52 protein-coding genes (1 of these 52 running past the window's edge) are annotated in these 42,997 nt (G+C 36.2%); 17 read left to right on the top strand and 35 right to left on the bottom strand.

Annotated elements, in window-relative coordinates; translation table 11 throughout:
• The 5 genes from JNL75_04660 to JNL75_04640 all read left to right on the top strand — a co-directional run.
• Positions 1 to 140 (top strand): hypothetical protein (locus JNL75_04660; GenBank protein MBL7789109.1); only part of this gene is annotated, 140 nt, incomplete at its 5' end.
• Between the two features lie 108 nt (positions 141 to 248).
• Positions 249 to 1,343, top strand: coding sequence for a PorP/SprF family type IX secretion system membrane protein (locus tag JNL75_04655; protein ID MBL7789108.1), 1,095 nt, complete (start codon positions 249 to 251; stop codon positions 1,341 to 1,343).
• A gap of 5 nt (positions 1,344 to 1,348) precedes the next feature.
• Positions 1,349 to 2,623 carry a hypothetical protein gene (locus JNL75_04650; protein ID MBL7789107.1) on the top strand — a complete coding sequence of 425 codons (1,275 nt, stop codon included), beginning with the start codon at positions 1,349 to 1,351 and terminating at the stop codon, positions 2,621 to 2,623.
• Positions 2,624 to 2,649: 26 nt separating this feature from the next.
• Positions 2,650 to 3,099 carry a YkgJ family cysteine cluster protein gene (locus tag JNL75_04645; protein ID MBL7789106.1) on the top strand — a complete coding sequence of 150 codons (450 nt, stop codon included), beginning with the start codon at positions 2,650 to 2,652 and terminating at the stop codon, positions 3,097 to 3,099.
• Entirely contained in the window at positions 3,086 to 4,090 is a 1,005-nt protein-coding gene (locus tag JNL75_04640; protein MBL7789105.1) for an NTP transferase domain-containing protein, read from the top strand. Before JNL75_04645 ends, JNL75_04640 begins: the two co-directional genes overlap by 14 nt.
• A 273-nt stretch (positions 4,091 to 4,363) precedes the next feature.
• On the opposite strand, the gene JNL75_04635 is transcribed toward JNL75_04640, so the two are convergent.
• The 20 genes from JNL75_04635 to crtI all read right to left on the bottom strand — a co-directional run bounded on the left by JNL75_04635 (position 4,364) and on the right by crtI (position 18,401).
• Positions 4,364 to 4,735: a co-chaperone GroES gene (locus JNL75_04635; GenBank protein ID MBL7789104.1), complete on the bottom strand. Its 372-nt coding sequence runs from the start codon at positions 4,733 to 4,735 to the stop codon at positions 4,364 to 4,366.
• Between the two features lie 74 nt (positions 4,736 to 4,809).
• Positions 4,810 to 5,004 carry a twin-arginine translocase TatA/TatE family subunit gene (locus tag JNL75_04630; protein MBL7789103.1) on the bottom strand — a complete coding sequence of 65 codons (195 nt, stop codon included), beginning with the start codon at positions 5,002 to 5,004 and terminating at the stop codon, positions 4,810 to 4,812.
• A gap of 97 nt (positions 5,005 to 5,101) precedes the next feature.
• Complete coding sequence (gene gcvT / locus JNL75_04625; GenBank protein MBL7789102.1) at positions 5,102 to 6,190, bottom strand: glycine cleavage system aminomethyltransferase GcvT; 1,089 nt, start codon at positions 6,188 to 6,190, stop codon at positions 5,102 to 5,104.
• Between the two features lie 213 nt (positions 6,191 to 6,403).
• Positions 6,404 to 6,580, bottom strand: a complete 177-nt coding sequence (locus JNL75_04620; GenBank protein MBL7789101.1) for a hypothetical protein — start codon at positions 6,578 to 6,580, stop codon at positions 6,404 to 6,406.
• 63 nt (positions 6,581 to 6,643) lie between these two features.
• Complete coding sequence (locus JNL75_04615) at positions 6,644 to 7,273, bottom strand: flavin reductase (protein MBL7789100.1); 630 nt, start codon at positions 7,271 to 7,273, stop codon at positions 6,644 to 6,646.
• Positions 7,274 to 7,279: 6 nt separating this feature from the next.
• Complete coding sequence (locus tag JNL75_04610; GenBank protein ID MBL7789099.1) at positions 7,280 to 8,737, bottom strand: cryptochrome/photolyase family protein; 1,458 nt, start codon at positions 8,735 to 8,737, stop codon at positions 7,280 to 7,282.
• Between the two features lie 3 nt (positions 8,738 to 8,740).
• Positions 8,741 to 8,893, bottom strand: coding sequence for a DUF2256 domain-containing protein (locus tag JNL75_04605; protein MBL7789098.1), 153 nt, complete (start codon positions 8,891 to 8,893; stop codon positions 8,741 to 8,743).
• The gene (locus JNL75_04600; protein ID MBL7789097.1) at positions 8,890 to 10,398 is read right to left on the bottom strand and encodes a deoxyribodipyrimidine photo-lyase; all 1,509 of its coding nucleotides are present in this window, start codon (positions 10,396 to 10,398) and stop codon (positions 8,890 to 8,892) included. Before JNL75_04600 ends, JNL75_04605 begins: the two co-directional genes overlap by 4 nt.
• Positions 10,399 to 11,628 (bottom strand): hypothetical protein, encoded by a 1,230-nt coding sequence (locus tag JNL75_04595; GenBank protein MBL7789096.1) that lies wholly within the window; start codon positions 11,626 to 11,628, stop codon positions 10,399 to 10,401.
• Complete coding sequence (locus JNL75_04590) at positions 11,516 to 12,094, bottom strand: DUF429 domain-containing protein (GenBank protein ID MBL7789095.1); 579 nt, start codon at positions 12,092 to 12,094, stop codon at positions 11,516 to 11,518. Before JNL75_04590 ends, JNL75_04595 begins: the two co-directional genes overlap by 113 nt.
• Positions 12,095 to 12,097: 3 nt before the next feature.
• Positions 12,098 to 12,382: a TIGR03643 family protein gene (locus JNL75_04585; GenBank protein ID MBL7789094.1), complete on the bottom strand. Its 285-nt coding sequence runs from the start codon at positions 12,380 to 12,382 to the stop codon at positions 12,098 to 12,100.
• A complete protein-coding gene (locus JNL75_04580) occupies positions 12,375 to 12,806 on the bottom strand; it encodes a DUF2452 domain-containing protein (protein ID MBL7789093.1) in 432 nt (143 codons plus the stop codon). Before JNL75_04580 ends, JNL75_04585 begins: the two co-directional genes overlap by 8 nt.
• 11 nt (positions 12,807 to 12,817) lie before the next feature.
• Positions 12,818 to 13,291 (bottom strand): SRPBCC family protein, encoded by a 474-nt coding sequence (locus tag JNL75_04575; GenBank protein ID MBL7789092.1) that lies wholly within the window; start codon positions 13,289 to 13,291, stop codon positions 12,818 to 12,820.
• A 3-nt stretch (positions 13,292 to 13,294) separates the two neighbouring features.
• Positions 13,295 to 13,660, bottom strand: a complete 366-nt coding sequence (locus JNL75_04570) for a hypothetical protein (protein ID MBL7789091.1) — start codon at positions 13,658 to 13,660, stop codon at positions 13,295 to 13,297.
• Positions 13,661 to 13,686: 26 nt separating this feature from the next.
• Positions 13,687 to 14,373, bottom strand: a complete 687-nt coding sequence (locus tag JNL75_04565; protein ID MBL7789090.1) for an SDR family oxidoreductase — start codon at positions 14,371 to 14,373, stop codon at positions 13,687 to 13,689.
• Positions 14,370 to 15,062, bottom strand: a complete 693-nt coding sequence (locus tag JNL75_04560; protein ID MBL7789089.1) for a lycopene cyclase domain-containing protein — start codon at positions 15,060 to 15,062, stop codon at positions 14,370 to 14,372. Before JNL75_04560 ends, JNL75_04565 begins: the two co-directional genes overlap by 4 nt.
• On the bottom strand, positions 15,063 to 15,518 hold the full coding sequence (locus tag JNL75_04555; GenBank protein MBL7789088.1) for a sterol desaturase family protein: 456 nt from the start codon (positions 15,516 to 15,518) through the stop codon (positions 15,063 to 15,065).
• Positions 15,515 to 15,973, bottom strand: coding sequence for a hypothetical protein (locus tag JNL75_04550; protein ID MBL7789087.1), 459 nt, complete (start codon positions 15,971 to 15,973; stop codon positions 15,515 to 15,517). Before JNL75_04550 ends, JNL75_04555 begins: the two co-directional genes overlap by 4 nt.
• Complete coding sequence (locus JNL75_04545) at positions 15,973 to 16,854, bottom strand: phytoene/squalene synthase family protein (protein ID MBL7789086.1); 882 nt, start codon at positions 16,852 to 16,854, stop codon at positions 15,973 to 15,975. The genes JNL75_04550 and JNL75_04545 overlap by 1 nt, the downstream gene beginning before the upstream one ends.
• 68 nt (positions 16,855 to 16,922) lie before the next feature.
• Positions 16,923 to 18,401, bottom strand: coding sequence for a phytoene desaturase (crtI, locus tag JNL75_04540; GenBank protein MBL7789085.1), 1,479 nt, complete (start codon positions 18,399 to 18,401; stop codon positions 16,923 to 16,925).
• Positions 18,402 to 18,490: 89 nt separating this feature from the next.
• Here crtI and JNL75_04535 point away from each other — a divergent pair, with 89 nt between their 5' ends.
• Entirely contained in the window at positions 18,491 to 19,135 is a 645-nt protein-coding gene (locus tag JNL75_04535) for a MarR family transcriptional regulator (GenBank protein MBL7789084.1), read from the top strand.
• A 42-nt stretch (positions 19,136 to 19,177) separates the two neighbouring features.
• On the opposite strand, the gene JNL75_04530 is transcribed toward JNL75_04535, so the two are convergent.
• Positions 19,178 to 20,731, bottom strand: a complete 1,554-nt coding sequence (locus JNL75_04530) for a DUF853 family protein (protein MBL7789083.1) — start codon at positions 20,729 to 20,731, stop codon at positions 19,178 to 19,180.
• 72 nt (positions 20,732 to 20,803) lie between these two features.
• On the opposite strand from JNL75_04530, the gene JNL75_04525 reads away from it, so the two are divergent.
• Entirely contained in the window at positions 20,804 to 21,952 is a 1,149-nt protein-coding gene (locus JNL75_04525) for a glycosyltransferase (protein ID MBL7789082.1), read from the top strand.
• A complete protein-coding gene (locus JNL75_04520; GenBank protein ID MBL7789081.1) occupies positions 21,939 to 23,150 on the top strand; it encodes a bifunctional 3,4-dihydroxy-2-butanone-4-phosphate synthase/GTP cyclohydrolase II in 1,212 nt (403 codons plus the stop codon). Before JNL75_04525 ends, JNL75_04520 begins: the two co-directional genes overlap by 14 nt.
• Here the strand turns inward: JNL75_04520 and JNL75_04515 are convergent.
• A complete protein-coding gene (locus JNL75_04515; GenBank protein MBL7789080.1) occupies positions 23,137 to 24,150 on the bottom strand; it encodes a quinone-dependent dihydroorotate dehydrogenase in 1,014 nt (337 codons plus the stop codon). The two genes, JNL75_04520 and JNL75_04515, sit on opposite strands and share 14 nt — an antisense overlap.
• A gap of 85 nt (positions 24,151 to 24,235) precedes the next feature.
• On the opposite strand from JNL75_04515, the gene JNL75_04510 reads away from it, so the two are divergent.
• The 6 genes from JNL75_04510 (at position 24,236) to JNL75_04485 (ending at position 30,439) form a co-directional block, all read left to right on the top strand.
• Positions 24,236 to 24,826, top strand: coding sequence for a sigma-70 family RNA polymerase sigma factor (locus JNL75_04510; protein ID MBL7789079.1), 591 nt, complete (start codon positions 24,236 to 24,238; stop codon positions 24,824 to 24,826).
• A 19-nt stretch (positions 24,827 to 24,845) separates the two neighbouring features.
• The gene (locus JNL75_04505) at positions 24,846 to 25,631 is read left to right on the top strand and encodes a hypothetical protein (GenBank protein MBL7789078.1); all 786 of its coding nucleotides are present in this window, start codon (positions 24,846 to 24,848) and stop codon (positions 25,629 to 25,631) included.
• A gap of 70 nt (positions 25,632 to 25,701) precedes the next feature.
• Positions 25,702 to 26,697 carry a COX15/CtaA family protein gene (locus JNL75_04500; GenBank protein ID MBL7789077.1) on the top strand — a complete coding sequence of 332 codons (996 nt, stop codon included), beginning with the start codon at positions 25,702 to 25,704 and terminating at the stop codon, positions 26,695 to 26,697.
• Positions 26,664 to 27,722: a hypothetical protein gene (locus JNL75_04495; GenBank protein MBL7789076.1), complete on the top strand. Its 1,059-nt coding sequence runs from the start codon at positions 26,664 to 26,666 to the stop codon at positions 27,720 to 27,722. Before JNL75_04500 ends, JNL75_04495 begins: the two co-directional genes overlap by 34 nt.
• A 6-nt stretch (positions 27,723 to 27,728) precedes the next feature.
• Positions 27,729 to 28,517 (top strand): hypothetical protein, encoded by a 789-nt coding sequence (locus JNL75_04490; GenBank protein MBL7789075.1) that lies wholly within the window; start codon positions 27,729 to 27,731, stop codon positions 28,515 to 28,517.
• On the top strand, positions 28,505 to 30,439 hold the full coding sequence (locus JNL75_04485; protein ID MBL7789074.1) for a prolipoprotein diacylglyceryl transferase: 1,935 nt from the start codon (positions 28,505 to 28,507) through the stop codon (positions 30,437 to 30,439). The genes JNL75_04490 and JNL75_04485 overlap by 13 nt, the downstream gene beginning before the upstream one ends.
• 6 nt (positions 30,440 to 30,445) lie before the next feature.
• On the opposite strand, the gene rpiB is transcribed toward JNL75_04485, so the two are convergent.
• From rpiB to sufB, 9 genes are all read right to left on the bottom strand, one after another.
• Positions 30,446 to 30,868, bottom strand: coding sequence for a ribose 5-phosphate isomerase B (gene rpiB / locus JNL75_04480; GenBank protein MBL7789073.1), 423 nt, complete (start codon positions 30,866 to 30,868; stop codon positions 30,446 to 30,448).
• A gap of 58 nt (positions 30,869 to 30,926) precedes the next feature.
• Positions 30,927 to 32,333: an inorganic phosphate transporter gene (locus JNL75_04475; protein MBL7789072.1), complete on the bottom strand. Its 1,407-nt coding sequence runs from the start codon at positions 32,331 to 32,333 to the stop codon at positions 30,927 to 30,929.
• A gap of 124 nt (positions 32,334 to 32,457) precedes the next feature.
• Positions 32,458 to 33,540, bottom strand: coding sequence for a sterol desaturase family protein (locus JNL75_04470; GenBank protein MBL7789071.1), 1,083 nt, complete (start codon positions 33,538 to 33,540; stop codon positions 32,458 to 32,460).
• A gap of 205 nt (positions 33,541 to 33,745) precedes the next feature.
• The gene (locus tag JNL75_04465; protein MBL7789070.1) at positions 33,746 to 34,621 is read right to left on the bottom strand and encodes an N-acetylneuraminate synthase family protein; all 876 of its coding nucleotides are present in this window, start codon (positions 34,619 to 34,621) and stop codon (positions 33,746 to 33,748) included.
• Positions 34,622 to 34,687: 66 nt separating this feature from the next.
• Entirely contained in the window at positions 34,688 to 35,182 is a 495-nt protein-coding gene (locus JNL75_04460; GenBank protein MBL7789069.1) for an HAD-IA family hydrolase, read from the bottom strand.
• A gap of 80 nt (positions 35,183 to 35,262) precedes the next feature.
• Complete coding sequence (locus JNL75_04455; GenBank protein MBL7789068.1) at positions 35,263 to 36,072, bottom strand: SDR family oxidoreductase; 810 nt, start codon at positions 36,070 to 36,072, stop codon at positions 35,263 to 35,265.
• A 59-nt stretch (positions 36,073 to 36,131) separates the two neighbouring features.
• Positions 36,132 to 36,890 (bottom strand): Fe-S cluster assembly ATPase SufC, encoded by a 759-nt coding sequence (gene sufC, locus JNL75_04450; protein ID MBL7789067.1) that lies wholly within the window; start codon positions 36,888 to 36,890, stop codon positions 36,132 to 36,134.
• A gap of 14 nt (positions 36,891 to 36,904) precedes the next feature.
• The gene (locus JNL75_04445) at positions 36,905 to 37,318 is read right to left on the bottom strand and encodes an ORF6N domain-containing protein (protein ID MBL7789066.1); all 414 of its coding nucleotides are present in this window, start codon (positions 37,316 to 37,318) and stop codon (positions 36,905 to 36,907) included.
• Positions 37,319 to 37,377: 59 nt separating this feature from the next.
• Positions 37,378 to 38,829, bottom strand: coding sequence for a Fe-S cluster assembly protein SufB (gene sufB / locus JNL75_04440; protein ID MBL7789065.1), 1,452 nt, complete (start codon positions 38,827 to 38,829; stop codon positions 37,378 to 37,380).
• A gap of 235 nt (positions 38,830 to 39,064) precedes the next feature.
• Between sufB and JNL75_04435 the strand changes: the two genes are divergently transcribed.
• Both JNL75_04435 and JNL75_04430 read left to right on the top strand, forming a co-directional pair.
• Positions 39,065 to 40,456 (top strand): arginine decarboxylase, encoded by a 1,392-nt coding sequence (locus JNL75_04435; protein ID MBL7789064.1) that lies wholly within the window; start codon positions 39,065 to 39,067, stop codon positions 40,454 to 40,456.
• 38 nt (positions 40,457 to 40,494) lie between these two features.
• Positions 40,495 to 40,944: a GNAT family N-acetyltransferase gene (locus JNL75_04430; GenBank protein MBL7789063.1), complete on the top strand. Its 450-nt coding sequence runs from the start codon at positions 40,495 to 40,497 to the stop codon at positions 40,942 to 40,944.
• 9 nt (positions 40,945 to 40,953) lie between these two features.
• Here the strand turns inward: JNL75_04430 and yidD are convergent, their stop codons facing one another.
• The 4 genes from yidD to JNL75_04410 all read right to left on the bottom strand — a co-directional run bounded on the left by yidD (position 40,954) and on the right by JNL75_04410 (position 42,290).
• Positions 40,954 to 41,169 (bottom strand): membrane protein insertion efficiency factor YidD, encoded by a 216-nt coding sequence (gene yidD, locus JNL75_04425; GenBank protein MBL7789062.1) that lies wholly within the window; start codon positions 41,167 to 41,169, stop codon positions 40,954 to 40,956.
• Positions 41,170 to 41,219: 50 nt separating this feature from the next.
• Entirely contained in the window at positions 41,220 to 41,606 is a 387-nt protein-coding gene (rnpA, locus tag JNL75_04420; GenBank protein ID MBL7789061.1) for a ribonuclease P protein component, read from the bottom strand.
• Between the two features lie 39 nt (positions 41,607 to 41,645).
• Positions 41,646 to 41,801 carry a 50S ribosomal protein L34 gene (gene rpmH, locus JNL75_04415; GenBank protein ID MBL7789060.1) on the bottom strand — a complete coding sequence of 52 codons (156 nt, stop codon included), beginning with the start codon at positions 41,799 to 41,801 and terminating at the stop codon, positions 41,646 to 41,648.
• A 171-nt stretch (positions 41,802 to 41,972) separates the two neighbouring features.
• Complete coding sequence (locus JNL75_04410) at positions 41,973 to 42,290, bottom strand: NigD-like N-terminal domain-containing protein (GenBank protein MBL7789059.1); 318 nt, start codon at positions 42,288 to 42,290, stop codon at positions 41,973 to 41,975.
• A gap of 127 nt (positions 42,291 to 42,417) precedes the next feature.
• Between JNL75_04410 and JNL75_04405 the strand changes: the two genes are divergently transcribed.
• On the top strand, positions 42,418 to 42,997 hold the 5' end (the start) of the coding sequence (locus JNL75_04405; GenBank protein MBL7789058.1) for an ABC-F family ATP-binding cassette domain-containing protein. Its footprint extends 1,325 nt past the window's final position; only the first 580 of its 1,905 coding nucleotides appear in the window; its start codon is at positions 42,418 to 42,420; its stop codon lies beyond the right edge, outside the window.

The raw sequence follows: 42,997 nt of genomic DNA, 5'->3' as shown, positions 1-42,997 counted from the left end.
CTGACCATATCACTATGGGATGGGATGGGGTCTATAAAAACGAGCCACAACCAAGTGGCGTATACAGCTTCTCTGCAGAGGTAGAATATCTCAACGGAGAAAAACGTACTAAAAAAGGAAGTATTACGTTGATAAGGTAGTTCGTAGAGAGGTGTAGTAAAAAAATATCATTCAGATTAAAAAGAAAGTGATAATTTTATACTCGAAAATACTTATCTACGAAAGAAATCAAAGGAGAAAAAGAGCAAATGAAGAAACTATCAATCGTATTACTTTCCATACTGTCTTGTGCTTTGCTAAAGTCTCAAGACCCCCATTTCAGTATATTCTACGGAGTTCCTATAGGCATTAACCCTGCTTATACAGGAAACTTCAATGGAAATTTCAGAGTCAGTGCACAATATCGAGACCAATGGAATTCTATATTGTCTAACGAGTCTATTGCAGCATATCGCACAATAGTCGGAAGTTTAGAGGCACGTACCAACAAGGGAATAGACGAGAATGATTTCGTGGGTATGGGAGTTTATGGTATGAGGGATGTTGCTGGTCAGAGTAGGTTAGCTAACACTAAAATTGGACTATCGGCTTCTTACAGAAAAGCTCTAGATCAGTATGGTGATCATTTCATCGCAATTGGAGGTCAGATAGCTTTTCATCAAAGTACTATTGACTTATCAAATCTTACCTGGGGCAATCAGTGGAATGGTACTCGCTACGATGGAGCCATACCTGGTGAATCGGGAAGATTGGATGATAATTTAATTTTTTACGATTTTAGTACAGGGATTTCATGGGGCTACAATGTTTATAATACCCGAAAGAGATTTTCTGCGGGTTTAGGGTTGCTACATATAAATCAACCAAGAGCCAGTTTCTTTAGAAATCCAGGCGGAACAAGTGCAGATGGTGCACTTATCATACCAATGCGTATAAACTTTAATGCAGCAGCCGCTTTTGAGATGGGACAATCCCTAGACCTAATCCCTAAAGTTTTAGTCATGAAGCAAGGTGCAAGTTTTGAAACTATGGCAGGCTCTGATGTTCGACTACTTTTAGATCCAACAGACCCATTGAGTAATTCGGTTTATCTTGGATTAATGACAAGAATAGTAGGTGGTGACCCAACAAATGTATTAAATAGTGGTTCTTTGAATTTTGAATCTTTTGTAATAACAACTAGAGTTGATTATAATAATTTTGAAATTGGTGCAGCCTACGATTTAAATGTGTCGGACCTAAAGAGAGCTTCTAAATTTCAGGGAGGATTCGAACTCTATATGAACTATGTATTTAGTATCAAACACTCGAGACAAAGAAAAATGTTCTGTCCTAAATTTTAGTGACAGTGAGGTGTCTTAAGTTTTTATTTATTGCTTTCTTGGTTGTCTTTATAGGCTCTAGTATGAGTGCCTCTAGGCTTTTAATACCTATGGACAAAGAACAGAAAAATCACTTGAAGTCCTACGGTATTGCATATTGGGTTATAGACAAGAATCTTCAGGTGGAATGGCTACTGAATTATCGTGGCGGTAGTTTTGCTTTACCATTTTCAGAAACCATTGAGAAGGAGTGTATCATTCGTGGTGTTAGTTATGAAATAGTTTCAGAGTCTGATTATTCTTCTATTGTTGAAAATATATCACGAAATGATGTTAACCAAGAGGTTATAAAACTAGAAGTTGCTCCTAAAATAGCCATCTACTCTCCTAAAACTAAACTGCCATGGGATGATGCGGTAACCATGGTGTTGACTTATGCAGAAATTCCTTATGAGGTTATCTATGATCAAGAAATTTTGACGGATAAATTGCCGAAATATAATTGGCTACATTTACATCATGAAGATTTCACAGGTCAGTATGGCAAGTTTTATGGAGCCTATCATACAGCTGAATGGTATAAAAAAGATCAGGAAAATATGGAGGCTATAGCTAAGGAATTTGGTTTTGATAAAGTGTCAAAAATGAAATTGGCCGTAACTAAAAGAATCAAAGAATTTGTAATAGGTGGTGGATTTTTATTTGCTATGTGCTCTGCTACTGATTCCTATGATATTGCATTGGCTTCAGAAGAAACAGATATCTGTGAGTCTGTTTTCGATGGAGATCCATTAGACCCAAACTATCAAAATAAATTGGATTTTAATAAGAGCTTTGCATTTCAAAAATACAACTTATATACCAATCCTTACGTTTATGAGTATTCAAGTATTGATAGAAACCCGGCTATGGGCGACCCGAATATCGATGAATCCGAAGACTATTTTTTGTTGTTCGAATTTTCAGCAAAATGGGATCATATACCGACTATTTTAACTCAAAACCACGAACGAATTATTAAAGGATTTATGGGTCAGACGACCGCATTTAAAAAGGATTTAATTAAGAACGATGTCATTATCTTAGCAGATAATAAAAGCGCTAATGAGGCCAGATATATCCACGGAACTAAGGGCAAGGGTATGTGGACCTTCTATGGTGGCCATGATCCAGAGGATTATCAGCACTATGTTTATGATCCTAAGACGGATTTAAATTTACATCCTAATTCACCTGGATATAGACTAATATTAAATAATGTTCTTTTTCCTGCTGCTAAGAAAAAGAAACAAAAAACCTAACCAAAGAGGGTAGTAAATATTGAACAGTGGGCAGTCTAACTAGTTTAAAGGATATACCAGCTGAAAAATTAGATTTAGTTTTCTCTTCCACACATGATATTGTTTTTAAAAACTATGATTGTCTCTCATGCGCAAATTGTTGTCGAAATTATAGTCCTATTATAGAGCTAGAAGAAATAGTTGATTTAAGCTTTGCCATTGGTGTTTCAACTTCAGCATTATTTCAAAACTACGTAGAAATGGATGAAGATGGTGATTTTGTATTCAAGTCTCAACCTTGCCCAATGTTAAATCTTGAGGACAACAAATGTCGTATTTATAAAGATAGACCGCGGGCTTGTCGCGAGTATCCTCATACCAACATGAAAGGAATAAAAAACCATCTCGGTCTTTTGGAAAAAAACATAGAAATTTGTCCTGCGGCAGAGGAAATTTTTAGTCGAGTAGTAAAAGCAATCGAACATGTCAAAGCTTAAAGCAATCATACCAGTAGCAGGTGCTGGCACACGCCTCCGACCATTTACCTATACGCAGCCTAAAGCACTTATACCTATAGCAGGTAAGCCTATTATATCCTATATAATTGATGACCTAAAAAATCAAGGGATTACCGACTTACTTTTTATCGTGGGATATTTTGGAGAAAAAATAGTGGATTATGTCAATGAGAATTATCCAGAGCTAAATTCTAAATTTGTTTTTCAAGCAAAGCGGGAGGGAATAGGACAAGCCGTTTTTTTAGTCAAGGAATTTGTACAACCAAACGATGAGCTTATTATTGTATTGGGCGATAGTTTGATAGAAATTAATTCTAATTTTTATAAAGCCAAAAAATCAAGTATTGCTATCAAGAAGGTAAAAGATCCTTATAATTTTGGCGTAGTTGAATTAGGTGAAGAAGATAAAATAGTTCGATTTGTAGAAAAACCAAGGATTCCTAAGTCAAATTTAGCCTTGGTAGGTTTGTATAAAATCGTCGAAACAGATTTATTATTTTCCATATTGGATAAGTATGAAAAGGACGGAATTAGAACAGAAGGCGAGTTTCAGTTAACGGATGTGCTTAACGAAATGCTAAAGCAAGGAGTATCTTTCGACTTAGTAGTAGCCGAGCAGTGGCTCGACGTTGGCAATGGAGAAGTTTTACTAAATTCAAATTCTTTATTACTAAATAAGTTCGGAGGACGGATATCTCCTACTGCGCGTGTGATAAATTCGGTTATCGTAGAACCAGTATATATTGCAGAGAATTGCGAAATTACTAATTCTATTGTAGGACCCAATGTTTCAATTGGGGAACATGCAAAAATTAATCACTCCATTATAGAAAATGGAATCATTGGCAGTTATTCAAAACTTGATACTATGAAGCTTTCAGACTTCGTAATAGGAAGTGACTCTTCTCTCAAAGGAGCATCGCAAACCATTACCGTAGGCGATAACACAGAGATAGACTTTAGCAAGTAATAGCTGACTAGAATTTGATACCGTTTGTATTTATGTAACAGTCCAATATCACTGTCGTTCATTGCCCTGAGCATCAATAATAACGGCATTTACCACTGTAACCATTCAAAATAGTTTGGAATATTATAGATGTAATACCGTAAGCGTATTAGTAATAGTCCAATGTCGCATGGCTCATTGTACTAAACAAATACTGCTACGGCATTTACCATAACAAGGTATTAAAATGGGTTGGACCATTTTAATACCGCTATTGGTATAACATTGGTATAATTAATTCACCCATTCATCTCGCAGAACCATCAGCACTGATGATTGAGACAAAATGAAATATTTTTGATTATTGAATTGAATCTCGTAGCAATGTTTTTGTAAAAATACAGCCAAATCGCCTACTTGTACTTGAAGCGGAATATACTTTATCATATCTGAAGCAGGCTTCCATGGCTCATCGGGTTCTATATTCGGGATAGGGTAGCCAGGTCCTACTTTTATGACATAACCCGACTGGATATTTTCTTTTTCTTGAATGCCTGGAGGTAAAATCAAGCCTGATTTGGTGGTATTTTCGATGGTAGATGGCTTGACTAATAGACGGTCTCCTATTACCTCTATTTTCTCAATATCTTTGGTGTTGAAATTCATTTGTTTCGTTAAAAAGTTTAATGTTTAAAGTTTAAAGAAGATGGAAGTGTCTTTCAACTTTTCACTTTCAACTTTTAACCCTTCTTATAAGATTCTTCCTCTTCTACTTCTTTCATGCCTTCCTCTATCTCATTTTTGATATTGGCTTTGGCATTGTTGAATTCCTTGATTCCTTTTCCGACTCCTCTCATTAGTTCTGGAATCTTTTTTCCACCAAAAAGCAGAACAATTGCAAGTAAAATTATAATCCATTCCCAGCCACCTGGCATTCCAATTAGATACATTTTAAAATAATTAATAATTAGTAATGAATAATTAAGAATGGTCTATTGTACCAAATTTAATTAAGTGCAAATTTAATAGCTTTTAGTTAGATTTTTGGTAAAAAGGCATTTTAACTACCTTTGCTTTGACTAATTGCTCTCTAATTTTTACAAAGACCTCCGAATCTAGTTTGTTGTATGGTACATCAATGTAAGCTATACCTATGGAAACGTCCAACGATGGTGTTTGAGAGCCAGAAGTGACAATTCCAATCTTATTTCCACTAGCATCGGTTACTTCATATCCATGTCGAGGAATACCTCTATCGATCATTTGAATACCTACCAATTTTCTTTTTGTACCATTTTCTTTTAACTCTTTTGCAAAGTTATCTCCTATAAATGATTTAGTAAATTTAGTGATCCAACCTAAACCTGCTTCAATAGGATTGGTTGTGTCATCGATATCATTTCCATAAAGGCAGAAACCCATTTCTAATCTCAGCGTATCTCTAGCACCTAGTCCTATAGGCTGTAAACCAAATTCCGTGCCTGCATCAATAATTTTGTTCCAAACAGTGACGGCACTTTCATTTGGAATATAGAGTTCAAATCCGCCTGCACCAGTATAGCCTGTAGCAGAAAGAATAACATCTTTGCAGCCAGCAAAATCACCTTTTGAAAAATGATAATAAGGGATATCACTTAGATTGACAGAGGTTAATTTCTGCAAGGTAGCTGTGGCTTGTGGTCCTTGGACAGCTAGCAAAGAAGTTTCATCAGATATATTAGTCATTTTCACACCCAAATCGTTATGACTCGATATCCAGTTCCAATCCTTGTCTATATTAGAAGCATTGACGACCAGCATATAGTGGTTGTCAGCTATTTTATAAACCAATAAATCATCTACAATTCCGCCTTTATCATTGGGCATACAGGAATATTGTGCCTGACCATCAGCTAGTTTAGAGGCATCATTTGAGGTGACCTTTTGAATGAGGGCTAGGGCATTTTCCCCTTCAAGTATAAATTCTCCCATGTGGCTCACATCAAACATTCCTACTGCATTGCGAACTTGATGATGCTCCTCTTTGATTCCTTTATAGGAGATAGGCATGTTATATCCTGCAAATTCCGCCATTTTGGCGCCTAATGCTATATGGGTATCGGTTAATGGGGTATTTTTCATTGGGAGATATTGATTTTAGTGAGCAAATCTAAGGAAAAATGAGTCTCAAAAATGTTTTATTTCCTTAATCTTGTTGTCCGGCATTGAAGAGTATTTGGATTATCTATAACAAACACTAGTCTTCATTGTTTAAATCTTTTATAGCAAGATAAAAAGCGTAGAATGAGATTACAGTTACCAAACCTGTGATATAAGCAATGTACTGCATCATTATTATCTCTTTTTAAGTAGCTTTAAGAAAATACTCAATGAAAGAATGGTCGGTACCCAGAGCCCTACGAATAGTCCATCTTCTTTGTTTCCTCCAAAGTACAATAACTCTGCGTAAACTAAAGAAATTAAGGCTGCAATTAAGAATAATATATCTGCTTTGGTGAAGTTTTTTAACATGTGACGATTTAGCGTATAACAAAAATATAATTTTTTTAATATTTCAAAAGATGTATTATAAAATTAACATAGTTTAGTTGGTGCCTTGTCTGGTTGACTGTAATTGAGCCTAAAAAGCGGACTAGGGCTGTGATAAGAATCTAATCCTACGATAGAAGATATATTGGCATCTGTTATGGGTAGATAACCATCTTCTCTGGGTTTTATTTTCTCTAAAAATACTTCGACGATTTCTCCAATAACCAAGGATGTATCATTGATGCTTAAATCTATTTTTTCTCTAAATTTCATAGCGATACGAATTGGGGAATGCGCTACAAAGGGTGCTTGAAATTCTGTTTCTAATTTTTGGATTTTACATGCATCAAATTCTGAGACTTCTCTTGGATATTTCGCGGAAGTTTGGTGCGCATTTTCTATCATAGAAGCAGGAATATAGTTTATGCTGTAGCATTCAGTCTCTAAAATATTAGACAAGGTATGTCTCGGTACTGAATCTGGTCGGAATATGAGACCTAACAATGGTGGATGAGATCCTATATGAACCAGTGAGCTAAAGATGGCGAGATTAGTTTGACCTATTTTACTCCTCGTCCCCACTAAGACGGGGGTTTTAACTCCACTTAGTGTGTTGATAAACTGAGCTCGATATCGTTTGGGAAATTCTTGAATATCTTGACTATTAAATTGCATTTAGTTTTAAATAAGTTTCTTGAGGTAATTTTCAGCCATTGCGAGATAATTTGTTCTCTTTTCGACAGGCATTTTATCAAACATATGAACTAGTATACCTATTCGAGGATTGGACAGGGAAAAATCTCGCTGCTTATCCATAAAATTCCAAAAGAGCGCATCCCATATTTTTGACCATGCTCCCTTTTTGAAATCACTCATTTTGAATAAGTAATTGCTACCAGAAATATAAGGTTTGGTTGCCATAAGCCCTCCATCTGCAAACTGACTCATGCCATACACATTAGGAACCATAACCCAGTCATAGGCATCGATATACATTTCCATAAACCATTGATAAACATCATCGGGATCTATCTCTGCTAAGAGCATAAAATTGCCAAGTATCATAAGCCTTTCAATATGATGATTGTATCCTTTTTGAAGGACTTTTGCTATAGTGCTATCGATAGGTTCTATATTGGTAGTTCCACTATAAAAGCTTGATGGTATTTTTCTTGTAAATTTCCAGAAATTTTTTGTTCGTTCTTGACGGCCTTTGAGCAAATACACTGCACGGATATACTCTCGCCAGCCTATTATTTGTCTCATAAATCCTTCCAAACTATTCAATGGGATTTCATTTTCAGCTGCATATTGGAGGGTTTCATCTAAAACAAATTGAGGTGTAAGCAGCCCATTATTGAGCATAGGAGTCAAAATACTATGATTCAAAGTAGATTCATTCTCTACAATGGCGTCTTCATAAATTCCAAATTCAGATAATCTATTTTTCAGAAAATCTTTGAGCCATGTACGTGCTTCTTGAAACGTAGAGGGATATTTAAACCCCAGTTCGCCATAATTATGAGAGTAATATTTTGAAATGTAATTCTCCGCTTCGATATCATAATCATTTTTTGAAATCTGAATGAGCTGAGGAGGTATTTTTTCCTTAGGATACTTTTTGCGATTTTCGACATCAAACGACCATTTGCCACCAATTGGTTTTTTCAATTTATCCACCAAAATATTTCTTTTCTTTCTCTGGTCGATATAAAAATCTGTTTGATAAAATCTTTTCTTATCGGCAAAGTAATCTTTAATGTCGTTTCTTGAGTTGAGAAACATTGGCGTCTGATATATCATTGTTTCTATACCTGAATTTTTTATCCTTTGCGATAGCCAGTCATCGACGACTTCGCAGAAATGAATTTTAACTATGCCCTGCTCTTTGAGATAGGTAGCTAGTTTTCTGAAATCATGAAGTTCAGATTGGGATTGAATATATTCTACCGTTATACCTTGATTATGCAAGAAGCTTTGGTAAAACTTCATCGTCGATCTATGGTAGGCTAGTTTTATTTTATGAAATTTGTATTGATTAAAAAACAAATATTCTTCTATGAGATAAACTTTTCGTTCTCTATCTATACAGGGATTAGACTCGAATAATTGATGAGGGTAAACTAAAGATACTTCCACGCTTTATGCGAATTTATTATTTTTATTCATACGACATTTATCACTACAATATTTCACTTCATCCCAGCATTTTTCCCATTTCTTTCGCCAAACGAATTGAAGTTTGCAGACTAGGCAGATTTTTGTCGGAAGGTTCTCTTTTTTTATTGGTTTCATTTTTGTATCCTAGATTTCTTTTCTCTCCTTGCATCGTTTGGATCTTTCCTTTTTACGTGCATGGATAAAATTCTTTGATTTTCCTTTTTTACATCTTCGTCCTTTCGCAAGCCCCATATCTTATCTGAAGCGTATTTTCTCGTGGCTTCAATATCCACAATTGGTTCGGGGTAGTCTAGATTAATTTTACATCCATACATTTGTTGTTCGAGCTCTGTCATTTCCCAAGGCCTAAAAATCAACTCCGTGGGTACATTTCTTAGTTCAGGTATCCAAGTTCTAACAAAGCTTCCATCAGGATCATGTTCCTCGGCATTCTTTATAGGATTATATACCCGAATGACATTAATTCCAGTAACTCCGCTCTGCATCTGCTTCTGAGGATAATGTATTCCTGGTTCATAGTCAAGAAATACACGTGCCAGATATGTGGCATCTCTCCAATCTTGCCATAAATTGTAAGAAAAGAATGAGACAAGCATAGCACGCATTCGGAAATTGACGTATCCAGTTTCAGTAAGACAACGCATACTGGCATCTACCAGTGGTACTCCTGTTCTGCCATTTTCCCATGCTCGAATGTAATCTTCATTCTTTGACTTTAATAGTTTGTCGTATCCACGATTCGTATTTTCATATTCAATTCTACATTCCGATTCAAATTTCTGGATGAAATGATCTCGCCAATGCAGTCGTGAGATAAAGGCCGATAAAGCTCGTTTATTTTTAGAACCTTCGTAGGCATGAATTGTAGCTTGATAAACTTGTCTCATCGAAAGACAACCAAAACTCAAATAAGGAGAAATCCTGCCACAGGATTTTCTGCTTAGCATAGGTTTAGAAATATGATAGGAATAATTTTGGTATCGTGTAGTGAGGAAACTATGGAGATATTTTAAGCCTGCGGTACTTCCTCCTGGTTGAAAATTTTTATTGGGAATTTTGATTTCTGAAGGGAGGGTTTCCGGAGAGAATTTTCCTAAAACTTCTTGATGTAATGTAATTGCTTTAACATGTTCAATCTTATTCTCAATCAGCGGAGCTAGCATGGTTTCTTTCCATAGTTTATCCCATTGGTCTCTATTCTTCAATCGGCGAATCACGCCATTGGTCTGAGTTTCGATCCATGGTATATTGGCGGATTTCAATAATTTTCCAATAGCAATATCTCGCTGAAATGTCACGCGATTTCCAGTTTCTTCATGAGAGTAAATGGCATGGATAGAATAGTGTGCTATAAAATATTCAAAAATGGATTCGCAATCGCCATAGAGAATTTCGACTCTAGCTTGATGCGATTTTAATTTTGCATTCATGTCAAGTAACGATTCGTATACGAAACGCCAGTGGCGATTATCGCTATCGTGATAACTCATTATAGCCGGCTCAAATATAAACAATAGTAAAATAGGAAAACCGCTATCTGTGGCATGCTTCAGGGGCAGATGATCTGTGAGTCGAAGGTCTCTCTTGAACCAAACTATGGTGATAGGCTCACGTTTCATTTAACTTCGAAATTGTGATTTTAAAATGGGTTCTATTTTTTTCCAATAACTAAAAAAGGAAGGAAAGTAGCTTGTTACTTCAGTACACATCCAGTCGCGGGACTCCTCAATTCCTGAATAATTATAGTTCAGTGGATGTTCTTTAAAATAAATTTCGGAGTTTTCAATATGTTGTTTTAACTCTGAAAATTCACCAACAAAAATCTGTACGTCAGAGATATTATTAGCTAAGGCAAGCATAAAGTCTATACTCTTTTGAGAAATAGGATGTTTCTCAAAGGTACTGGGCTCTAGTAATAAGATTCGATTGGCCTTTAAGTTTTCATGCCAAATGGGATCCAGATTATAGAAGTTGTATATGAGGGTAGGAAGTCGATAGTCTATTTTGAGTTCTGTATTTGATGGAAGATTTGTTGCTAGATTTAAATCTTCTATTCTATCGTGAAATATATTCGGCGCGCTCATTTCCGCCAGTATCTCATAGCTAGTATCAAGAAATGTGTTTGACTGGTTTTTGCCAAAATATTTATTTATATTTTCTTGATTAGCATAGTATTTTTTGTGGCTAAATGCACCACAAACCCACTGCCAACTGAGTGTATTGGAGGCTATATCGGCATCGAGCAAGTGACAATAATACCATTTTGAACATTCTGACCAATGTGTTTGCGCTATGTTGGTAGCCAGCATAGCTGTGTACATTCTAAAATGATTATGTACATAGCCTGTCGTGTAGAGCGTATTGATAGAATGATCAATTCCTTCGATTCCAGTATTTCCATTTATAATACATGTTGGTATTTTATTTGAAATTACATCAGATTGTTGATTTTTTATATCGGTATAGATTTCACTTCCTAGAGACTGGTGTACGCGCTGAAAATAATCTCTCCAAGCGAGTTCTTTGATCATGGATTCAATCTCGTAGAGTTTAAACCCTCTTGAGATTAATGATAGCATGACAAGCTTAGTAGAGACGACACCTCTAGCTATGTAAGGCGAGAGATATGTAACTGCGCCGCTCAAATAATTACGTGTACGACTATATTCAATAGGGTCAATAGATTCTATCTTATCTATGATTTCGCTATAATCTGTAGTGAACATTTCTATAATATCAAATAAAAATTTGCCCTTCCAGCTCGTCTCCAAAGCATAGTGTGATTTTCTCCGTGTATCTAATTCCAGAAAGAAGACAGCATATGGCATCAAATTGATGAGGAGTTTCAACGATATTGTTGAGTTTAAACTTATAGTTTAGCTTTTTCAAGATTAAATTTATTGTAGCATTGTAATCTCCTTTAGGTTTCTTTATCTCTATAATTCGCAGGAAGTGTGAAGGGAAGGTTTCGATAAATTTTATGTTCTCATTTTGTGCTCTGAATGACATTGAGTTCGCAGTAAATCCTCCTATGAAAAGTGGTGACATGGCTTTGGTCTCTCTATCAGCTTTTCTGTAGTGATAATCATTGCCTAGTTTTTTATTGGTATAGACTATAGGTAATGACAGCGGAGCATCAATAGCTACTAACTTGATTTTATTGTCAACTATAAATTGATTAATATAGACATCAGCATCTTCTTTTATACTGCATTGATACGCGCAAATTAAATCCTCTTTGAGCCAAGCAAGTGCGACGGTGCCTTTCGTTCTACCCCCATAATCAATGCCTAAAATAGAAGAATTATCTGACACTTATTATCTCTTAGATATCTTGTTATTCGTAATGGTTCGTTGTAGAGAACATTTAAACCTATTGATTCCTTTAAGTCTTTTCTTTAAGTGTTTTTGACTTACCCCTTCATTGACACGTTGCCGCCAAAGATTGAAGCTGGATCTTTTGAGCTCTGCTCTCATGATTTTTATGACATCGGATTCTGCTGCGCCAAACTGAAACTCGATAGCTTCGAAGGGTGTGCGATCTTCCCAAGCCATTTCAATGATGCGATTCAACTCTGAATTAGTCCAAGTGGCCTTAATCATTCTCTATAGTTGAAGCGGCGACTGGATTCAATTCTATCAAACACCATTTCCGTTCACTATTGAGCATAGTAGTACCTAGATATTCTTGATTCCATTCTTTAGGTGAGATAAGAGATAGAAAGTTTTGTCCAGTTTTATCTTTATACAAATAGTAGGTTTCTCCTACTACAGGTTCGAAGGTAAATCGTGCATTGTAAACCAATTCATTCCATTGAAATTCCTTTAAGAGTTTGTTATACTCTTCTTTTAATTCATTAAACCGTGAATGAATAGATTTATTTACTTTTTGGATTCCAGATACTTTCCAGCTCGAGACATCATCTATTTTGATAACAGGTGCACCTATAGATGTAGCGTAGGGAAGTAATTTAGCATGATATCCCTGCTCTTCATCATATACTATATTGTCAGGTTTTTTTGACATCTCAGTTTGTCTTATAAGTTTAATTTTCCAAACTCTCTTTCGACCGCTATAAACCGAAAATCGAAGATCGCTTTTAGTTGATTTCGAATAAATAATGAGTTGGCTATATCTCCTAGAATTCCGAACGGTGGTTTATAAGACACTATATCTTCCATCAAGACTCCTCCATCAATGGGAGATATTTTATGCTGGTGGTGCCATATAGCGTATGGTCCTACCCGCTGCTCATCGACAAAGTATTCCTTATCCTTGACATGAGTGATTTCTGTAACCCAGTTCATAGGTATGCCTAATATAGGTTTGACCTTATAGGAAATAATCATACCAGCATACATGACGTCAACTATCGGTTCATTCGTGATTTCAAAACCCATGTACTCTGGTGTAATCTTCTTCAAATTTCTAGGAGAGGAAATAAATTTCCAAACTTGGTCAATCGTAGCAGGGATTTCCTGTTTGGTGCGAAGTTGATATATTCCAGCCATGAGTTAAAAATATTGCTTTACAGGGACAACTTTACGTTCCATATTGTAACCATCCGCTATCCTTTCTTCTATAGTTGTCGCTTCATTCATCAGAGGCTTGATATTGATACCAGTCAAGTGGAGCTTATCAATTATGCCTAACCAATGTATAACTTTTTTAGCATGGTCATGGATTGATGCTATTTTTTGAAGACGCATAGATTTCGGCTCATAATCTGAAAGCTGGGACAGCTCGTATTGAAGACCTCCTGCATGGCTGAAAAAGTTCTCGGTAGCTACTTTTTCATTGGTTGGTAATAGTTTTTTATAAAGTTCTATAGCATGATCTAAAAATTCATTACTATGTATTTGCATTAATTTGATGTCCATATTTATTAATTTAAAATGGTGAATAATTATTTTTTTATAGAAGAAATACCTCCATCGAGTTTGAATACTTGTCCAGTTATCCAGCTAGATTTATCACTGAGAAGAAATGCAGCTAATTCAGCAGCATCTTCTGGAGAGCCAATTCTATTTAATGGATGGCGTTGTGCACTGGCTTCTATTTTTTCAGGGGTATTGAGAAGAGGTTGGGCAAGCGGAGTGTTAGTAATAGACGGTGCTATACAATTTACTCTAATTTTGGGGGCCAGTTCAGCAGCTAAGGAACGCGTCAAACCTTCTATAGCGCCTTTACTAGCAGAGACTAAACTATGAAATGTAAATCCTGTCTGCACAGCGACTGTAGAAAACAAGACAATAGAAGCATTTTGTGCAGCTTTGAGACGTGGTAAAACAGATTGAATGACTTTGACGGCGCCTAGTACTTGTAATTTATAGTCATTGATATAATCTTCTTCGGTGATTCTGTGAAATGGTTTTAAATTAATAGCACCTACGCAATATGCTATTCCGTCGATTGTTTCAGGAAGTGCATCTATAGGGAACTCACTATTGGTTTGGTATGAAAAGTAATTTATTGTACTGTCCGACACTTCATTTTTAAAAAAACTAGCATAGACGTTATGCTCATGACATAGATTGGTGGCAAGTGCCCGACCTATACCGCTAGATCCTCCTATGATAAGATAGTTTTTCATTTCGTGGATTTATGGAGATAAAATTCAAAAAGTAGGATATTGGACAACAAAAGCGCCAAACCATAAAATATATCTTCGAAAGGTACAGTTAATATACGAAAACCTAAATTCTCAGAATTATTATAGAATACGACGATTCTATTCATAAAACTTCCTGTCAAGATACCATTGAATATATAGAAGGGGATAAGAATTATTAAGTAAAACAATAGAAAATGTAGAAATTTGATTTTTGCGAAACGATAGGCAATGACTAAGGTAATTCCACAGCTGATAAAGGCTGCAGAAGTATAAAGTTTGTCATAATGAAAAATTCCAAACACGATGCTTACTATTCCTAAAATGAGCCAAAATTGATCGAAGGAGTATTTCATTTTAGCGAAAATGAATTTTCGAAAACAATAATAAGTGAAAACACAAGCATAAGGTATGCAGATAAAAAATAAAATTTCTTCTACTGGAAGGTTGAAAATTTGTACTCCAATAGTATATTTCAAATTAAAACCCCATACGCCTATTTTAGTATAATAAATATCCCATAATATAAACAGCAAGGCTATTAGTAGATTGCCAGGGAAGTAGTATCTCCAGTGTGTTCTAAAGTCAAATGACTTAGTAAATGAAAACAACAATGGAAATATTATTGTGAATAAATCTACGAAAACATAAGTAAGTTTCTCTGGAACCATTTATCTATTTCTATACGCTTCTTTGAAATAATGAAAAGGTACCCAAAGCATACCAAAACATTCGCCATCTTCAGGACCCAGATGAGAATGATGTTTGCGATGAGCTTTCTGCAATGCTTTGAAGTAAAAAAATTGTTGTGTCCAGTTTGAGAATAATCGTTTGTGAATAATTATTTCATGCACTATAAAATAAGCAATTCCATAAGCTAAAATTCCTAACCCAATATAGGTACAAAACTCCATGCCTGATACGAACGAACCGCAATAGAATAGAGACATTGAGATAATAGCGAAATAGACAAAAAACCAATCGTTCTTTTCCATCACTTTCGACTTATCTTTATTATGATGATCATAATGCAGATTCCAAAGAAAGCCATGCATCACGTATTTATGCGTGCACCATGTCACTCCTTCCATAAGAAAAAAAGTAGCTAAGAAAATTATGATATTCATCCTTTCGATATTTTGAGTTGAGCAATTTTGGTATAAAGGTTTTGATCAAATTTTTTGTTTTCTTCATTTCGCAGATACTCTAGCATTAGATTTTTATCCTCCTCCATATTATTATAGTTGAGACCTTTAGGTATTTTTACCTGAATTTCATATCGGAAAAATCTTAATTCTATTCTTTCTGGTTCTTCTTTGATAGCTTTTTCCAGCAATTTTTTGCCTTTGTAGAAATATTTTAATTTTGTCCATGGCATACTGGCATGATTGGATTTCATCATATAAGCCACAGCCAGATATCCTTGATGCTCTGCTAATAAATTTTTTTCGAATCTGGCTATCATTTCATCCGCCTTTTTTCCATCGGTGAGTGCTTTACCGAGTTCTTGTCTAATAGATTCATTATAAGATGCGAATAGACTTGAATTAATAAAAAGAAAAAAGGCAAGCAATATTTTCATTAAATGCTGATTTTAAATTTTCGCATAAAAATAGTATAAACTGCCATAGAGAGTTTTTTAACATTGGAGATACTTGCTCTCTTTTTTAATAAAACTTCCGCTGGCATGGTTTTTATTTTTCGTGTAAGTCCTTTATAGTACACATAAGCTAAATAGACTCCATAGCGCGAAGTTTTAGGAAGCAACTTAATACCTTCTAGTGCCAAGTCAAATTCCAGTTCAATTTCATCAATTAGTGTTTCCTTCGTGCTATTATTGAATCGACTCAAATCTAGATTTGGGAAATATACTCTGCCTAGATGAAGGGAATCCTCTTTAATATCTCGCAAGAAATTTATTTTCTGAAAAGCCGAGCCGAGCTTCATAGCCATAGGACGCAGTCTATGATAAGAGGTCATGTCTCCATTTACGAAGACATATAGACACATAAGCCCTACAACTTCTGCTGAACCATAAATATAAGTATCGTACGAAACTTTATCATGTGATTTGGATTCTAAATCCATGCGCATACTATTCAGAAAACTCTTTATCAAACTATGGTCGATATTATATTTATTGACTACATACTGAAAACTATTCAAAACAGGATTCGTAGAGATTTTTCTTTCAATACTTCGATATGTTTCTTCTTCGAATTCACTCAAGAGAGTTTTTTTATCATACCCATGAAAGCTATCTACTATTTCATCGGCTACCCGCACAAAGCCGTATATCTGGTATATGGCACTGCGCACGGATTTATCAAGACATAGAATGCCAATAGAAAAACTAGTGCTATATTTTTTAGTAATATTTATACTAGCCTGCAAAGAAATCTCATCATATAAAGATTTAGGGCTGGTAAGCTCTAGCGTATTGAATTGAATCGTAGTGTTCATGTTTACAGGCTCGACGATAGCCTCATGTGGTAAATTTAAACTAATTGCTACGGACATGTATATTAAATTTATGTTGTGAAATATTTATGGATTTCATTGGCAACTATTTTTCCAGAAATAATCGCCGGTGGCACTCCTGGTCCTGGAACGGTGAGCTGACCTGTATAGAAAAGATTATTCACTTTTTTATTTTTCATCTTTGGTTTTAGAAATGCTGTCTGCATAAGTGTGTTTGCTAATCCATAAGCATTTCCTTTATACGAATTATAATCTTCAATAAAATTTTTAGCAGTGAATTGTTTTTTGAAAACAATATGAGGCTTGATGGATTCACCCGTGTATTTCTCTAGACGCTCTATGACATTTAGAAAATAGTGGTCCACCATAGCCTCATTTTCGACTAATTGAATAGCGTGTGGGATTAGTATAAATATGTTCTCCGAGTTTTCTGGAGCTACAGTAGTATCTGTCTTGGAAGGACAACAAACATAGAAAAGAGGCTCTTTGGTCCAATTAGGGTTTTCATAGATATCCCTAGCATGGGCATTGTAGTCTGTATCGAAAAAAAGATTATGGTGCAAAAGTTTTGATATTTTTTTATTTACACCTAAATAAAATAAAACAGAAGATGGTGCAAAAACCCGGGATTCCCAGTAAGATTCATCATAATTTCTATACGGAACATCCAATAGTTTCATTTCAGTATGGTGGTAGTCTGCGGAAGATAAGATAGCATCAAAACCAAGAGAGTTAGAATTCAATTTAACCCCAATGGCTTTACCATTATTTACTTCTATTTTTTCTATATTGGCATTGGTTACGATCTCTACTCCTAGCTCGTGAGCTAAAGCAGTCATAGCTTCGGCGATCTTGACCATACCACCCTGAGGATAGTAGGTGCCTTGTACCATGGCTGCATAGTTCATAATACTATAAAGGGCAGGAATTTTGTCTGCCATAGCACCTAAGAATATAACAGGAAATTCTACAACCTGTCTTAGTTTCTCATTTTTAAAGAGTGCACGAACTTCATTGGCTAATGGACTAAATAGATTAGTTATGAATACTTCGCGTATAATGTCCCAGCGAATAAATTCAAGAACACTATGACAAGGTTTGAAAACCAAATCTGTCATGCTTATTTTATATTTATATGCTGCATTTTTGAGAAATTTTTCCAACTTCTTTCCACTACCTGGCTCGAGATTATCAAATGCTTGACGCAATTCTTGAGCATCATTATGCATCAGAAATTGTTCACCGCCCTTAAATATAATTTGAAAACCAGGTGACAACTTTACCAAATCATAATAATCCGCTGTTTTCTTATCAAAATCTCCAAAAAATCTATCAAATACATCCGGCATCCAGTACCAGCTCGGTCCCATATCGAATCTAAAGCCTTCAGATTCAAACATCCTAGCACGTCCTCCTGTGTCTTTATTTTTCTCAAATATAGTAACGCTAAAGCCCTGCCTTGCTAGATAACATGCAGCACTGAGTCCGGAAAAGCCTGCGCCTATGATGGCTATTTTTTTATTATTCATTACAAAATCTAGAACAAAGATAATAAGAAAAAATAAATAGGACGAAATTGTTTTAAATATCTTAATTTCGCACTTTATTGTCTTTATATATGAATGCGCAATGTACAAAAATTTTGGAGGCACTCTTGCTCTATCAGAAGGAAGAAAATCTGGGTCATAACCTTTCAGATTTCGCTTATTGGATATTGGATAAGGAGAATAGAAGCTCCTGTATAGATGTTTCCTCAAGCAATAATTCTCTAGAAACGAATGATATAGAAGAGGAAATAAGTAGATTGCTTGTTTTGATGTACCGCTACGCAAAAGGTCATTTAAAAACCTACTTAGCAGAATTTTCGGAACTAAACCAAGAGGACTTTACCTATCTCTATGCTCTCAAAAGAGCAGGAAGTCTTACTAAAACACAACTCATAGAGCGAAATGTACACGACCGGACGACTGGGCTAGAAGTGATAAGACGGCTCGTAAAAAACGGTCTAATTCATGAACATGAAGATGAACATGATAAACGAAGTGTTAGAATCGAATTGACAAAAAAGGGAGAAATGGCATTTATAGAAATCAAATCGATTACTAGAAAGGTGGCCAAACTGATAACAGGAAAACTGACGGCAAAAGAGAAGCAAAAAATGTATGAATTGTTGAAAAAATTAGATGTTTTTCATCAACCATTATATCTGTCTAAGACCAAGCTAGAATTAGATTTTGTATTAGAGAAGTATTCGTTAAATTGACACTGACCTAAACTAGAGATAACTATTTATAAATAGTATAATTTACCAAAAAAGCCCTTTACTCTTTCGTCTCCTAGTCGTTGTCGTTTTGAGTCCTAGGACACCAAGTAAACCTCTCGTGACTTCTCTCACTACAATTTTTCCAACAGGACTATTGACAGCATCCCCTACGCTATCCAGTATGCCGCCTCCTTTTTCTTCTTTTACTTCTTCTTTCTCTTCTGCTTCAGGTTCATCCTCTTTAGCCGCCGATATTTTTCCTTGGAGCATTTCATAAGCGCTCTCACGGTCTATGATTTTTTCGTATTTTTCTTTGATATCAGATTGGTCAATAATGTCTTGCAATTCACCATTAGTCAATACTCCTATACGACTTAATGGGGGTCGCATCATGGTATGAGCTAGTGGAGTAGGGATACCTTTTTCATTGAGCACAGTGACCAAGGCCTCTCCTATACCCAAAGATGTCAAGGTTTTCTCGATATCATAATATGGGGAAATAGGGAAATTTTCAGCTGCTAGTTTTATAGCTTTTTGATCCTTGGCAGTGAAGGCACGCAAGGCATGTTGCACTTTCATCCCCAGCTGACCCAAAATAGAATCAGGAATATCGGCAGGATTCTGTGTAATAAAAAATATACCAACACCTTTGGACCGAATCAGCTTAATAGTAGCTTCGAGTTGCTTTAAAAGCGCTGGGCTAGCTTCCTCAAATATCAAATGTGCTTCATCGATAAATAAAACTAGTTTAGGTTTATCAGGGTCGCCTATTTCAGGGAAACTGCCATAAATTTCAGCAAGCAGGCAAAGCATAAAACTTGAAAATAATTTAGGCTTATCTTGTATATCTGTTAGGCGAAATATATTAACTATTCCTTTTCCATCGATTACCCTTACGAGGTCTTCCACTTCAAAAGACATTTCTCCAAAAAATTTGTCTGCTCCTTGTTGTTCTATTTCAATTACTTTACGAAGAATAGTACCTGAAGTCGTAGTTGAAAAACTGCCAAATTGTTTGGTTAGTTCATCTTTTAGTTCATCGTTCGCTCGTATTAGCACTTCTCTTAAATCTTTTAAATCTAATAGAGCTAATCCTTTATCATCGCAGTATTTAAAAAGCATAGAAAGGACTCCCTCTTGGGTATCGTTCAATCCCAATATTTTAGCTAATAATACAGGTCCAAATTCACTGACAGTAGCCCGCATAGGTGTACCAGGCTCACTGCTTATCGTTATGAATTCAGCAGGATTGTTGGAATAGGAGTTATCTAATTTTAAAATGGCATTTCGTTCTTCTACTTTAGGATTGGTACTTCCAGCCATAGCGATACCGCTGAGGTCTCCTTTGATATCCATCAGTAAAACAGGCACTCCCGCTTTGGAGAGGTTTTCCGCTATGACTTGTAGTGAAATAGTCTTACCCGTTCCAGTAGCTCCTGCTATCAGACCATGTCGGTTAAACATTTTGAGTGGCGCTTTAATCAAGGCATCGGGGACATTTTCTTCATTCAGTTTACCTAAACCCATAAGAATGCTATCACCTTTGAATGTATATCCGGTTTGAATATCGGATAAAAACTGTTGTTTATTCGCCATTGTTTTATTTTTACAAACAAAAATAATAGTTCTATTAGAATCGAGGTGTTCTAATTCTTAATTCTACTTATTTTGATATTAGCGATTGTATTTTTAGTATTTGTCAGTCTATTTATTTATAGTTATTTAATATATCCTAGTTCGCTCCATTATCTGGGGAATAAGACTATAGGTACTCACACCTCCGGCAAGCGACCTATTGTTGTTTTACTAGCTGCATACAACGAAGAGAATCATATATCCAAAACAATACAAGCTATATTTAATAGTAATAATTTAGATAATATAGAAATGGTTATCGTAGCGGATGATGGCAGTGAAGATGAAACAATGAAGGTTTTACAAAATCTCCAAATACAATACTCAAAACTGAAGGTCGAAAGACTCCACCGCATTGGGAAGCCTCAGGCCTTGAATTTCTTAGTAGAAAAATTTCAGTTGAACACAGATAGCTACCATATTCTCCTGATGGATGCTAATATAGCATTAGACACAAACTGTATTATCGAATTGGAAAAAGAAATATTGATAGATAAAGTAGGTATGGTTGGGGCCTCTGTAGTGCCTTTGCAAAATCAACGCAACGTAGAATCAGATTATGTTTTGAGAGAAAATAGAATAAAGCTGGAAGAAAGTCGGACTATGGGTTATGCTATAGGTGTATTTGGCGCCTGCTATATGATGCGAGGCGAATTGTATCAGAGGATTCCTAAAAATTTTATAACAGACGACTTGTTTCTCACGTTCTCTGTTATTGGAAAAAATTATTATGTGCTCTATTCCCAAACTGCCATAGCAAAGGAGCATATTTCAGCAGTACTTACCAATGAGTTTAAACGCAAAAGCCGCTATGCTGCGGGCAATTTTCAGATACTTTTTCATTTCTTAGATTTATTGAATCCATGGAAGACCTCTTTTGGCTTTATCTATGCTTTTTTCTTTCACAAAATACTACGGTGGCTATCCCCTATTCTATTCTTAGTAGCTTGGATACTTAGTTTTTTCAATCTTTTTGGTCAATATTCAAATATATTAATCTATGGAGGTAGCTTGGTTTGCCTATTTTTGTTCTTTAATTATTTGCTGACTTTGCTTAAAATAAATGCTATCTGGTATAGAATGTATTATTTTTTGAGTATGAATTTAGCAATATTGTATGGATTTTTTAATTATATAAAAGGGATAAAAACAAATGTCTGGGAAAGAAGTGACAGAATATAAACTGAATACAATTGAAGAAGCCTTGTTGGATATTCAAAATGGAAAAGTTATCATTGTGGTAGATGATGAAAATAGAGAAAATGAAGGTGACTTTATAGCTGCAGCGGAGCATGCCACACCGGAAGTAGTTAATTTTATGGCTACCTATGGACGCGGACTTATATGTACTCCACTTCCAGAGAAGCGTTGTGATGAATTAGACCTACAACTCATGGTTGGCAAAAATACGGTACTACATGAGACTCAATTTACGGTATCTATCGATTTGAAGGGAGAAGGCTGTACTACAGGTATTTCTGCGCATGACAGGTCTAAGACAATTTTATCCTTAATAAATCCAAATACCAAGCCAAAAGATTTAGGCAGACCAGGGCATATATTTCCACTCAGAGCTAGAGATGGAGGCGTATTACGTCGAGCTGGACATACCGAAGCAGCTGTAGATATCGCCCGACTGGCTGGTTGTCAGCCTGCAGGGGTCCTGGTAGAAATACTCAACGAGGATGGTAGCATGGCGCGCCTTCCACAATTGATAGAAGTGGCTAAAAAACATAATTTGAAAATTATTTCTATCGAAGACTTGATAGAATATAGACTGAAGCATGATAGTCTCATCAAGCTAGAAGAAGTAGTTGATATGCCTACCAAATACGGAAATTTCAAGTTACATGCTTTTTCACAAAATACAAGCCCGGATATCCACTTAGCCTTGGTAAAAGGAGCTTGGGAGGCAGGCGAGCCCGTTTTGGTGAGGGTTCATTCGAGTTGTGCTACGGGAGATATTCTCCAGTCTCTTCGCTGTGACTGTGGAGATCAGCTACACCTCGCTATGAAAATGATAGAACAGGAAGGAAAAGGAGTTGTTGTCTATATGCAACAAGAGGGCAGGGGAATAGGATTATTGAACAAGCTAAGAGCTTACAAACTTCAAGAGCAGGGTCGTGATACTGTAGAAGCCAACTTGGAACTAGGCTTTAAAATGGATGAGCGAGACTATGGTCTTGGGGCTCAAATCATTCGCAGCCTCGGTATTCAAAAAATAAAACTCATGAGCAATAATCCCAAAAAACGTGTAGGGCTTATCGGTTATGGACTGGAGATAGTAGATAATATCCCTATAGAAGTAACTCCAAATCCAAGTAACCAAAAATACTTAGAGACCAAGAGAGACAAAATGGGTCACACTATTTTGAAGTAATACCTTTCAAAATCTCTTTAATCAGTCCATTTCCTTTATATACAAAGCCTGTATATACTTGCAGCAATTCACAACCTAGGTCAATTTTTTCTTGTGCCGATGCAGCACTATCTATACCGCCAACACCTATGAGTTTTATTGATGCGTCTTTGGACTTTAAATATCGAATAACTTCATTTGTCTTATAAGCTATGGGCTTACCGCTAATGCCGCCCATTTTTTCTGAATAGGCAAAATCTTTATTTCTATTTAAGACTTCATAATCTATCGTTGTATTCGATACTATGAGGGCGTCAATATGCTGACTGTGATATACAGAAATGATATCATCTAACTGCCCTTCTGTGAGGTCAGGTGCTATTTTGAGAAAGATAGGTTTAGAAACGGATTGATTTTTACGAAACTCTTGAAGCACCTCAAATATTTTTATCAAGGTATCTTTATCCTGAAGTGCTCTAAGATTAGGGGTATTTGGTGAACTGACATTGACCACAAAATAATCGACAAAGTCATACATAGCCTCAAAGCATTTTTGATAGTCTAGATGGGCTTCTTCGTTGGGAGTCCATTTGTTCTTGCCTATATTGCCTCCGATAACATAACCTTTGCCTTGAAATTTTTTTAGGTTTTCTATTATTTTTTTTACACCTAAATTATTAAACCCCATTCGATTCATCAAAGCTTGATCTTCTTTGAGTCGAAATAGTCGTGGTTTGGGGTTACCGTCTTGTGGTTCAGGAGTCACTGTGCCTATCTCTACATATCCAAACCCTAGTTTGTCCAGTATGTTCACATATTCCGCATTCTTATCAAATCCTGCCGCCATGCCCAGTCTATTTTTAAATCGAATACCAGCGAAAGAGATATCATCAATTTTATGATAGCAAAGTAAGGTGTTAAGGCCTGGAATTTCCAGTAAAATTCTCAATAATTTCATAGTGATAGCGTGAGCAAACTCTGGAGGAAAAAAGAATAGAATATTTTTAACTATTGTATACATTGGAAATTTACTGAAATTGCAAAAATCAATTTTTTTTAGGACTTCTTGAAAAATAATTAATTTAGCCACAAATTTTTTCAAGGAAGTGGCAGTTTTCGGATCTAAATTAAATAGTGGTCTTACGGATGAGGAATTGATAAGTAAATATCGATTCTCTCATGATAATTCCTATTTAGGAGAATTGTTTCTTCGTTATTTGCCCAGTGTTTTTGGAGTAGCATTGGGGGTATTAAAAAACCAAAAAGAAGCGGAGGATCTTACTATGACTGTATTTCATAAGATAGCTTCCGATTTAAAAAGAATTGAAGTGAAAGATTTTTCTAGCTGGTTGTATCAACTAACAAAGAATCTATGCACTATAGAATCTAAGAAAAAGAATGCAGGAAATAATGATTCGAAAAATATCCTCATCGATGAGCTTGCGAGTAAAGACGATCACGAACTTTTTATTAATGCTTCTGAGGATAAGACATCCAAAATAGATGCGAACAATTTGCGATTGGCAATCAATACACTTAATGAGAATCAAAAAATTTGTATTGACTTATTCTATATGCAAAATAAATCTTATCAGGAGGTTGCAGAATCGACAGGGTTTAGCGTCAATCAAGTAAAGACAAATATTCAAAATGGCAAACGTCTTTTGAAAACCTACTTAGAGAATAGAGGATTATAATCTAGGATAAACAACGAAAATGAGTATAGAGAGAAAGTTTAAAATGTTTTCTACTAAAGAGTGGATTCAATTTTTACAATATAAATTGTCCCCTGAAAGAGAAAAAGAATTAGAGATACAATGTGAGAAAGATCCTTTTTTAAAGGAAGCAGTAAATACCATAGGAGATAAAGAAAACAGAGCACTGGCTTATCAGTCTGTAGCACTGCTCATAAATGAAGTGCAGCAATATACAGGGGTTTCAGAATCTAAGATTCTCAAATCCAGAGAAAATGTTGAGACTAAGAAAGAAATGCCAATTAACTGGAGAATTGTTGGTATTATTATTACGGGCATTATTTTAATGGGTATTTTAGGATATGGCATCTATTATTTTCTAAGTAGTAGCCCTGGTGTAGATGCTCAAGATCAGACCATGGTGGAAGCAGAAACTGTTTCTAGTATTCAATCTTATGCAGACTCATCCAGCCTGCCTATGGAAACTATTCCGAATGCTGCGGTAGCAGCAAGCATGCCCGTAGATTCTGTCTCCATCACTAAACAGAAAGTGGCGACTAAGAAGAATCAGAGTCAATCAAGTTCAAGTTTAGGGGATATCAATAACGATATCAATCCTGCTTCAAGTAATGCATCTAATCCTGCGGCAGCTGTATCTCAAAAAGAAAGGGAATTGTTTAATCAAGCACAAGAAATATACAAGCAAGGCAATCGCGAAGAGGCCAAGGAAATTCTTAGAAAGTTAAAGAGTTACGATAACCCTATGAAATCTCAAGCAGAAACTATTCTGAAAAATATGGAAAACTAAGGTTATGGTAAACGCTAAGATTTCAAGAGCAGTTTCTATTTGGTTATTGATAGGTTGCTTAATGGTCTTAGTGCAAATTTTAATAGGGGGTATCACACGACTTACAGATTCTGGACTATCTATTACCGAATGGGAAGTGATTAAAGGAACCCTGCCTCCATTGAATGAAAAGGAATGGACGATTTCTTTTGAAAAATATAAAACCTTCGCAAAGAAACAGTTTGAGTCTATACATAGGGATATGTCTCTCTATGAATTTAAACGAATTTATTTCTGGGAATATTTCCATAGACTATGGGCTAGAATTATGGGTATAGTTTTTGCAATCCCTTTCTTTTATTTTATCGTGAGAAAAAAAATTGAGGTGAGACTTATTAAAAGGCTACTCGTAGTTATTTTTTTAGCCTCACTCTCCGCTACTTTTGGTTGGCTAATGGTAGCCAGTGGCCTTAATGATGATAAACGCACCTGGGTCAATGCCTATAATCTATTAATACATCTTATCTTGGCTACGAGTTTGTTTTCATATCTTACTTATACCTATTATCAGTATGCGCATGCTCATTCGGCCGAACGTATTGAGTTAATCGACCGATATTTATGGAAGTGGATAGGAACTTTCTTGGTTATTCAATTAGCTTTCGGAGCTTTGATGGCTGGTATGAAAGCCGCCTTGGTGTTTCCTTATCCATTGCTATTGGCTAAAACCCAGCTTTTTCAGGACATATGGAATACGAGTCCTGCTATACAATGGGCTCATTGGAATGATTATGAACCCAATCCTAATGTAAAATTGATAGTTCAAGTAGTACATAGGTTGACAGCCTACCTCTTATTTTTCGCCTCTGCATGGTTTTTTATTGTCAATAGAGTGAAAATGTTCATCGCTCCTAGTTATCTGCTATACTATATTCTGTTAATATCACAAATTATTTTAGGTATTTTTACTGTAAGCTATAGTCATGGAAAAATTCCTATTACATTAGGTGTTATTCATCAAATTACAGCTTTCCTATTATTAGCTGCCTACCTATGGATTCTCTATTCTTCCAAAAAGAAAAGATAGGGCTTCAACTCCCCTTGATTCAAAATCAGACTATATTCTACGCGGTACTCAATTGGGGTGTGGGTCATGCTACGAGGTCTATTCCTATTATTAAGCATTATCATAATTTAGGAAATAAGGTCGTTCTGTTTAGCGATGGAGAAGCGGAGAGCATGCTCAAGACCAGTTTCCCAGAGCTTATTATACATACATTGCCGTCTTATAAGATAAAATATAAGTCGAAGAATTTTCTTTTTCTATTTATCATATTACAATCCTTTACACGTTTTTGGATCATATATCGAGAACAGCTGCACATGCGACGCTATCAGAAAATCTATCAACCCGATGTGGTGATTTCCGACAACCGGTATGGCTGCTACTTAGTAGGATTAAAAAGTTATCTCATTTCGCATCAATTGAAATTGGTAACAGCTAATTTTATAGAGCGCATATCGCAGCGATTTGTAGATAAATTAATTAAACCTTTTGATGAATTATGGATTCCTGATATCGAGACTGTCAAGCTGAGTGCAGCTATGACGGATGTCGATATTTCTATTCCCAAGCGATGGATAGGTTTTCCTGATTTGAAAGTAGCGAGTGACCCCAAAGCTGAGCCTATCGAGCTGCTTGTATTGCTATCAGGCCCAGAACCTCGACGAACAGAGTTAGAAAAAAAATATCTCAAAGTCATCGAAACGCTGCCATACCAAGTCACTTTTATTGCGGGAAATTTTTCTCAAGATTATGTATTGAATAAATCAAAAAACTGCATTCATCATTCTCGTATGCGATATGAAGAGACGCTTCAGTATATAGCGCGAGCAGAAAGAATCATATGCCGCAGTGGCTATTCTACCTTGATAGATTTATATATTCTACAAATGCAAAAAATCATCTGTGTACCTACCGCTGGTCAACCTGAGCAGGAATATCTCGCTTCTTATTGGCAGGAAAAAGGATGGGTGAAATTTGTGGAAGAAAGAGATGTGGAGGGGAGATTAAAGAATCTCGTATTGAATATGCAAGATCATTTATTATAACTATACATGATAAAGCTCTTCAACCTAGAAAAAAAATACTTCGATGTCATAGATAATAATGGAAATTGTTTTATAGCTTATTGGGCAGAGCTTTATATCTTAATTATAAAAATCAATTTTTCCAGCATTATTATTAATAATTCTGAGAATATTACCACAGAGAAAGTTTCACTAACTAAAACTGATAAACCAAATCAAGACAATGATTTTACATTTAAAAATAAAAAACTAGGTATAACATTTGTCTTTAACGGCAAAAAGACCGGAGTTAAAGAAGAACTATATCAGAATATACAGGAAGAAAAATTGGTTTGGGACTGTCATCATCCTCTGGCTTCGGTATCACTATATTATGACGGAATAAATTACAGAGGGCTCGGTTATTCAGAAACGATTCACATGAGTTTGGCACCATGGGAGCTGCCAATAGATGAACTAAGATGGGGGAGATATTTATCACAAGACACCAGTATCGTTTGGATTGAATGGAAGGGGTCTAATCCTTTAAGGAAAATTTATTACAATAGTAGCTATTACGAAGATGGAAGCATAGATAATGAAAAGCTTGTATTCGGCAGTGGGAAATATCAAGTTTACTTTCTCAGCCCAAGTGTAATTTATGAAGGAAAAATATCCAATCATCTTAAAAATCTAAATTGGCTAAAATGGATTATCAATAAACGAATACTAGAAACTATAGAAGTGAAGTTTAAATCAAAAGCAATTTTCAAAGTTAATGATAGTATGATGAATACGGGTTGGTCTCTATATGAAATCGTAAAATGGAAGAAGTAAAAAACATTTTAGGTAAAATAATTTACGGTTGCTTATTCGTCGTAGTGCTGCCATATTTGCTTATTTTATGGGCTGGTGCTACTGACAATTTAGTACAAATACCAGTACCAGACTATCCATATATAGGTTTATTAAATGTTGGAATAGGACTTTATTTCATTTTTTCTGGAATGTTTTCTCTATGGTACTATGGTGAAGGCTTACCAATGAATGCCTATCCTCCAGACAAATTTGTAAGTAAAGGGGTATATTCTTTTACAAGTCATCCAATATATCTTGGCTCAATTCTTGTGTCATTCGGATTGTCTATTTGGGTTAAATCTTCATCGGGATTTTGGCTAGTTAGCCCATTATTCTTATTTATGATTGTAGCCTATGTTCTAGGTTTCGAGAAGGAGAAAACAGAGAAGCTTTTTGGTGTCCAAGCATTCAAGCCATTTTTATCTTTAGCCGAGGGGAATTCTCAATCAACAAATTTAAAATCAAAGCTAGCCACTTTTATTCTAATATTTATTCCGTGGTTAATTTTATATGAAGCTTTCGTTTTTATAGGGAATCCAATGGTTGCTATCTCTACGAATACGATGTTAGATGAGTATATTCCCCTAATAGATTTTACCATAATTGCATACTCCTCGGTCTATATTTTTACCTTGCTTGTTCCGTTCATTTTGAAGACAAATGAGCAGTTAAGAAATTTCACTATTGATGCGTGGTTATCTATGATTATCGTTTTTAGTATTTATTTCTGTTTACCATTTGTGGTAGAGCAGAGAGAATTTAGTTTTTCTTCTTGCTGGACGGAACTTATAAAACTAGAGAGATCTATGGATAGCGCAGCCGCAGCTTTTCCATCGTATCACGTAATGTGGGCTTTGTTATCGGCTAAATACTATACACAAATTTTATCAACTCTAAAGACGGCGTTCTTCTTCATAGCCACATTAATTTCTATGAGCTGCCTTACAACGGGTAATCATACCATCTTAGATGTGTTGGCGGGTTTAGCTGTTTATTTTATTATTGAATACAGAATAGCTCTATGGTTTGCAGCTAAAAATAAAGCGGAGAAAATAGCGAATACATGGATAGAATGGCGATACAGAAATGTACGATTTATTCATCACGGAATCTATGCAGGCTTAGCCAGTCTAATAGGTGCATTTTTGATTTCGAGCTTCTTACATGACTTTCGATTTATTACAACCATGTCTTTAACTCTGAGTGCTATTCTTGGAGCTGCTTTGTGGGCTCAGTTTATTGAAGGCTCCCCCAAATTACAGAGACCATATAGCTTCTATGGGAGTATAGTAGGCACTGGATTTGCCGTGATAACTCTAGGAGTGTATACTCCGTTGGAAGCTTCTATTTTGGCAGGAGCTCTCGTTATGGCAGCACCATGGGTACAAATGATAGGCAGATTAAGATGTCTTGTGCAGGGTTGTTGTCATGGATGTCAAACTTCACCTAAAATGGGGATACAATTTCACCATCCTATGTCGCGGGTCAATAAAATTTCTGAACTATCTGGTAGATTCTTACACCCAACGCAGTTGTATTCTATGATTGCAAATTTTATAACGGGCGTATTTCTTATTCGATTTTATTTCTTAGAGATGCCAATAAATTTTTTAGTTGGTTTTTATTTTATTGCTAATGGTTTGTTTCGATTTGTCGAAGAGTCATTGCGTGGTGAAGCCCAAACACCTTATTGGCTTAGAATGCGTATATACCAATGCTTTGCTTTGCTTTCTATTTTTATTGGAGCGCTAATCACATGTGTCTCACACAAAACAACATTAGTTTTTAGATTTAGTAATGAAAGTTTATTGACAGCAATAGTAGCAGCCGTAATTACTGCGATAGCTTATGGTCTTGATTTCCCAAAATCCAATAAGAGATTTGCTAGATTGGTAGAATAAGAACTCTTAACACGAAATCTTATCTACCCTCGTCTGATGTCTTCCCCCCTCAAAGCTAGCTTCTAGGAAAGCTTTGACTATTTCTATAGCTTCTTGTTCAGATATAAAGCGTGCGGGCAGGCTGAGAATATTGGCATCATTATGTTGGCGTGCGAGTGAGGCTAGTTCTGGCTTCCATGCTATAGCAGCTCGAATGCCAGCGTGTTTGTTTGCAGCTATAGCGATGCCATTTCCACTTCCACAGATGAGTATACCCATAGTGGTTTCTCCATCTTCGATACTGTTGGCTACTGCGTGCGCAAAGTCTGGATAGTCCACGCTGTCTGTACTATAGCATCCTTTATCCAACCATTCAATTTCTTTGAAATTTGACTTTAAAAATTCTTTTAATTCAAACCCTGCGTGGTCGCAGCCAATGGCTAATTTCATAAATCAAATGATTATGCTACAAATGTAAAGCTACAACATTAAAAAGAGAACCAATTTTTTACGCAAACAATCTAAAAATCAAATAGAGACCGAAAGATAACAGAATAGTAACAGGTAAGGTAAGGAGCCATGCTAGGGCTATACTTTGAATCGTTCCTTTCTGTAGGTTCTTGACGCCTCCAGTAGCTACCATAGAGCCAGCTATACCAGAAGATAATACGTGGGTAGTACTAACAGGTAATCCAAAATAGGTACTTAGACCAATAGTGGATGCTGCTACTAGTTCGCTAGCCGCACCTTGCCCATAGGTCAAGTGTGATTTTCCTATTTTCTCACCTATGGTTACTACGATGCGTTTCCAGCCTATCATGGTACCTATTCCTAGGGATAAGGCCACCATCATCAATGCCCAATCTGGAGCGAAATCAGTATAGGATTTCAAAACATGCAGTTCTTCTTTCAAAGCACTTCTATCAGCAGAATTAGGGAGCATCTCTGGGTCTTTTACGATTTTGTCTATGGTCTTAGAAATAGATTGGATTCTCTTTCGTTCAGTAAATTTTGCTTTAACAGTAGTGTCTGCTTTAGATGCAATGTCAGCCTTAAGTTCATTGACTGTTTCGATCATTTTATTAAATTCTTTTTCTAATGGGCTTTCTAGCTTGTTTTTCTCCAAAATTGCCGTTATTCTGTCTAAATGCTGAACACATTTTTCATCGCCAAAGCTACTATTTAGGGCATACTGCATAGGCATAAAGGTCATCAATACCACCATCAGTAAGCCTAGTCCTTTCTGTCCATCATTGCTGCCATGAAAAAAACTAACAGCGCTACAAGTACCTATTAGCAAGGCTCGGGTCTTAAGAGGTGGCGCTTCATTAGTCAATTCCTGCTTGAAAAGAGCTTTTTGCTTCAGAACTCTTCGCATGACATAAACTAGAAGTATGGCCATGGTAAAACCAAATGTCGGTGATAGCAATAAAGACATTCCTATGTCCTTTGCTTTGTCCCAATTGACACCAGAACCATGATGTATAAACTGAAATCCAAGACCAGCTCCTAACAATGAGCCTACTAGAGTATGTGAACTAGAACAAGGAATCCCAAAATACCATGTGCCAAGATTCCAAATGATAGCACCAATGACAACAGCAGATACGATGGCTATATTCTCATAGGTGGACAACTCCATAAGTTCTCCTAGTGGTAATAGCTTGATAATGCCTGCAGCTACAGTCATTTGAAAAAGTTTAACACTGACTATAGCACCTAAAAAGTTGAGAGAACCTGAAAGAAGCACTGCGTGAAACGGCTTCAGTGATTTTGTGTAAATCACCGTAGCTACTGCATTGGCAGTGTCATGAAACCCATTGATAAATTCAAAGAAGCAAATGGCAGCTATACAAAATAAAAATAATGCAAGAATAACTCCTTCCATAGAGGACAATATGTTTAGAAAATCCATTTCGTTCAATTTTTGACAAAGCTAAATTAGAACATTCTGAGTGAATGTTAAGAAATGGTTAAGCCATGGAGAAAAGCTATCTTATCCAGATATATGAGGAGAAAATCATAGTAATACTAGAAAACTAGTCAAATTTTTCTAGAGATTCGTCTTGATCCCCATCCTTATGAAATATGAGTTGGCTGCCTTTCATAAAGTATTTAATTCCTTGATCATCATAGCAATGGTTGTCATCAAGGTCATATCTTATATTTGATTTATCAAACAACTCATTCGAAACCCAATTTTCACGAGCACCGAATAGTCCTAGCACATAGGTCGTAATGTAATAACGAAAGTTTAATAAATACTTATAGAACGTCTTATTCTCTAGGAATCTAAAGTCAAATCGATGAAAGGCAAACACGAGTTGATCCCAGAATCCATTAGGATAGGCATATGGAAGACCGAACATTTTTGGCTTATGGAAATAAAAATTAAGAGGCTTCAGACCAGGTAGAAATCCCGTACCGAATATCCAATCCCAGGCTGCGATTTTTGTACTATAGTTCTTATAGAATACTTCGTGATGATTCGCATGATGCCATTGATGCATTTCAGGGCCATTAATGATATATTGTAGTTTTCCAGTATTGACATTCACATTGGCGTGAATCCACATGCCCCATAGCGCATCGAGTAAGGCTTTGGCAGGATACATAAAAGATGCAGTTTCTGTGTCTAAAAGAAAGAATATAGGTGCAAATTCAACCGTCTGATTGATCAAAATTTCTGAGAAATGGGAACGACTCCCCGCTAACCAATCGACCTCGCGTACTGAGTGATGCGCTTCATGCGTGCGCCACAGATATTTATTGTTGTGCTGAAAGCGGTGCATCCAGTACATGTAGAAATCATGGGTAATGAAAAATATAAACAAGCATAGCCAAAAATTCATACCGCTCATAGGTCCAAAGTCTTGAAGCCCTAAGTAATTTTTCAAGTTGAGTATGATATAGGTGAAAATGACTATTTCCAGCACTTTACTCTGAAGGATGGTGTACCATACCAAATCCATCCAAAAGCCTCTGCGGAATAGCTTTACTTGCGGTGTGTATGGAAATAATCTTTCTAATACTATCATCAAGATAGCCCATGAGGGAATGATGATACCGATGATTTGTATATATTTGTCATGACCTAATTCTTTAAAACATTCTGGCACCATAACTCAAATACAAGGTAGACCTTGCACAATAGTATAAATTTATAGATTTAATAGATTACAAAGTTAGAAAGAATTAGACTTTTCTGTTTAAAAAACAACATGGCTGGCGATTTGAACCAGCATTAATTAAAGATAATTAGTACTATTCTTGTACCTTCATTTGCTAATCTGCGGTACGGAAAAAATTGATATACGAAATGAATCCTTACTTCACCCTTCTCAGCTTGGCCATTGGACCTAGCTCGCTGTCATATACTTTTTTGACACCATCGCCCAAGGCTGTTTCAATGTCACGGATATCCCGCACCAGTCGCATCATGCCTCCTGGCTCTACGGAAGCGGCTTGGTCGCTTCCCCACATACTTCTGTCTAGGGTAAAATGGCGCTCTACAAAACTCGCACCTAATGGAATCGTCGCCAGCGTAGTGCTCAAACCCGTCTCATGTCCAGAATAACCAATAGGACATGAAGGATACATATTTTGCAAGGTGTTTATCATTCTTAAGTTCAATTCCTCTGGCTTACATGGATAAGTGGAAGTAGCATGTGCTATAGCCAAATTATCAGTTCCAATAGCTTCGACTGCTTTTTTCAATTCTTCGATGGTGCTCATTCCGGTAGAAATGATCAATGGCTTACCAGTATCTTTTTTCTTTTTGAGAAGGGAGATGTCGGTGAGTGATGCTGAAGCTGCTTTGTATAGCATGGGATTAAATTTCTCCAAATAATCTACGGATTCTTCGTCCCAGCAGCTAGCAAACCATACGACACCTAACTCTTTACAATATTCATCGATGATTTTATACTCCGCATCCCCAAATTCTACTTTATATCTATAGTCGATATATTTCATTCTACCCCATGGCGTATCGCGTTCAATATCCCATTGATCTCTCGGTGTGCAAACTTCTGGAGTGCGTTTTTGAAATTTTACCGCATCACAGCCACATTCATGCGCTTTTTTTATCAATTCTTTGGCTATATTGATATCACCATTGTGGTTCAAGCCTATTTCAGCAATAATAAAACAAGGGTTGTTACCACCTATTTTTTTACCATTCGCCAATATTATTTCAGTCATAAATTAATTTTATTAATTACTAAACAAAGGTAAAGCCTAAAAACTTAATCTTGTGATAAGATTTTGTTAATTATAATTTTCAATGATATATTCACAAAACTCTCGAAAGGCTCCTTCACCTCCTTTTTTCTCACATACATAATGTGAAATAGCCAAGACATCTTCGTAAGCATCCCCTGGGCAAGCACATATCCCTGCCTTTTTCATAACCTCAATATCATTCAAGTCATCTCCAATATAGGCTATATTTTCCCAATTGAGATTGTGTTGTTTCATAAACCGTTCGACCATTTCTAATTTATTCTTGACCCCAAGAAATACATTTTCTATTTTCAATTTTTCTGCTCTACGACTTACAATTTCAGAATTTTCACCTGTAATTATAGCGATGTTAATAGGTGTCAATCTTCTTAAGCGCTCTGCACCCATACCATCGCGATATGAAAATGCTTTCAACTCCTCACCTCTTGCAGAATAGAATATGGTGCAGTCTGTCCACACACCATCTATGTCCGTAAATAAATAAGAAATATTAGATATTAGATGTGAGATATTAGACATATTGTTTAACTTCTAGATTATGATTATTGCTTATTTAACTTGTTTCTTTTTTCTAATATCTAATTTCTTACATCTGGCATCTAAATAGCTGTCCACCCACCATCGACTACCAAATTCGCTCCTGTCATATAACTACTGGCGTCGCTAGCTAGAAATACAATAGCTCCCATATAGTCAGTGGGCTGTGCCATACGGGCTAGTGGGGTTTTAGCACTATAGTTCTGGACAAAAAAATCATCTTGACTATTTTCTACACCACCTGGTGATAAGGTATTGACGCGTACGCCATTCTTACCCCAGTAAGCTGCTAGAAATCTGGTGAAATTAATTACAGCACCTTTGGTAGCAGGATAAGCGGCAGATTTGTAAAACATCTGTTTGCCATTTCTGTCTTTGTATATGGATTGGTCGGGACCTACCATTCCGTAGGTAGAGGCTAAATTGATAATGCTGCCTTTACCCGCTTTTGCCATTTCGGCACCAAATACTTGACAGCAAAGAAATGTTCCAGTGACATTCGCTTCTAGAGATTGGCGAAACATTTTTACCGGATAATTTTCAAACATAGACTGCTCTCCTGCCAAAGCTGGATTTTCAAACATATCATTAATAGCAGCATTATTCACTAGAATATCAATTTTGCCATAATGAGCGAGTATGCTATCTTTAGCTTTTTTGACATCCTCCTCATTGGTTATATCAAATGATATCGCAAAATGCATATCAGAATTATCCAAAGAAGCTATAACTTCTTGGCATTTCTCCTTATTCAAATCTGCTACGACCACACTAGCACCCGCCTCAGCAAGCGCCTTGCAGTGATTTCTACCGATAAGTCCCGTAGCGCCAGTGACTAGTGCAACTTTGTTTGATAAATTAAATAAATTCATAAAGCAAAGTTAGCAAAGCAAACTTGGATGACAACAATAAAAATAATCTTAACTTTGACTTAAACTTGAGCTAGCTCACTTTTCACCCAATCATATCCTTTTTTCTCCAGCTCGAGAGCGAGTGTTTTATCACCAGTCTTGACGATTCTGCCATCATACATGATATGAACAAAATCAGGAACGATATAGTCTAGCAATCGTTGATAATGCGTAATGACTAGAAAAGCATTCTCTGCATTTCTCAATTTATTGACACCATTGGCTACTATACGAAGTGCATCGATATCGAGACCAGAATCTGTTTCATCCAGAACGCAAAGTTTCGGCTCAAGCATAGCCATTTGAAAGATTTCGTTTCTCTTTTTCTCCCCTCCAGAAAAACCTTCGTTGATGCTTCGAGTGAGAAATTCTTTGTTGAGTTCTACGATAGCAGCTTTTTCTTTCATCAATGCGAGAAAATCTTTAGCTTCCATGGGAGCTAGACCATTGGCTTTTCGCTTTTCATTGATGGCGGCCTTCATAAAATTGGTAGTTGATACTCCTGGTATTTCGACAGGGTATTGAAAGGCTAAAAACATACCTAGGTGAGCCCTTTCCGCTGGGTCTAGTTCGGATATATTCTTGCCTTCAAAGAGCAACTCGCCTTCCGTGATGTCATAACCATCTTTGCCAGCTAGAATCGAAGCAAAAGTCGATTTGCCTGTTCCGTTCGGTCCCATAATAGCGTGGACTTCTCCTTTATTGATTTGAATGTTGAGTCCTTTGAGAATTTCTTTGCCTTCTTCTACTCGGGCATGTAAATTTTTAATTTGTAACATTGGTTGAGATTAAGTTATTTGATATATCCAATTTTAGTTCGTTCTTTGGTTGGTTCTTGAATCAGTTGTTTGACAGCTTCAAATAGCACTTTAATATCCTTGTTATTCTTTAGTGTCTTATTTTCCAGCTGCTCTAGCTTGAGTAAAATATTTTTTTGTGAATTAACTACTTCCCTTAATTTTACGAATACTTCTATTAATTTAATACTCATAGCTATCGCTCGCTCGCTTTTGAGTACATTGGCGAGCATTAAGACTCCATGTTCTGTAAAAGCAAATGGAAGTGCACCGCCTAATACCTGCTTGGAAGGTATCACATTTTGTGATACCATATTATCTATCTCATTTTCTGTCAATTCAAACATGAAGTGTTCAGGAAATTTCATAGAGTTCCTTCTTACCTGCTGTTTTAGTGCTCTATTTTCCACATTAAAAAGCACTGCCAAATTTCCAACTTCATTCAAAACTAAGAATTCAAAATTAATCTCTAACCCACACTATTTTCCAGCGTTATCTCCAATAATTTCTGTGCTTCTACCGCAAACTCCATGGGTAGTTCTTTGAATACTTCTTTACAAAATCCATTAATAATAAGATGCACGGCTTCTTCATCGCCTATCCCACGCTGATTGCAGTAAAATAGTTGATCTTCTCCTATCTTGGAAGTGGAAGCTTCATGTTCTACCTTTCCCGTTTTGTTTTTTATCTCAATATAAGGAAATGTATGTGCACCGCAATCACCGCCCATTAGCATAGAGTCGCATTGTGAGAAGTTGTAGGCATTGTCTGCATTGGGCTGTATCTGCACCAGGCCTCGGTATGCATTCTGTGATTTACCCGCAGAGATACCTTTCGATACGATTCTGCTTCGGGTATTTTTCCCGATATGTATCATTTTCGTGCCCGTATCAGCTTGTTGATGATTATTGGTAACTGCTACGGAGTAAAATTCTCCAATAGATTCGTCCCCCTTCAAGATACAGGAGGGGTATTTCCACGTAATAGCAGAACCGGTCTCTACTTGAGTCCATGAAATTTTCGACTTATAGCCTTGACAAATACCGCGCTTGGTTACGAAATTATAAACACCACCTTTGCCATTCTCGTCGCCAGGAAACCAGTTTTGGACTGTACTGTACTTGATTTCGGCTCTTTCCATTGCCACTAATTCCACGACAGCAGCATGCAATTGATTTTCGTCACGCTGAGGTGCAGTACAACCTTCGAGATAGCTCACATAGCTTTCATCATCTGCTATAATGAGGGTTCGCTCAAACTGACCTGTATTCTCCGCATTGATGCGGAAATAGGTCGAAAGCTCCATAGGGCAGCGAACTCCCTTAGGGATATATACAAAGGAACCATCACTGAATACAGCAGAATTGAGTGCGGAATAGTAATTGTCGCGCGGTGGTACCACCGTTCCAATATATTTTTTAACGAGTTCTGGATGTTCCTTGATAGCTTCAGATATGGAGCAAAAAATGATGCCTTTTTTATTTAATTCGTCCTTAAATGAAGTGAAAACGGACTCACTATCCATCACAAAATCCATGGCTACATTAGCTAGTTTGTTTTGTTCGAGAGCACTGATACCCAATTTATCCCAGGTTTTGCGTATTTCAGGATCTACCTCATCGAGTGAATTGAGCTGCGGTTTCTTCTTAGGAGCAGCATAATAGATAATGTCTTGAAAATTAATTTTAGGAAAGCCTAGCTTAGCCCAGTTGGGTTCTTCCATTTTGAGCCAATGATGATAAGCCTTCAATCTCCACTCCAGCATCCATTCGGGCTCATTTTTTTTGGCAGAAATAAAGCGAACAATATCTTCATTGAGTCCGATTTCGGCATACTCCTGTTCTATATCTGTGGTAAAACCATATTTATACTCCTTTTCGGATGTTTTGGCAAGCAATATATCTTCTGAATGGGTTTCCATGAAAATTTTTATCTATATAATTTTATGGCAAATTTAGATTAATTATAACGAGTCTAAAGAAAAACAATGCTAAGAAAGCCTAATAAATAAAGGACTCGAGAGTATTTTATTTAAAAGTTTCATTCTTTTTAAATACCAATTGAGTAAAAAGTTCAGCATTCTTATATAATAGTTCAGCATTTTTTGCCAACTTTTCTAATTTTGTTCTCATAAAAATCATAGAAAAAAGATTGTAATGAAAACCAAATATGTAGATCTTATAGAACAAACTTATGAATGGCCACAACCAGAATTTGAGGTGGAAGACAATGAACTAAAGTTTCACGATATTTATCTAATGGATATTGTGAAGAAATATGGAACACCGCTAAAGCTTACTTATTTACCCATCATTTCTAAGCAAATAGAAAAAGCAAAAATGTTTTTCAAAGTGGCTATGGCTAAGGCTAATTACGAGGCGGAATATAATTATTGCTATTGTACCAAAAGTTCACATTTTTCCTTCGTACTCGAAGAAGCCTTGAAGAATAATATCCATATTGAAACTTCCTCAGCCTATGATATCAATATTATAGAGAAATTAGCCGAAAAAGGACTTTTTCATAAGCATCAATATGTCATTTGTAATGGGTATAAGCTACCGCAATACATTGAGAATATCGCTCGACTCATAGAAAACAAGTATGAAAATGTAATACCTATTATTGATAATTTCAATGAATTGACTCATTTAACGGAAAAGATATCAAAGAAATTTAGGATAGGGATTCGAATTGCCTCTGAGGAAGCTCCTAAGTTTGATTTCTACACTTCCAGACTAGGTATAGGTTATAAAGATATTGTTCCTTTTTATAAGATACAAGTCAAAGGAAAGAAGAATGTGGAGCTGAAAATGTTGCACTTTTTTATCAATACGGGCATCACGGATACCGCTTATTATTGGTCAGAATTAGCGAAATGTGTGCGTGTATATTGTGAACTAAAAAAGATTTGCCCTAGTTTAGATTCTTTGAATATAGGAGGAGGACTTCCGATAAAAAATACACTAAATTATGCCTTTGATTATGAGTATATGATAGAAGAAATCATATCTCAAATTAAAAAAACTTGCGATGATTATGGGGTGAAAGAGCCTAATATTTTTACCGAATTTGGTTCATTTACAGTAGGTGAAAGTGGTGCCACTATTTTCAAAATTATAGACCAAAAGCCACAAAATGATCGAGAAAAATGGAATATGATAGATAGTAGTTTTATGACTACCCTGCCCGACGCCTGGGCTATCAATAAACGATTTATCATGCTAGCAGTCAATAACTGGGATCGTGAATATGAGCGCGTATTTCTTGGCGGACTCACCTGCGATAGTGATGACTTTTATAATTCTGAGGTCAATTCCAATGCTATATATCTACCTGTTTTAGAAGCTGATGAACCGCAGTATATTGGTTTTTTTCATACTGGTGCCTATCAGGAGAGTATTGGAGGTTTCGGTGGGACACAGCATTGCTTGACGCCAGCTCCCAAGCATATCATTATTTCCAAAAATGAAAATGGTGATATTAAAACCAAACTATTTGCTAAAGAGCAAGATTACAAGAGTATGCTGGAGATATTGGGGTATTAGAAATTCATAATTTGGAATTTTAAATGTTTAATATAAGAATGGCTGAGCCAGCAGATATTCCTACTATACTCAGCTTGATAAGGGAATTAGCAAATTTTGAGCGTCAGCCTGATGCTGTGATTCTTTCAGAAAGTGAAATGGAGCGTGCAATTTTCGGGGAACAGCCTTGGGTTTTTGTTTATGTAGCTGAAATAGAAAACAAGGTAGTAGGTATGGCACTTTATTATTATGGATTTTCGACATGGAAGGGTCGAAGTCTTCATTTAGAAGACCTTATCGTCAATGAAAATTATCGAAAACTAGGCATAGGTAAAGCTCTAATGAATCAAGTCATAGAGGTAGCTAAATCTGAGAAAGTCGAGCGTATGAGCTGGGAAGTACTCGACTGGAATGAGCCTGCAATAAAATTTTATAAATCTCTTAATACACAATTTTATAAAGACTGGTGGTTGTGCAGATTATTTAAGGAGCAGTTGGAGAAACTATAGGATACATTTCTAAGGCACTGGGTCAAATCCACTCCCTCCCCATGGATGACAGCGAAGCAGTCTTCGGGCTGATAGGTAAAATGCTTTAATGGGATTGAATTTTTGAAAACACTCCAATGCATATTGGCTGCATGTGGGATAGAATCGACAGCGTGCAGGTATGGTGGGTGATATCACTTTCTGATAAAATTTTATAAGGAGAAGAAAGGGGAGATTATACCACACGAGTTAACTAATAATTAAATAGGGAATAACTAATAATGAAATTTTTGGTTCTAAGTTGTCAGTTTTTTCATTAATTTTTTCAAACAGGATTCAACTTGTTTCTCAATATCTTGAAATGTTTTTCCCTCCGCTTTGGTTTTGAGAATTAGGAAAATGTGAATAGAGATTTCGTTTTCATTAAGGTGTTCTATCATAGGGGCTTTGCGAGTTCGATAAGCTTCGCGAAGCCATCGTTTAAATTTATTTCTGTCATGTGCTCGCTTATAGAGCCGCTTAGACACAGAAAAACCCGCTTTAAGCGGGTAATCTGATATTTTTACTAATGCGTATCTGAGGGTTAAATCTTCTTCGTGAATTGACTTCCCTTCTTTTGAGAAGATATAATCAATAGATTTTAGGCTTTTAAGACGCTCATAAGATTTTAAAGTATTTCTCATCAGGCTCTATAGCGTTTAAATATTGAGCCTAGACTGGCTTTACTTCAATCTCTTCTCGTCGCTTATGGTTAGTTTATATCTACCCTTAGCTCTTCTAGCTTTAAGCACTTTATACCCACTAGGACTGCTATTTCTAGCTCTGAATCCCATTTTATTAGCTCTTTTTCTTCTCGATGGTTGAAACGTTCTTTTCATCTCTATAAACTTTTAACTTGTCATTCCTTAAAAAAAGGAGTGCAAATGTACACTTTTTGGATTAAACTTGAGTGATAAATGTTAGGGAAATAGTCTCCAGTCGCAAGTTTTTAGTCTCTAGCAATTGATATTCAAATAATTATTAATATAATTTTAAAGAGGATATCAACCTTATTGAGCGGTAACTGCTTCTGCACAAGTGATTTCTACCATGGGTCCTACCATACAAATACTCATTCTATCTTCAATATCTTTATAAGTAAACTGAATGCGTTGATTGTTGACTTTTATCTGAGGATAGTTGTCTAAATTGATAGGTTCTAAAATAGTGCCATTATCCAAACGGATGTTAAATCCACAGCCATCAAGGCCTTTCATATCTACGACAGTGCCGTATTTGTAGTCTGGGCAGCTATTTTGGCTCTTGTTTTTGTTGCAACCTATAGCTAACAAAGAGATTATTGTTAGGGTCAAAATTGAATTTTGCATAATATAAATTTTACCCAAAGATAACGATAATACAAACAAACTATTGCTTGAATGGATGATTCTTAACTTAATTTTTCTTATTTGAAAATTAACAATTGGTTTTTCCTTAGTACTTTTGCACCCCTTTATGATATCAGTACAGAATATTACGCTCCGATTTGGGGGCAGGACGCTTTTTGAAAATGTTACTTTTCTTATCAATAGAGAAGATAGAATTGGTTTGACTGGAAAAAATGGTGCGGGTAAATCCACCTTACTCAAAATACTTTCTGGAAGTCTACGAGCTGAGTCTGGTTCGATAGCTACCCCTCGGGATTGCCGTATCGCTATCTTGACCCAAGATATAGAAAAAATAACTAAAGGCACTGTAGTCGAAGAAGCGCGAAACGCCTTTAAAGAAATACTTGCTATTCAGAAAAAAATAGCCGACATCACTCATCAGCTAGAGACCAGAACAGACTATGAAAGTGATGCTTATATGAAGTTGATAGAAGATTTAGGCGATCTGCAAAATCATAATAATATACTAGAAAGCGACAATATTGAGGCGGAAATAGAGCGCATCCTCAAAGGTCTTGGCTTTGACCGTAAGGACATGAATAAAAATATGGCCGAACTCAGCGGAGGTTGGCAGATGAGGGTAGAACTAGCGAAAATATTGCTTCAAAGACCTGATTTAATTCTTCTCGATGAGCCCACAAACCACT

Source organism: Chitinophagales bacterium, assembly GCA_016787225.1.
Taxonomy (GTDB): Bacteria; Bacteroidota; Bacteroidia; order Chitinophagales; family JADJOU01; genus CHPMRC01.
Note: the sequence above shows the minus strand (reverse complement) of the source record. Positions and strands in the feature narration are given on the sequence as shown.

What these genes read in the sequence shown, in the direction of transcription:
- sufB (MBL7789065.1), bottom strand. Translation starts at nt 38,829, where the DNA reads ATGGAAACCCATTCAGAAGATATATTGCTTGCCAAAACATCCGAAAAG.
- JNL75_04640 (MBL7789105.1), top strand. Translation starts at nt 3,086, where the DNA reads ATGTCAAAGCTTAAAGCAATCATACCAGTAGCAGGTGCTGGCACACGC.
- JNL75_04580 (MBL7789093.1), bottom strand. Translation starts at nt 12,806, where the DNA reads ATGTCAAAAAAACCTGACAATATAGTATATGATGAAGAGCAGGGATAT.
- JNL75_04530 (MBL7789083.1), bottom strand. Translation starts at nt 20,731, where the DNA reads ATGGCGAATAAACAACAGTTTTTATCCGATATTCAAACCGGATATACA.
- JNL75_04655 (MBL7789108.1), top strand. Translation starts at nt 249, where the DNA reads ATGAAGAAACTATCAATCGTATTACTTTCCATACTGTCTTGTGCTTTG.
- JNL75_04560 (MBL7789089.1), bottom strand. Translation starts at nt 15,062, where the DNA reads ATGGTTCCAGAGAAACTTACTTATGTTTTCGTAGATTTATTCACAATA.
- JNL75_04605 (MBL7789098.1), bottom strand. Translation starts at nt 8,893, where the DNA reads ATGAAACCAATAAAAAAAGAGAACCTTCCGACAAAAATCTGCCTAGTC.
- JNL75_04435 (MBL7789064.1), top strand. Translation starts at nt 39,065, where the DNA reads ATGAAAACCAAATATGTAGATCTTATAGAACAAACTTATGAATGGCCA.
- JNL75_04575 (MBL7789092.1), bottom strand. Translation starts at nt 13,291, where the DNA reads ATGGCTGGAATATATCAACTTCGCACCAAACAGGAAATCCCTGCTACG.
- JNL75_04550 (MBL7789087.1), bottom strand. Translation starts at nt 15,973, where the DNA reads ATGAAAATATTGCTTGCCTTTTTTCTTTTTATTAATTCAAGTCTATTC.
- JNL75_04545 (MBL7789086.1), bottom strand. Translation starts at nt 16,854, where the DNA reads ATGAACACTACGATTCAATTCAATACGCTAGAGCTTACCAGCCCTAAA.
- JNL75_04515 (MBL7789080.1), bottom strand. Translation starts at nt 24,150, where the DNA reads ATGTATACAATAGTTAAAAATATTCTATTCTTTTTTCCTCCAGAGTTT.
- JNL75_04505 (MBL7789078.1), top strand. Translation starts at nt 24,846, where the DNA reads ATGAGTATAGAGAGAAAGTTTAAAATGTTTTCTACTAAAGAGTGGATT.
- JNL75_04600 (MBL7789097.1), bottom strand. Translation starts at nt 10,398, where the DNA reads ATGAAACGTGAGCCTATCACCATAGTTTGGTTCAAGAGAGACCTTCGA.
- crtI (MBL7789085.1), bottom strand. Translation starts at nt 18,401, where the DNA reads ATGAATAATAAAAAAATAGCCATCATAGGCGCAGGCTTTTCCGGACTC.
- JNL75_04490 (MBL7789075.1), top strand. Translation starts at nt 27,729, where the DNA reads ATGATAAAGCTCTTCAACCTAGAAAAAAAATACTTCGATGTCATAGAT.
- JNL75_04470 (MBL7789071.1), bottom strand. Translation starts at nt 33,540, where the DNA reads ATGGTGCCAGAATGTTTTAAAGAATTAGGTCATGACAAATATATACAA.
- JNL75_04485 (MBL7789074.1), top strand. Translation starts at nt 28,505, where the DNA reads ATGGAAGAAGTAAAAAACATTTTAGGTAAAATAATTTACGGTTGCTTA.
- JNL75_04635 (MBL7789104.1), bottom strand. Translation starts at nt 4,735, where the DNA reads ATGAATTTCAACACCAAAGATATTGAGAAAATAGAGGTAATAGGAGAC.
- JNL75_04495 (MBL7789076.1), top strand. Translation starts at nt 26,664, where the DNA reads ATGGATTCTCTATTCTTCCAAAAAGAAAAGATAGGGCTTCAACTCCCC.
- JNL75_04630 (MBL7789103.1), bottom strand. Translation starts at nt 5,004, where the DNA reads ATGCCAGGTGGCTGGGAATGGATTATAATTTTACTTGCAATTGTTCTG.
- rpiB (MBL7789073.1), bottom strand. Translation starts at nt 30,868, where the DNA reads ATGAAATTAGCCATTGGCTGCGACCACGCAGGGTTTGAATTAAAAGAA.
- JNL75_04430 (MBL7789063.1), top strand. Translation starts at nt 40,495, where the DNA reads ATGGCTGAGCCAGCAGATATTCCTACTATACTCAGCTTGATAAGGGAA.
- JNL75_04570 (MBL7789091.1), bottom strand. Translation starts at nt 13,660, where the DNA reads ATGGACATCAAATTAATGCAAATACATAGTAATGAATTTTTAGATCAT.
- gcvT (MBL7789102.1), bottom strand. Translation starts at nt 6,190, where the DNA reads ATGAAAAATACCCCATTAACCGATACCCATATAGCATTAGGCGCCAAA.
- JNL75_04535 (MBL7789084.1), top strand. Translation starts at nt 18,491, where the DNA reads ATGAATGCGCAATGTACAAAAATTTTGGAGGCACTCTTGCTCTATCAG.
- JNL75_04410 (MBL7789059.1), bottom strand. Translation starts at nt 42,290, where the DNA reads ATGCAAAATTCAATTTTGACCCTAACAATAATCTCTTTGTTAGCTATA.
- sufC (MBL7789067.1), bottom strand. Translation starts at nt 36,890, where the DNA reads ATGTTACAAATTAAAAATTTACATGCCCGAGTAGAAGAAGGCAAAGAA.
- rnpA (MBL7789061.1), bottom strand. Translation starts at nt 41,606, where the DNA reads ATGAGAAATACTTTAAAATCTTATGAGCGTCTTAAAAGCCTAAAATCT.
- JNL75_04565 (MBL7789090.1), bottom strand. Translation starts at nt 14,373, where the DNA reads ATGAAAAACTATCTTATCATAGGAGGATCTAGCGGTATAGGTCGGGCA.
- JNL75_04460 (MBL7789069.1), bottom strand. Translation starts at nt 35,182, where the DNA reads ATGTCTAATATCTCACATCTAATATCTAATATTTCTTATTTATTTACG.
- JNL75_04455 (MBL7789068.1), bottom strand. Translation starts at nt 36,072, where the DNA reads ATGAATTTATTTAATTTATCAAACAAAGTTGCACTAGTCACTGGCGCT.
- JNL75_04615 (MBL7789100.1), bottom strand. Translation starts at nt 7,273, where the DNA reads ATGCAATTTAATAGTCAAGATATTCAAGAATTTCCCAAACGATATCGA.
- JNL75_04465 (MBL7789070.1), bottom strand. Translation starts at nt 34,621, where the DNA reads ATGACTGAAATAATATTGGCGAATGGTAAAAAAATAGGTGGTAACAAC.
- JNL75_04620 (MBL7789101.1), bottom strand. Translation starts at nt 6,580, where the DNA reads ATGTTAAAAAACTTCACCAAAGCAGATATATTATTCTTAATTGCAGCC.
- JNL75_04555 (MBL7789088.1), bottom strand. Translation starts at nt 15,518, where the DNA reads ATGAATATCATAATTTTCTTAGCTACTTTTTTTCTTATGGAAGGAGTG.
- JNL75_04475 (MBL7789072.1), bottom strand. Translation starts at nt 32,333, where the DNA reads ATGGATTTTCTAAACATATTGTCCTCTATGGAAGGAGTTATTCTTGCA.
- JNL75_04585 (MBL7789094.1), bottom strand. Translation starts at nt 12,382, where the DNA reads ATGATTAAGGCCACTTGGACTAATTCAGAGTTGAATCGCATCATTGAA.
- rpmH (MBL7789060.1), bottom strand. Translation starts at nt 41,801, where the DNA reads ATGAAAAGAACGTTTCAACCATCGAGAAGAAAAAGAGCTAATAAAATG.